The organism is Thermophagus xiamenensis (assembly GCF_900112795.1).
GTDB lineage: Bacteria > Bacteroidota > Bacteroidia > Bacteroidales > Marinilabiliaceae > Thermophagus > Thermophagus xiamenensis.
The window spans coordinates 173,015-221,133 of record NZ_FONA01000004.1 but is presented as its reverse complement, the minus strand read 5'-3'; the positions used below and the strand labels follow the sequence as shown (position 1 = coordinate 221,133).

The 48,119-nt window shown below is 38.3% G+C and carries 42 protein-coding genes, 1 tRNA gene and 1 riboswitch (1 of these 44 cut by a window edge); of the genes, 19 read left to right on the top strand and 24 right to left on the bottom strand.

Translation table 11 applies throughout. From position 1 onward, the window contains the following. Positions 1–154: 154 nt before the first annotated feature. The 3 genes from aroC to BM130_RS03800 all read left to right on the top strand — a co-directional run bounded on the left by aroC (position 155) and on the right by BM130_RS03800 (position 3,038). Positions 155–1,231 (top strand): chorismate synthase, encoded by a 1,077-nt coding sequence (aroC, locus tag BM130_RS03810; RefSeq protein ID WP_074964265.1) that lies wholly within the window; start codon positions 155–157, stop codon positions 1,229–1,231. A gap of 110 nt (positions 1,232–1,341) precedes the next feature. Then, complete coding sequence (locus BM130_RS03805; protein ID WP_010528289.1) at positions 1,342–2,772, top strand: dicarboxylate/amino acid:cation symporter; 1,431 nt, start codon at positions 1,342–1,344, stop codon at positions 2,770–2,772. Between the two features lie 192 nt (positions 2,773–2,964). Continuing rightward, a tRNA-Pro gene (locus BM130_RS03800) sits at positions 2,965–3,038 on the top strand. Between the two features lie 29 nt (positions 3,039–3,067). On the opposite strand, the gene BM130_RS03795 is transcribed toward BM130_RS03800, so the two are convergent. Next, positions 3,068–3,835 (bottom strand): DUF4469 domain-containing protein, encoded by a 768-nt coding sequence (locus BM130_RS03795; protein ID WP_010528288.1) that lies wholly within the window; start codon positions 3,833–3,835, stop codon positions 3,068–3,070. Between the two features lie 482 nt (positions 3,836–4,317). Here BM130_RS03795 and BM130_RS03790 point away from each other — a divergent pair, with 482 nt between their 5' ends. The 3 genes from BM130_RS03790 to BM130_RS03780 all read left to right on the top strand — a co-directional run bounded on the left by BM130_RS03790 (position 4,318) and on the right by BM130_RS03780 (position 7,593). After that, positions 4,318–5,250, top strand: a complete 933-nt coding sequence (locus tag BM130_RS03790) for a PhoH family protein (protein ID WP_010528287.1) — start codon at positions 4,318–4,320, stop codon at positions 5,248–5,250. 13 nt (positions 5,251–5,263) lie between these two features. Then, positions 5,264–6,214 carry a phosphoribosylaminoimidazolesuccinocarboxamide synthase gene (locus BM130_RS03785; protein ID WP_010528286.1) on the top strand — a complete coding sequence of 317 codons (951 nt, stop codon included), beginning with the start codon at positions 5,264–5,266 and terminating at the stop codon, positions 6,212–6,214. Positions 6,215–6,501: 287 nt separating this feature from the next. Beyond that, positions 6,502–7,593 carry an NUDIX domain-containing protein gene (locus tag BM130_RS03780; RefSeq protein WP_010528285.1) on the top strand — a complete coding sequence of 364 codons (1,092 nt, stop codon included), beginning with the start codon at positions 6,502–6,504 and terminating at the stop codon, positions 7,591–7,593. Between the two features lie 79 nt (positions 7,594–7,672). Here BM130_RS03780 and BM130_RS03775 read toward each other — a convergent pair whose 3' ends face one another. Then, complete coding sequence (locus tag BM130_RS03775) at positions 7,673–8,377, bottom strand: SAM-dependent methyltransferase (protein ID WP_010528284.1); 705 nt, start codon at positions 8,375–8,377, stop codon at positions 7,673–7,675. A gap of 644 nt (positions 8,378–9,021) precedes the next feature. On the opposite strand from BM130_RS03775, the gene pyrB reads away from it, so the two are divergent. Next, positions 9,022–9,930, top strand: coding sequence for an aspartate carbamoyltransferase (gene pyrB / locus BM130_RS03765; protein ID WP_010528282.1), 909 nt, complete (start codon positions 9,022–9,024; stop codon positions 9,928–9,930). Between the two features lie 49 nt (positions 9,931–9,979). Beyond that, the gene (gene pyrI / locus BM130_RS03760) at positions 9,980–10,444 is read left to right on the top strand and encodes an aspartate carbamoyltransferase regulatory subunit (protein WP_010528281.1); all 465 of its coding nucleotides are present in this window, start codon (positions 9,980–9,982) and stop codon (positions 10,442–10,444) included. A gap of 45 nt (positions 10,445–10,489) precedes the next feature. Here the strand turns inward: pyrI and BM130_RS03755 are convergent, their stop codons facing one another. The 7 genes from BM130_RS03755 to BM130_RS03725 form a co-directional block, all read right to left on the bottom strand. Beyond that, the gene (locus BM130_RS03755; protein ID WP_010528280.1) at positions 10,490–11,176 is read right to left on the bottom strand and encodes a TenA family protein; all 687 of its coding nucleotides are present in this window, start codon (positions 11,174–11,176) and stop codon (positions 10,490–10,492) included. 87 nt (positions 11,177–11,263) lie between these two features. After that, positions 11,264–12,073 carry a bifunctional hydroxymethylpyrimidine kinase/phosphomethylpyrimidine kinase gene (gene thiD, locus BM130_RS03750; RefSeq protein WP_074964263.1) on the bottom strand — a complete coding sequence of 270 codons (810 nt, stop codon included), beginning with the start codon at positions 12,071–12,073 and terminating at the stop codon, positions 11,264–11,266. A 418-nt stretch (positions 12,074–12,491) separates the two neighbouring features. Then, positions 12,492–13,133 carry a thiamine phosphate synthase gene (gene thiE, locus BM130_RS03745; protein WP_010528278.1) on the bottom strand — a complete coding sequence of 214 codons (642 nt, stop codon included), beginning with the start codon at positions 13,131–13,133 and terminating at the stop codon, positions 12,492–12,494. Continuing rightward, the gene (gene thiM, locus BM130_RS03740) at positions 13,130–13,924 is read right to left on the bottom strand and encodes a hydroxyethylthiazole kinase (RefSeq protein ID WP_010528277.1); all 795 of its coding nucleotides are present in this window, start codon (positions 13,922–13,924) and stop codon (positions 13,130–13,132) included. Before thiM ends, thiE begins: the two co-directional genes overlap by 4 nt. Positions 13,925–14,011: 87 nt before the next feature. Beyond that, a riboswitch (TPP riboswitch) is annotated at positions 14,012–14,109 on the bottom strand. Positions 14,110–14,131: 22 nt separating this feature from the next. Next, a complete protein-coding gene (locus tag BM130_RS03735; protein WP_010528276.1) occupies positions 14,132–16,084 on the bottom strand; it encodes a dipeptidyl-peptidase 3 family protein in 1,953 nt (650 codons plus the stop codon). 70 nt (positions 16,085–16,154) lie between these two features. Then, complete coding sequence (locus BM130_RS03730) at positions 16,155–16,574, bottom strand: acyl-CoA thioesterase (RefSeq protein ID WP_010528275.1); 420 nt, start codon at positions 16,572–16,574, stop codon at positions 16,155–16,157. A gap of 324 nt (positions 16,575–16,898) precedes the next feature. Beyond that, positions 16,899–17,708: an SDR family oxidoreductase gene (locus BM130_RS03725; protein WP_010528274.1), complete on the bottom strand. Its 810-nt coding sequence runs from the start codon at positions 17,706–17,708 to the stop codon at positions 16,899–16,901. Positions 17,709–17,900: 192 nt separating this feature from the next. Between BM130_RS03725 and BM130_RS15385 the strand changes: the two genes are divergently transcribed. Next, positions 17,901–18,059 carry a hypothetical protein gene (locus tag BM130_RS15385; RefSeq protein ID WP_010528273.1) on the top strand — a complete coding sequence of 53 codons (159 nt, stop codon included), beginning with the start codon at positions 17,901–17,903 and terminating at the stop codon, positions 18,057–18,059. 193 nt (positions 18,060–18,252) lie between these two features. Here the strand turns inward: BM130_RS15385 and BM130_RS15380 are convergent, their stop codons facing one another. Beyond that, positions 18,253–18,402, bottom strand: a complete 150-nt coding sequence (locus BM130_RS15380) for a hypothetical protein (protein WP_175560416.1) — start codon at positions 18,400–18,402, stop codon at positions 18,253–18,255. 650 nt (positions 18,403–19,052) lie between these two features. Between BM130_RS15380 and mce the strand changes: the two genes are divergently transcribed. The 5 genes from mce to BM130_RS03700 all read left to right on the top strand — a co-directional run bounded on the left by mce (position 19,053) and on the right by BM130_RS03700 (position 23,495). Next, positions 19,053–19,460, top strand: coding sequence for a methylmalonyl-CoA epimerase (gene mce, locus BM130_RS03720; protein WP_010528272.1), 408 nt, complete (start codon positions 19,053–19,055; stop codon positions 19,458–19,460). Between the two features lie 143 nt (positions 19,461–19,603). Further along, positions 19,604–21,163, top strand: coding sequence for an acyl-CoA carboxylase subunit beta (locus tag BM130_RS03715; RefSeq protein WP_010528271.1), 1,560 nt, complete (start codon positions 19,604–19,606; stop codon positions 21,161–21,163). 12 nt (positions 21,164–21,175) lie between these two features. Continuing rightward, complete coding sequence (locus BM130_RS03710) at positions 21,176–21,541, top strand: OadG family protein (RefSeq protein WP_010528270.1); 366 nt, start codon at positions 21,176–21,178, stop codon at positions 21,539–21,541. 206 nt (positions 21,542–21,747) lie between these two features. Continuing rightward, positions 21,748–22,173 carry a biotin carboxyl carrier domain-containing protein gene (locus tag BM130_RS03705; protein WP_010528269.1) on the top strand — a complete coding sequence of 142 codons (426 nt, stop codon included), beginning with the start codon at positions 21,748–21,750 and terminating at the stop codon, positions 22,171–22,173. 68 nt (positions 22,174–22,241) lie between these two features. Next, positions 22,242–23,495 carry a sodium ion-translocating decarboxylase subunit beta gene (locus BM130_RS03700; RefSeq protein WP_010528268.1) on the top strand — a complete coding sequence of 418 codons (1,254 nt, stop codon included), beginning with the start codon at positions 22,242–22,244 and terminating at the stop codon, positions 23,493–23,495. A gap of 64 nt (positions 23,496–23,559) precedes the next feature. Here the strand turns inward: BM130_RS03700 and BM130_RS15805 are convergent, their stop codons facing one another. From BM130_RS15805 to BM130_RS03660, 8 genes are all read right to left on the bottom strand, one after another. Beyond that, positions 23,560–23,790: a (2Fe-2S)-binding protein gene (locus BM130_RS15805; RefSeq protein ID WP_010528267.1), complete on the bottom strand. Its 231-nt coding sequence runs from the start codon at positions 23,788–23,790 to the stop codon at positions 23,560–23,562. A gap of 178 nt (positions 23,791–23,968) precedes the next feature. Continuing rightward, positions 23,969–24,958, bottom strand: coding sequence for a DUF4340 domain-containing protein (locus tag BM130_RS03690; RefSeq protein WP_010528266.1), 990 nt, complete (start codon positions 24,956–24,958; stop codon positions 23,969–23,971). Continuing rightward, positions 24,951–26,459 (bottom strand): GldG family protein, encoded by a 1,509-nt coding sequence (locus BM130_RS03685; RefSeq protein WP_010528265.1) that lies wholly within the window; start codon positions 26,457–26,459, stop codon positions 24,951–24,953. The genes BM130_RS03690 and BM130_RS03685 overlap by 8 nt, the downstream gene beginning before the upstream one ends. Before the next feature lie 13 nt (positions 26,460–26,472). Further along, entirely contained in the window at positions 26,473–27,195 is a 723-nt protein-coding gene (locus tag BM130_RS03680; RefSeq protein ID WP_010528264.1) for an ABC transporter permease subunit, read from the bottom strand. A gap of 15 nt (positions 27,196–27,210) precedes the next feature. After that, entirely contained in the window at positions 27,211–28,146 is a 936-nt protein-coding gene (locus BM130_RS03675) for an ATP-binding cassette domain-containing protein (protein ID WP_029626680.1), read from the bottom strand. A 364-nt stretch (positions 28,147–28,510) separates the two neighbouring features. Next, positions 28,511–29,164, bottom strand: coding sequence for an outer membrane lipoprotein periplasmic chaperone LolA1 (gene lolA1, locus BM130_RS03670; RefSeq protein ID WP_010528262.1), 654 nt, complete (start codon positions 29,162–29,164; stop codon positions 28,511–28,513). A gap of 50 nt (positions 29,165–29,214) precedes the next feature. Then, positions 29,215–31,674, bottom strand: a complete 2,460-nt coding sequence (locus BM130_RS03665; RefSeq protein WP_010528261.1) for an FtsK/SpoIIIE family DNA translocase — start codon at positions 31,672–31,674, stop codon at positions 29,215–29,217. 242 nt (positions 31,675–31,916) lie between these two features. Beyond that, positions 31,917–32,642, bottom strand: coding sequence for a membrane protein (locus BM130_RS03660; protein WP_010528260.1), 726 nt, complete (start codon positions 32,640–32,642; stop codon positions 31,917–31,919). A 512-nt stretch (positions 32,643–33,154) separates the two neighbouring features. On the opposite strand from BM130_RS03660, the gene BM130_RS03655 reads away from it, so the two are divergent. Both BM130_RS03655 and BM130_RS03650 read left to right on the top strand, forming a co-directional pair. Beyond that, on the top strand, positions 33,155–34,135 hold the full coding sequence (locus BM130_RS03655; protein WP_010528259.1) for a carbamate kinase: 981 nt from the start codon (positions 33,155–33,157) through the stop codon (positions 34,133–34,135). Positions 34,136–34,251: 116 nt separating this feature from the next. After that, positions 34,252–35,253, top strand: a complete 1,002-nt coding sequence (locus BM130_RS03650) for an ornithine carbamoyltransferase (protein ID WP_010528258.1) — start codon at positions 34,252–34,254, stop codon at positions 35,251–35,253. Positions 35,254–35,298: 45 nt separating this feature from the next. On the opposite strand, the gene uxuA is transcribed toward BM130_RS03650, so the two are convergent. Both uxuA and BM130_RS03640 read right to left on the bottom strand, forming a co-directional pair. Next, a complete protein-coding gene (uxuA, locus tag BM130_RS03645) occupies positions 35,299–36,525 on the bottom strand; it encodes a mannonate dehydratase (RefSeq protein WP_010528257.1) in 1,227 nt (408 codons plus the stop codon). A gap of 491 nt (positions 36,526–37,016) precedes the next feature. Beyond that, a complete protein-coding gene (locus BM130_RS03640; RefSeq protein WP_010528256.1) occupies positions 37,017–39,290 on the bottom strand; it encodes an amino acid permease in 2,274 nt (757 codons plus the stop codon). Between the two features lie 233 nt (positions 39,291–39,523). Between BM130_RS03640 and BM130_RS03635 the strand changes: the two genes are divergently transcribed. Further along, positions 39,524–40,111: a DNA-3-methyladenine glycosylase I gene (locus tag BM130_RS03635; RefSeq protein WP_044138799.1), complete on the top strand. Its 588-nt coding sequence runs from the start codon at positions 39,524–39,526 to the stop codon at positions 40,109–40,111. A 7-nt stretch (positions 40,112–40,118) separates the two neighbouring features. On the opposite strand, the gene mazG is transcribed toward BM130_RS03635, so the two are convergent. Beyond that, complete coding sequence (mazG, locus tag BM130_RS03630; RefSeq protein ID WP_010528254.1) at positions 40,119–40,904, bottom strand: nucleoside triphosphate pyrophosphohydrolase; 786 nt, start codon at positions 40,902–40,904, stop codon at positions 40,119–40,121. A 232-nt stretch (positions 40,905–41,136) separates the two neighbouring features. Between mazG and BM130_RS03625 the strand changes: the two genes are divergently transcribed. Next, positions 41,137–42,924, top strand: a complete 1,788-nt coding sequence (locus tag BM130_RS03625) for an SLC13 family permease (protein WP_010528253.1) — start codon at positions 41,137–41,139, stop codon at positions 42,922–42,924. 4 nt (positions 42,925–42,928) lie between these two features. Here BM130_RS03625 and BM130_RS03620 read toward each other — a convergent pair whose 3' ends face one another. Both BM130_RS03620 and BM130_RS03615 read right to left on the bottom strand, forming a co-directional pair. Further along, on the bottom strand, positions 42,929–44,380 hold the full coding sequence (locus tag BM130_RS03620; RefSeq protein WP_010528252.1) for a family 16 glycosylhydrolase: 1,452 nt from the start codon (positions 44,378–44,380) through the stop codon (positions 42,929–42,931). A 555-nt stretch (positions 44,381–44,935) separates the two neighbouring features. Next, complete coding sequence (locus tag BM130_RS03615) at positions 44,936–45,556, bottom strand: hypothetical protein (RefSeq protein ID WP_138956924.1); 621 nt, start codon at positions 45,554–45,556, stop codon at positions 44,936–44,938. Positions 45,557–46,621: 1,065 nt separating this feature from the next. Here BM130_RS03615 and BM130_RS03610 point away from each other — a divergent pair. Continuing rightward, positions 46,622–47,281 carry a PQLLE family protein gene (locus tag BM130_RS03610; RefSeq protein WP_010528250.1) on the top strand — a complete coding sequence of 220 codons (660 nt, stop codon included), beginning with the start codon at positions 46,622–46,624 and terminating at the stop codon, positions 47,279–47,281. A gap of 302 nt (positions 47,282–47,583) precedes the next feature. Here BM130_RS03610 and BM130_RS03600 read toward each other — a convergent pair whose 3' ends face one another. Continuing rightward, positions 47,584–48,119: the 3' portion of a DEAD/DEAH box helicase family protein gene (locus tag BM130_RS03600; RefSeq protein WP_010528249.1), read on the bottom strand. It continues 2,014 nt past the right edge of the window; the window shows 536 of its 2,550 coding nt (coding positions 2,015–2,550); its start codon lies beyond the right edge, outside the window; its stop codon occupies positions 47,584–47,586.

Below are 48,119 nucleotides of genomic sequence, written 5' to 3'. Positions count from 1 at the left end.
ATATTTATCAAACCGGGAAAAAGAAAAAATTAACTTTGCAATACGAACTAAACTGAGATAGATCTTTATCCGGACACACTAATTTAAACACTACCTTTTTTTTTGCTCATGTTAGGGTGATGCTTTATTTTTACCTGCAACAAAATAAAAGTTTATGGCTGGTAATACATTTGGAACATTATTTAAGCTAACCTCTTTTGGTGAATCCCATGGAAAAGGGATTGGTGGAATAATTGAAGGGGTAACCCCCGGCTTGGAATTGGATGTTGACTTTATTCAAAATGAACTCAACCGAAGACGTCCGGGACAATCTAAAATTACTACACCACGCGATGAAAAAGACCAAGTGGAGTTTTTGTCCGGTGTGTTTGATGGTAAAGCAACTGGAACTCCTCTTGCCTTTATTGTATGGAATAAAGATCAGAAATCAGGGGATTACGATAATCTCAAAGAAATTTATCGACCTTCTCATGCTGATTATACTTATGATGTCAAATATGGCATACGCGATCACAGAGGAGGTGGTCGTGCCTCTGCCAGAGAAACTATTGCCAGAGTTGTAGCAGGAGCTATAGCAAAATTAATGCTTCGCCAAACGGGGCTCGATATTAAGGCCTTTGTTTCACAAGTCGGAGAAATTGGTTTGTCAAAAGAGCCTGATGACCTTACGATGATTGAAGCTACACCGGTTAGATGTCCTGATCCTGAAACCGCTCAAAAGATGATTGAATATATAGACAAAATAAGGCAGGAAAAAGATTCAGTAGGGGGCGTAGTGAGTTGTGTGATAAAAAATGTTCCTATTGGATTGGGGGATCCTGTATTTGATAAACTTCATGCTAAATTAGGGCAGGCAATGCTGTCAATTAATGCGGTTAAGGGTTTTGAATATGGCATGGGTTTTAAAGCTTCTTCAATGAAAGGCTCTCAACACAATGATGAGTTTTTCGTAAAAGATGGTCAGATTAAAGCCAAAACCAATCGTTCCGGAGGAATTCAGGGTGGAATTTCAAACGGTGAAGATATTTACTTTAACGTTGCTTTTAAACCGGTTGCAACCATTCTTAAAGAGCAACGAACCGTAGATAAACAAGGCAATGAAACCATTATGAAAGCTCGTGGTCGTCATGACCCATGCGTAGTGCCAAGAGCTGTCCCTATCGTTGAGGCCATGGCCGCAATGGTTATTGCGGATGCTTGGTTGTTAAATAAAACCTACCGGAACTCATAACAGATTTTTTTGCGCATTAATGGGTGTTGAATTGAGGCTAAATCCTTTTTTTTTAAAGGAGAAGGAAAACTATTTTTTGCAGTTAAATGTCAAAATACAAAAAGTAAAAAATGTTTAAACGCTTACCGTTGCATTGGAAAATTATTATTGGTCTTGTTTTGGGTATTGTGTGGGCTGTTTTAAGCAGTTTCTGGGGATGGACGCAGTTTACCGAACATTGGATTGCCCCGTGGGGACGAATTTTTATTAACCTTTTGAAACTTATTGCAGTTCCCTTGGTGTTGTTTTCTATAATGGGAGGAATTGTGAGCCTGGGTAATCCCAAGGACTTGGGAAGACTTGGTGGAAAGACCTTGTTGTTGTATCTGATTACAACCTCTATCGCCGTTACGGTAGGTTTATTGTTGGTTAATTTTGTTGCGCCAGGCAAAACACTCGACTCTAATGTGAGGTTGGAAAATCGACTGGGATATGAATTATGGCTTTTGAATCAGGGCCAAACGCCCAATGATGGTCGGTGGTTGTCTTCTGATTCAACTTATTCCGACCTTTTAAAGACTATTGCTTCCCGTCAAGGCCTTGAGGAATCAGAGGAAGTACGTACTCGTCTCGCCACCGCTCAAAAAGCTGAAACGGAAGGACCTTTAGTTTTTTTAGAAAATATGGTTCCGGGAAACCTGTTTGTAAGTCTGAGTGATAACCGGAATATGCTTCAGGTAATATTTTTTGGAATTTTCTTTGGAATCGCTATACTTTTTATCGATAATAAAAAAAGAGGGGTCTTAACAGGGGCTATTGATGCTATATCTGAAGTATTTCTGAAGATGGTTGACCTAATTATGAAGGCTGCTCCCTATTTTGTATTTGCTCTTATGGCGGGTATGGTGAATCAGATGGCAGGTGATAATCCTTCCCATGTGTTCGAATTGTTTAAGGGTCTCACATGGTATGTTTTGGTTGTTATCGCAGGGTTATTGATTATGGCTTTCGTTATTTATCCGGCTTTTATGGGGCTGTTTGTTAAAGGCCTTTCTTTTAAGGATTTTTTGAAAGGTATTAGTCCTGCTCAGATGTTGGCATTCACAACCAGCAGTAGTGCTGCCACCTTGCCTGTTACCATAGAATGTTTAGAAGAAAATTTGAAGGTCGATAAACGTATTTCAAGTTTTGTGTTGCCTATTGGGGCTACTGTTAATATGGATGGAACCAGTCTTTACCAGGCTGTTGCCGTGGTATTCCTGGCACAAATGCATATGGTGGACCTGAGTTTTGGACAACAATTAACTGTGGTTATAACTGCAGTTTTGGCCAGTATTGGTGCTGCTGCCATTCCGGGTGCAGGAGTTATTATGCTTATGGTAGTATTAAGTTCTGTTGGTCTAAATCCTGCCTGGATTGGAATAATTTTGCCGGTCGACCGTATTTTGGATATGCTTAGAACTGTAGTTAATGTTACCGGTGATGCCACGGTTTGTTCTCTGGTGGATAAAACAACAAATTTTGACCAACATTTTATAAAGCCGGATTCCATTTGTTCATAAGCTGATTCTATAATTTTGTTGGGTTGTGATTGTTCTGTTCTATTGCTTCTTTAAAAGGTGTTTTTGAATTATAAATATCTGATTGTTATATCCTTTGTAAATTGGCAGTTTGATTGTTGAAAAAATAAACAATAATATCCATGCTTTTTTACGAAAAAAGCATATTTTTGTGCCCGTATTCAAAAATAATTACGGGGTGTAGCGCAGGCCGGTAGCGCGCGTCGTTCGGGACGACGAGGTCGTGGGTTCGAATCCCGCCACCCCGACACTATTTTAATCTTGTATCTCTCAGCTTTTATACAATTTTAAAAGTGTAACTTTCTCCTAATCGTTCAATTGTGTCATCTGCATACCATCCAGACCTGATGTGTATTTTGTATGAATCAGTAGGTAAGTCTTTTGGGACAGAAAGGAGTAGTACATTGGTTGTATTAACTTCAAGAAAATCGGTTAGATCCAATTCTTTTCCATTGCTGTTTACCAAGAAAAATCCCTGATTTTTATTGGATAGTGGTCGAATTTTAAGATGTTTCCCTAATATTTTAACTTTCATACCCCTTTTAATTTCTTTAAGGGTGGGCATTTCATCTTCAACTTTTTTATAGTGATCCAGATTTTCTTGTGATAGTTCTGTGAATTTCGGCAAAGCATTAAAATCTACCATTTTTTTTATCCATGCCGGTTCCGGTTTATGTTTCCCTTCAACTTTAATGTGAGGTTTATCTTTTAGAAAAGTTTCCGGGTCATCAGGTACCACCTCTATTTCTATAGGTGTGTTACTTCGTTCAATTCTTATCAGTTCCGGATCTTGGTATTGAGATTCCTTTAAATGGGGAATTAAAGTAAATCCTGAGTTGGTTTTTACTGCGATGTTTTTCAAAAAAGTTTCATACAACGGGACTTGTATTAGCTCTACAATCTCTTTATATTTATCGAAGTTTTCGATGCCCCCCGGTGAGGCGCAGATAATATCTTCTATATCTACTATTTCATCTGCAAAATACTCTCTAATTATTTTATTTGGGTTTTTGGGGTCTTGTTTTTCGAAATAATAAAATGCCATAACTTTATGTATTTTAGTATTTCTAAAAACAACATAAAATTAATAAATTTTTGAAATGTAAATTCAAGAAGAAAACAATTTTTTTATAGCAAAGCAGTAATAAAAAACTTTTGAAATGACCTTGGCAGCCTTGCCTAAGAAAGGACAGGTATAAAAGTATATGGGCAGAAAAGCACAAAAATAGGGGGAGTTTCTATTGCTTAGCAATAGGCATTAGTTTAATTACGCAAAAATCTATGGACTAATAACTGACTACTAGCCACTTCTGACTAACTTCTAACTTTAAGTGCCATTTAGCCAATAACGTAAGTAAATTTAATACGAATGATAAATAGCAATAGTTAATTTTTACCCCAAGGTTTTCAAGCCTTTTTAAAGAATTCTAATTTAAAGTGATTAGCAATTCGGCATTGTTTCTCTGTTTTAATTCCTCAAAATGTTGTTAATTTGTAGGCAGTTTAGAGAAGTAGAGGTTGCATTATATGATCGAAAAACTTATTTATCTTGAATCAGTAGATTTAGTCGAATTTATGGGCGTTAAGAACGCCAAGCTTAACCTTATTAAAGCAGGCTTTCCTAAATTAAGGATTGTTGCCAGAGGTAATTGGCTAAAAGCAATGGGCGGAGCTGAGGAGGTGGCAGATTTCGAAACAAAAATTAATCAGTTAATTGAACACTACGAACGCTACAATGTGTTAACTGAAGATTCAATTCTTAATATCTTGTCCGGGAAAGAGGTGACGCAACCGGAAAACTCTGATGATATTATTCTTTTTGGTGTCAACGGGAAGCCTATTAAAGCCCGGACCGAAAATCAGCGGAAACTTGTTAAAGCTTTTGAGAATAACGATTTGATGTTTGCCGTAGGACCGGCCGGCTCCGGGAAAACATATACAGCTATTGCTTTGGCTGTACGTGCTTTAAAGAACAGGATGGTTCGCCGAATTATCCTGAGTCGACCGGCTGTAGAAGCAGGCGAAAAACTGGGGTTCCTGCCGGGTGATATGAAAGAAAAGATTGACCCTTATCTTCAGCCTTTGTATGATGCCCTTCAGGATATGATTCCTGCCGTTAAATTGAAAGAATATTTGGAAAATGGCACCATACAAATAGCACCTCTGGCTTATATGAGGGGGCGAACACTGAACGATGCTTTCGTAATTTTAGATGAAGCGCAAAATACGACAACCAATCAGCTTAAGATGTTCCTTACCCGTATGGGAACAAGTGCAAAATTTGTGGTGACAGGTGACGTAACTCAAATTGACCTGCCCAACCCGTTAACTTCCGGTTTGGTGCAAGCGATGCGTATTTTAAAAGGCATTAAGGGTATCGAACGCATCAATTTTACCGTTAAAGATATTGTTCGTCACCGGTTAGTACAGGATATTGTGGAAGCTTACGAAAAAGAATAAATAATTTATCTCTATGCAAAACGCTATTGTAGAAACCAACTTTACTTTTCCTCGTCAAAAAAGTGTTTATAAAGGGAAAGTACGCGACGTTTATAACATTGATGACAAATATTTGGTCATGGTCGTTTCCGACCGCATTTCAGCCTTCGATGTGGTTCTTCCCAAGGGTATTCCGTATAAAGGGCAAGTATTAAACCAAATTGCTTCCAAATTTCTGGATGCAACAGCAGATATTGTTCCCAACTGGAAAATTGCTACCCCCGACCCGATGGTAACTGTTGGTCATTACTGTGAGCCCTTCAAAGTTGAAATGGTAATTCGGGGTTATCTCACCGGACATGCCTGGCGCGAATATAAAGCCGGTAAACGGGAGCTTTGTGGTAATCCTCTGCCCGAAGGGATGGTGGAAAACCAAAAATTTGAAGAGCCCATCATTACGCCTACCACGAAAGCCGATATCGGCCATGATGAAGATATTTCAAGAGATGAAATACTTAAATCAGGATTGGTCAGTGAAGAAGATTATATCCTTCTCGAAAAATATACCAAAGAGCTTTTTAAGAGAGGGTCTGAGATGGCGGCCGAAAAAGGATTAATTTTGGTCGATACAAAATATGAATTCGGGAAAAAAGATGGGAAAATCTATCTTATTGATGAAATTCATACCCCCGATTCATCACGCTATTTTTATGCTGACGGTTATGAAGAGCGTTTGAGAAAAGGTGAGGCCCAGCGTCAGCTTTCTAAAGAGTTTGTCCGGCAATGGCTCATTGAAAATGGTTTTCAAGGAAAGGAAGGTCAGCAAGTTCCGGATATGACTGATGATTATATTGCACAGGTTTCCGACAGATATATCGAACTATACGAAACCATTACTGGTGAAACCTTCCGGAAAACACAAGCCGGTGATGTTGCTGCTCGTATCGAAGCCAATGTTTCTTCTTATTTAAATAATATTTTATAATGACAATAGCAATTGTAATGGCTTCCTGATAAGATAAATGCAATTTTTTAATATGAAACGAGCATGACAATGAGATATTTTCACAAAAGAGAATGTATATAACTCTTTGTCATGCGAGTTCCATCCGACCAATGATTTAAGTAAATTTTATACGGATGAAACGGGCATGCAGGAACACTTACCACAAAATGGATTATTTGTTCCGGGTCATGCAAGTTTCATTTTACCAATCTTTATAATAATCTGTAAAAGTTATTTCTTATCATTTTTTTTATTAAATCTTGGTTTTGAATAGTTCTTCAAAAAATAAATGGGCACTTGCCGGAAAGTTAATACCCGGAATGTTGCCCTTGTTACTTTTTGTGGTGGTGGAATTGGTTTGGGGCACCACCGCAGGACTTGTTGCTGCATTAATTCTTGGGGTAGTGCAGCTATGCTGGTATTGGTTCCGGGAACGAAGAGTGGATAAATTTATCCTGGCCGATATTGGTTTTATGATAATCCTTGGCGGATTGGCTATTCTTTTCAGTAATGCCTTTCTGTTTAAGTTAAAACCGGTATTTATTGGCGCTGCATTATTGCTGCTTATCGGATATTCGGCCTTTTCCGACCATAATCTTGTGATGATGATGAGTCGAAGGTATTTGAAAGGCTTTGTGGCCGGTCCGCTCGAGTCATGGATGATGCAGCAAATGTTGAAGCTCTTTTTCTGGTTGTTGGCATTGCATACCTTGCTCACGTTAGCCGCCGCTTTGTGGATGTCACATGGCTGGTGGGCTGCCATAAGTGGTCCGGGATTCTATGTTGTATTCGCCTTGGTGATTGCAGTTTCCTGGATTGTGAATCGGCAACGGCGAAAAAACTGGAGTAGGGAAGAATGGGTCCCCATTGTTGATGAAGAAGGGAAAGTGGAAGGAGTAGCCCCTCGTAGCATGGTGCATAATGGTAAAACATTTTGGCTTCATCCGGTAGTCCATCTTCAAGTTATTACCCCAAAAGGATTGTGGTTGCAAAAAAGGGCTTCAAATAAATTGATTCAACCGGGTAAATGGGATTCTGCTGTCGGAGGCCATGTCCTCAAAGGCGAGGATATCCGTCAGGCACTCAAAAGAGAAGCTTATGAAGAGATAGGCCTCGATATTCAACAAGTATCCTTCATCGGGCGATATATCTGGCGTAGTGAGGTGGAAAAAGAATTAGTCTTTGTTTTTGCAATCCAACATAATGGAGCTCTTCATCCTAATCCTGATGAATTGGAAGGCGGAAAAGTCTGGTCTTTTCAGGATTTGGAGACCAATTTGGGCACAGGGATTTTTACCCCCAACTTTGAGGAGGAATATCACAGATTTGGTAAAGTTTTAAAGGAAATAAGTGCTTAGTTTTTTACAAAAGTATGTTAACGGTGAAGGATGTGTCGGATAATTTGAAAGTTTTATTAGTATTCAATTGCCTCAAGATTTATCCCTGAATAAGAAAAATTGTTGGCTTTTTATGTAAATCCGGGACTTGATTTTTCCAGGAAGAGACAGGACGGGTAACAATAAATTCATCCGGCAGGGTAAGATTACAAGCAATACATAATAAGGTCCGGGGATGACAACTGTCTAATATATTCTTTACCAGGGTATTGTTCCGATATGGTGCTTCTATAAAAATCTGGGTTTGCTTTTCTTTTATGCTTCTGGATTCTAAATGTTTAATGCTTTTTATGCGCTCATGTTTTTCAATGGGCAGATAACCATTAAAAGCAAAATTTTGACCATTCATCCCCGATGCCATTAGTGCAAGCAGGATAGAGGAGGGGCCGGTCATTGGTACTACCTTAATTCCTTTGTGATGAGCAATTTTAACAATGTCTGCACCGGGGTCTGCAATGCCCGGACAGCCGGCTTCGGAAATAATACCTATATCATGACCTTCTTCAATTGGCTTTAAAAAGGTTGAATATTCCCGGGGATTGGTATGTTTATCAAGAATAAAAAAGGTAGAACTATCAATATCCATTTTAGGGTCAAGTAATCTGAGATAGCGACGGGCTGTCCGGATATTTTCTACAATGAAATAACGCAGTCTGGCTGCCAGGGTTGCTACTTCATGTGGAATGGTAAGCCCGTAATTTGAATTTCCTAAATGGGTGGGTATTAAATAAAGCCGGCCTTTCATGTTTCTTAAATTTGGACAAAAATAGCGATTTTGACTTGCCCGGAAAACTTTATAATACCCATATTTTATTCAATAATGAAACGAGCATGGCGACTTTTGCCACAAATTAAGGCTGAAGTGCACAGGCAGAAGCAGAAGAAGACATTAGTCATTAGTCCTTTAGTGCTTAGTGGTTAGTGTTAATGGACTAACTACTAATCACTAATCACTAACAACTAACCACTAATGACTAACCACTAATGACCGCATTTAAGAATCAATATATCAATGATGTAGGTAAAATTTATACCGATTAAAATTAAACTTTGAGTGGAAATGAATGATTCAAAGCCAAATACGATTCAAATTTGTTAAATGATAGGGTAATTTTCCTTAATCAATTGCAATAAAAACTTTACGTTATAGAAAAAAAGATGTAATTTTGGTTTTTGATATGTTTAGGCATCAAACAACAGAGGTAATAGAAAATAAACGATTCATCAGAGAAAAACGAAGGGGTAATTTTTCTTATTTCCCAACTTTTTCTCTTTTCAATGATATTTCTATTTATAAACCTGGCTTTTTAAAAGCCGGGTTTTTTTGTGCCCTTATAAAACTTTTATACCGTATTTCTTGGTCAATTATAAAATAATCCCATGCATAAAATGAAAAACAGGAGTTTAGTTTCAATCAATGATTTCAGTCGCGAGGAAATGCTTCATGTGTTGGATGTGGCTGAAGAGTTTGAGCACAATCCCAACCAAAGGCTGCTCGAGGGGAAAGTGGTAGGCAGTCTTTTTTTCGAACCCTCAACCCGAACACGCTTAAGTTTTGAAACCGCCATAAATCGTTTAGGCGGAAGGGTGGTCGGTTTCTCGGATTCAGCGTCCTCTTCTACCACCAAAGGTGAAAGTTTAAAAGACACTATTCAGATGGTTAGCCGGTATGCCGACTTGATAGTCATGCGACATCCGTTGGAAGGAAGTGCCAGGTATGCTTCGGAACAATCTCTGGTCCCTGTTATTAATGCCGGTGACGGTGCCAATCAACATCCAACGCAAACTATGCTCGACCTTTATTCTATACGAAAAACACAAGGAACTCTCGACAATTTAAATATTTTCCTGGTGGGCGACCTTAAATATGGTCGTACCGTACACTCTCTTTTAATGGCCATGTCACACTTTAATCCCACCTTTCATTTTGTTTCGCCCGAAGAATTGCGAATGCCCAGGGAATATAAGCTTTTCCTTGAAGAACATGGGATTCCGTATTATGAACACGGAGAATTAACAGATATTATTGATGATGCCGATATTATTTACATGACCCGCGTACAAAAAGAGCGTTTTTCCGACCCTATGGAGTACGAAAGAGTAAAAAATGCATATGTTCTTAAAAAAGATATGCTTGAAAATACCAAAGAAAATATGCGTGTCTTACACCCGTTGCCTCGCGTTAACGAAATACATCCCGATGTGGATTCCAGTCCGAAAGCTTACTATTTTGACCAGGCCAGAAACGGAGTTTTTGCCCGTATGGCCCTTATAGCTGTGGTTATGGGTTACCGTTAATTTTATTGATTGTACAACTAAAAATAGTTATCAGAATAAAGCAGTAATTATGGTACATGGTAAAGAACTAAAAGTGAGTGCCATTGAAAACGGCACCGTTATCGATCATATTCCGACCGACAGTTTGTTTAAAGTCATTAAGATTTTGTCTCTCGATAAAACCACCAAACAAGTAACTTTTGGTGCTAACCTCGACAGCAAAAAGCTGGGACGTAAAGCTATAATCAAAATTTCTGAAGTGTTCTTCGAAGACAATGAAATAAACAAAATCTCACTTGTGGCACCTCATGCCCGGCTTAATGTTATTAAAAATTATCAAGTGGTAGAGAAGCGGGATGTAACAATCCCTGATACCATTGTGGGCATTGTAAAATGCTTCAACCCCAAATGTATTACAAACAACGAAATGGTTACAACCCGATTTAATGTCATTAACAAGAAAGAAGTGGCCTTGAGGTGTCATTACTGTGAGAAAATTACTACTCAGGATGAGTTGATGTTTGTAAATTCATAAAAACAGGTTATGCTTTTCCATGAACATTAGTCAATAGATTGCTTTTTATCTATTGGCTAATGCTTCAGAGAAGAATTCTATTTCGTACTGAACGCTTCTTCTGAATGCATTTTGCATCATTTCTTTTATCTTTTCATTGGATTCTTGCATAATGTTTTCTACTATACCAACGAATTGCACTACGTAATTACGGTACTTCTCATCAGCATAAGTGTCAATCCATAATTGATAGGGATTGTTTTTTACCGCCCTTGACCTGATACGAATTCCGGCCTCATGATAAACCCAAAAGCAGGGGAGTAAAGCTGCGACGGCCGATTCATACAAGCCAGATTGACACTCTTCGACAAGGAAAGTGGTGTACTGATGGCAGGCTTTCGACATTTTTTGAGGACGTTCAACCCCAAAATGAGGGAATAATATACTATGGAGCAGACGCTCTATTTCCAATCCATCTTTGGCCATTTGCGTAAAAAAGAAACGGTCTTCAGATTTCTTGGCTCTTTGGGCTACCATCGAAAAAGCCAAAGCATCCTTTTCTATATAAAGCATGTCTTGCCCCACGTAGTGACGGAAACTGTTTATGGGAAGTGACCCTTCGGAGAGCCCATTCCCAAAAGGATGGTCGAAGATTCGTTCTATGATGTCGATACAATGCGTCCATAATTTGGCTGTATGTTGCCCGGCAGGGTTAACACTCAAAAATTGGACGTTTTGATTGTTCGCAGGCATAAAATTGTATAATTCTGCAATTGTTTTTACACTATAATGTTAATTATTCCCCCAATTGGCGGCGATTTGTGGCCGCATCGAAGGTCTTTACTTCCACCACCTGAAAAAGTGATGAACCGGACCGTGTCCCTTACCTGTCTGGTAATCTTTTCCTGCTTTAATGGCCTGGTCGATATAATCTTTGCCATTAGCAACCGCTGTTTGCAGTGTTTCGCCTCGGGCCAGAAAGGCAGCAATGGACGAAGAAAGGGTGCATCCGGTTCCATGTGTGTTCAGTGTCTTGATGCGTTGTGAGGGTAATTTAACAATTTCATCTTTTTCTGCATCATATAAAACATCAATTAGATTTTCATCGCTCAAATGTCCTGCTTTTAGCAATACCGAAACCGATTGGTTAAATGAAAGCTCGCGGGCTGCTTCAGGCATTTCTGATTGTGAGGTTATTTTCTTTCCCAATAAAATGGATGCTTCCGGAATATTAGGTGTTATTATTGTGGCCAAAGGTAAAAGCTCGCTTTTTAAAGCTTCAATTGCTTCGTCCTGCAAAAGTTTATCGCCCGATGTAGCAACCATGACAGGGTCAACAACCAGGTTTTTGATTTCATATTGCTTAACCTTTCGTGCCACCAGACTGATTACCCCGGCGGAATGAAGCATGCCCACTTTTACGGCGTCTGCACCGATGTCTGTAATCACTGCGTCGATTTGTTTCTCTATGTTCGACGACTCTACCGGAAAGATGTCCGATACCCCTTGTGTGTTTTGAGCAGTTATTGCTGTAATGACACTCATGCCATAACATCCGCAAGCCGAAAATGTCTTTAAATCAGCTTGTATACCGGCACCGCCGCCACTGTCGCTGCCGGCTATCGTCAATGCAGTATTATGTTTTTTCATTCGTATAAATTTTACTTACTTCGTTGATACATTGCTTCTTATAAGTAGTCGTTAGTGGTTAGTCGTTAGTCATTAGTTATTTTATACTAACAACTTGTTAACTAATGACTAATCACTTCTTCTGCCTTCTGCCTGTGCACTTCTGCCTTTGTCTTTTATACATGTCCTTTTGCGGCAAAAGTTGCCATGCTCGTTTCATTCGTATAAATTTTACTTACTTCATTGATATATTGTTTCTTAAAAGTAGTCATTAGTGGTTAGTCGTTAGTCACTAGTCCATTAACACTAATGACTGTTGATTAATGACTAATCACTAACGACTAATGACTTCTTCTGCCTTCTTTCTGTCCACTTCAGCCTTCTGTGGTCAATGTAGTCATTAACTCAATATTATTATTCCGAAACACACGGCCATAATTTATCTTTTTTTAATCATATCAATACGTTCCAATAAATCTCTGGCTGATGCTTCGGGATCACTGGCCGAACATATGGCTGATACCACAGAAATACCATCTACCCCTGTTGCCATAACATCTTTAACATTCTCTATGTTGATTCCACCGATTGCCACGGCCGGATGTCGCGATTGAGAGGCTATTTCTCTGGTGCCCGGGATGCCCAAGCCTTTTTCCAATTCTTTCTTGGTGGGGGTAGTAAATACCGGACTAATGCCTATATAATCGATGTCGGCACTGTTGGCTTCTTCCAGTTGTTCGATTGATTCTATGGAAAGCCCGATTATTTTCTCCGGGCCCAGAATCTTTCTGGCCATCTGCCAGGGCATATCGCTTTGTCCCAGATGAACACCATCGGCATCTGTGGCCAGGGCTATGTCCACCCGGTCGTTTACTATTAAGGGTGTATTGTATGGTTGCAATATTTTTTTTACATCCATTACTTCCTGCAGGAAGCGGCGGGTAGTTGCTTTTTTTTCCCGTAGCTGAACCATTGTAACGCCACCCTTCAAAGCCTTTTCAACGACATCGGTTAATGGGCGCCCCAGTGCCAGATCTCTGTCGGTTACCAGATAGAGACGCAGGTCAAATTTTGCTCTCATAGTTTTAAATTTTGATTTATGTCATCCTGATTCAGGGTATAGAGGGCATCTAAAAAGTGCATTTGAAATGAACCGGGACCCTTTGCTGCCGATGCTGCTTTTTCGCCTGCTACGGCCATAATTGCCATTGCGGCTGCAGCCCCTGTCAGGGCATCATTGCTCACTGCGGCAAAAGCCCCTGTTAAAGCCGATGCCGTACAACCCATCCCTGTTACTTTGGGCATAAGCGGTATATGGTTACGAATGCAGATGACCTGAGTACCATCGGTGATGTAATCCGTTTTCCCACTGATGCTAATTACGGCTTGGGTTTCACGGGCAAGTGTTTTTGCCATTTGAAGAGCTTCATCGGATGATTCGGTACTGTCGACTCCTTTGGTTCGTATATCACTACTGATGAGCGCCATTATTTCCGAAGCATTTCCGCGAATAACCGTGGGATGGCATTCCCGAATCAATTGGTGACACGTTTCCGTGCGAAAAGTTGTGGCACCAGCACCTACCGGATCCAGGACTATCGGAATTTTACGTTTCCGGGCTGTTTTGCCTGCTATAAGCATGCCTTCAACCCACTGACGGCTAAGGGTTCCAATGTTTAATACTAAGGCAGAAGCAATACCGGCCATGGCCTCCATCTCTTCAGGTGCATGTGCCATTACCGGACTTGCACCTGCCGAAAGTAATGCATTGGCGGTATTGTTCATGACAACAAAGTTGGTGATGTTGTGAACCAATGGTGATTGGGCTCTTACCTGCTGTAACAATTCTCCTACAAGCTGCGGTGTAATCATTTTATTCGATTTTTGGTTAAACAAAAAAAGCTGTCTTGCACAGGGCAAAACAGCTTTAAATGATATACTATGTTTTAGTAAAGTATGTCACTCAAACTACTGTTTCCCTACGCTGTTATTATACATGTCAGGTTCAAGGGTATGTTCTCAGCCCCGTTTATTTCGGAGCACCCCTAACAGTGTTTCGTTACAAATGTAATAATTTTTTTATAGCCAAGAATGTTCCTTCGAATATCTCATCATCTGTTCGGCATATCCTTCGGTATAATCGGGAACGATATCGATAATTTTACCGTCGTCATCGGTTACTGGGCGAAGAACAGGGTTTACAAATCCACTGTATGGAGCCAGGTTTAATTTTTGATAGCGTTCCAACACTTCCTGATGTAGTTCTTTATTGACCTTTACGCCGTAAGTTTCTACCAAATGATTGGCGGTGTGGTAATCGCCTTCCGACTTTACGCGCTGAATCTCTGCCAATAACTTGGCAAACAGATTGCGCAGGGCGATATAATCATTGATGACAAAAAAGGTTTTACCGTCTTTGTTTTTTCTCTCTATCACTTTATCTTTTTGTCCTTTTTCGAAGCACCAGGCAGCAATCAGTTGTCGGTTGCGCATATGTGGCTCTTCGATATCTTCTCCGAGCCTGATGCGCGTCAGCTGTGTCATCAATCCGTTCCGGATATATGTATCATATTCAGCTTTATAGGCCTCTTCATCAGGAAGCAGGTTAAGTTCCACCAGCTTCTTATCTGCTATGTAGTAAAGCGCAAACAGGTCGGCACGTGCTTCTTCTATAACGGCGCCATAAGCCTTTAATTCATTGCCGGTGATGCCTTCCAGCAACTGGCCCGAGCCATGACCAAGACACTCATGAAGATCGGTATGAAGATTGCCTGTCAGAAAGCCGTAACCATAATACCTGTCAATCTCTTCCTGAGAAAAACAAAACTCTTCCAAAAATCCTGTTCCCTTGGATGCCTGATCGTAAGCATAGGTGATATTTTCGATGGTGACCGATTTGGATCCATATTCTTTTCGAATCCAATCGGCATTGGGGAGATTAATACCAATGGGAGTATGAGGATAACAGTCGCCGCCCAGCATGGCCACATTTATCACTTTTGCGCTTACCCCTCGCACTTTTTCCTTCTTGAACCGGGGATCGACGGGCGAATGATCTTCGAACCATTGCGCATTAGCACTTATAATTTCAGTTCGGCGGGTAGCTTCCTTATTTTTGAAGTTTACCACACTTTCCCAACTACCTTTCAGCCCCAGAGGATCACCATAAGTCTCTATAAACCCGTTGATGAAATCAACCGCTGAATCCTGATCGGCCAACCAGGCAATATTGTATTCGTTAAAAACCTTCAGGTCGCCCGTCTTGTAAAAATCTATGAGTAACCTGATAACCTTTTTATGCCGGTCATTTTCGGCTACTGTCATAGCTTTGTCAAGCCATTCCACGATTTTTTCTATGGCAGTGGAATACATTTCGCCTATCTTCCATACCTTTTCTTTTATTTGACCATCTTCTTTTATCAATTGGGTATTCAATCCATGCGATAAAAGATTATCCTTATTTTTTCGGTCAGCATAAAAGGCTTCCGCTTCCTGTTGTGTAACGCCACTGTAATAGTTGTTAGCCGACGAAGTAATTAAATCGGCATCTTTATCCTGGTTAACTCTTTTGTTATCCACATTAGGGTCAAACAAAACAGGACGTAGGGTAGCCAATAAATCTTCAACCGTTTCACCTTCTTTCAATGGAAGCTTGTCAGAAGGGATGCTTTTGACAACATGTTCAAAAAAATTTTCACCAAATCCCGGCTCTATTTTTATGGTAGAATAGTGGTGATGTATACCGTTTGAAAACCATACTCTTTTAAGGAATACTTCCAGTGCTTTAAAATCATCTGTGTTGCGATCCCCCTGATAATGTTCGTAGATGGCTTCCAGCGTTCGCCGAATGGTGAGGTTGTGTTTATAGTTCTGATCAAACAGAATATCTCTGCCTTCAATGGCGGCCTGTGATAAATAATAGATTAGCTTTTTCTGTTGCAGGGATAACTCTTCAAATCCTGTTACCGGATACCGAAGAATCCGAAGGTCGGCAAACTGTTCTACTACATATTGAAAATTATCTGTTTTCATGGTATAATTCTAATTGTGATGCGGTTATTAAAATTGGTTTGCATCAGTCAAAATAGTGAGCAGTCGTAAATTATTTTCCTAATGCATCAAAGAAAGGGGCAATTTTATCGGCCAGAAATGCGGGGATGCGTGTAGGACGTCGGGTGTGAGCATCCAAAAAGGCCAGTACCGTTTCGCCCTTTACCAATAATTGACCCGACTGATTATAAATGTTGTACTTAAAGCGAATTCGTGCTGTAGGAAAATCCTCTACATAGGTTTCAATAGTTAATTCATCATCGTATCGTGCCGAGCGTAAATATTTTACATGTAGTTCCGAAAGGGGAAGCATTATCCCCTGTTTCTCAATTTCGCTGTAGGGGAGGCCCAGATGACGGAACATTTCGGTACGTCCCACTTCAAAGTAGGCTGAATAAACCGCATTGTTGACAATTCCCATCTGGTCGGTTTCTCCGTATCTAACTCTTAGCTTGGTTGTATGTTTGAGCATTATATTGTCTCTGTTACAAATTATTGATATTACGATATAATTTTTAGTATTCAATCACAGTTGGCTTTCCTTACTTCAGGATTGGCAAAACAAATTGCCTCCAATAACTATGGCTTAGGGGATTAATTTTCTTTTATTTAGAAAAAATAATTACCTCCTTGATTGAACTGAATTTATTGTTGATTTTTACTTATTTACACATGCCATTGTAACACTGATAACTAAATGACTAATGACTATTCACTAATTTCCCTTCTGCCTGTGTACTTCTGCCTCTGTATTATTATACATGGTTTTGTCGTGACCTTCTGGTTCATGCTCCTTTCATTTAAACGGCGAGTTTGGTTCTTTGGCCATATGATAATACGAAAGTTTCTCAATCAACGAAGGCCACCACTTGCTGAGGAATACCGTCAGTTTTCCTTCCACGAAGGTCAGAATAAGCGTTCTTTTTCGTTTCAATATGGCTTTGGCCAGATGACGGGCTACCTCTTCGGCACTCATCATTTTGTCTTCGGCACGCGGCGTTTCCCCCTGTTTTGCCCCGTGAGCTGTAAGAGCCGACTTACGAACATTGGTACTTGTGAATCCGGGCGCAGCAATGAGCACATGGAGCCCTTTCTTCAGATTCTCGGTTCTGAGGGTTTGCAAAAAGCCGTGCATAGCAAATTTGGATGCCGAGTAACCGGTACGGCCGGGCAGACCAATAAAGCCTGCAATAGAAGAAATACCTACCACCGAACCTTTGGCAGATAGCAGATAGGGTAGCGCATATTTGGTGCAATATACTGTTCCCCAAAAGTTAACATCCATCAACTGTTTCAAAACGCTTAAATCAACTTCTTCAAAAAGCGCTCGCATCGATATCCCTGCATTGTTGATAAGAATATCGATTTTTCCATACCTTTCAACGGTTTGTTGAATCAGGTTTTTGCAGTCTTCTTCGCGACTCACATCGGTGGGTATCACCAATACTTCATTCCCCTGAGCCGTTAATGTTTCTTCTATGGCTTTTAGTTTATCGGCGCTGCGAGCCGCTAAGGATAATTTGGCACCTCTTTTTGCAAATTCATAGGCACATGCCTTTCCAATCCCTGAAGAGGCCCCGGTAATGATTATTACTTTGTCTTTCATCGGTTTTGAAAATTGATATGCAAAAATGATGTTTTTTGCCGAAACAAGGAAACTACTTTGCTGTTTTGTGTCACTTAATTCCTCTATTGTCTTCTATATTTCAAGAATGTTGTTTTGTAAAATAGTGAATTATAGAAGGATAAAGATTGGTAATGTAAAGTCTTAAGAAGCGTTAACTTCCTGCAGTTATTTATGAAAGATATTGTTCATATCGAGGCTGTAATAGATATTGTTTCTTTCGGCAATTACCGTCTTAAGATAAAGGTGAGAACAGACCGGGAAAACCGTGACATTGTGGTTAGTCGCGACCGGATAAAATCTTTTAAAGAATGGCTGGAGAAAGTGGGTTAGGACAAGAATATTTTGATATTTCAACGCATTTTTCTAAAATCACGACCTTCTTAACTTTTTACCGGAATAAAGTTTGTCTAAGTTATTGGCCGGATGGAATCTAAAATTAGTTTTTAGTGGCTGGTTCATAAGTCAATTGGTGCAGTCATTACTAATAACTTTTCAATATTCACAATAAGCTTCTTCTTCCTTATTAATACCCACGATAAAGGGAAACACTTTCCCACGGTAAAGGGAAACGCTTTCCCACGGTAAAGGGAAACGCTTTCCCACGATAAAGGGAAACACTTTCCCACGATAAAGGGAAACGCTTTCCAACGGGTGAGAGAATCTTTATTTTCACGGTAAAAAAGGTGATATATAAGTTTTTGATGTAAAAAATATTTTTTGTCTGCTAATGGGGCATTTGTAAGAAGGAAAACTAAAGGATAATCTTTTGCATAATGAGGAGTTTGTAAAATAACAACCGATTCATCCGTATAAATATTATTTAGGTTATTGGTTGGATGGAACTCGCATGGCTTAATAAAATTTATACATGGTCTTTTGTGACAAAAGCCGCCATGCTCGTTTCATTTGTCTCGCAAAACGTGGAAAGAGTCCCTCTACAATGCATTAATGATATTAATTGCGAACAAAGAACCAGCAGACTCATTGTTTGGATACTATTTACCCGTAACTCATATTTTTACTTCAATCGGGTTTACAACCTATGAAAAAGGATGGAATTGGTTGTGAAAAATTCCAACACCTGCTGTAAAACACCCTATTTTTCTTGTTTAAATTGTAGCAATAAAGTTTTAATTCTGCTACTTTTGCGGAAAAATTTCTTTAAAATCATTTTTGGAGGGAGAAAAGGGGTTCTATATACTCCAAAATTAGGAGGGAGATGAATTTACCTTTTTATAAAACAGGTATGCAGCCATTAATCGTGAGATATGATTTTCGGTAATGAAGCTTGTAAAATAATTTTCAAATAAAATTACAGTTGATATGAAACCAACACATATTGAACACATTGGAATCGCTGTTAAAAGTCTAGACGAAGCCATTCCGTTTTATGAAAAAGTTTTCGGATTAAAATGTTATGCTATTGAAGAGGTTGCTGACCAAAAAGTAAAGACAGCCTTTTTTAAAGTTGGAGACACCAAAATAGAATTACTTGAGTCTACCGACAGTGAAGGTCCTATTGGCAAGTTTATTGAAAAGAAAGGTGAAGGAATTCATCATATGGCCTTTGCCGTTGAAGGGTTGGAGGACTGTTTAAAAGATGCAGAAGCACAGGGAGTTCGTCTTATAGACAAGCAACCAAGAAAAGGTGCTGAAGGGTTGAATATCGGTTTTTTGCATCCAAAATCAACCTTCGGCGTTTTAACTGAATTATGTGAGGCGCCTAAATAAATTTTATTAAAAGGAAACGGGCATGGCAGGAAGATTTCCATTAATTTAAAACATCTATAAACTTAAGCCATGCGAATTCCTTTGGGCCTTTTACTAATATATTTTTTACGAATGAGATTGTTGTATTAACAAAATTTTCAAATATGGCGAATCAGGATAAAATTAAACGTCTTATTGAATTGCGAAACCAGGCGCGCCTCGGTGGGGGTGAAAAACGTATTGAAGCACAGCATAGCAAAGGCAAATTTACCGCCAGGGAAAGAATTGAAATGCTCCTTGATGATGGAAGTTTTGAGGAGTTCGACATGTTTGTTACTCATCGATGCACCAATTTCGGGATGGATAAGAAAAAAATCCTTGGTGATGGTGTAGTAACAGGTCATGGAACCATCGATGGCAGGGTGGTTTATGTCTTTGCTCAGGATTTTACCGTTTTTGGCGGTTCTTTGTCTGAAACCTTTGCACAAAAGATTTGTAAAGTGATGGACATGGCCATGAAGGTGGGTGCCCCTGTGATTGGTATTAACGATAGTGGTGGTGCCCGTATTCAGGAAGGTGTGACTTCCTTGGCCGGATATGCCGAAATATTTGAGCGTAACATATTAGCATCGGGAGTTATTCCTCAAATATCAGCCATATTTGGACCATGTGCCGGTGGCGCAGTTTATTCACCTGCGTTGACCGATTTTATTATGATGACGCAGCAAACCAGTTACATGTTTGTTACCGGACCTAAAGTAGTAAAAACGGTTACCGGCGAAGATATCTCAGTAGAAGACTTGGGTGGAGCTCATGTTCATTCTTCAAAATCGGGCGTGTCTCACTTCGAGCTGGAAAACGAAGAAGAAGGTATTATGCTGATTCGCAAACTTCTGTCATATCTTCCACAAAATAACCTTGAAGAGCCCCCATTGGTTGAATGCCATGACCCCATCGACCGTGTAGAAGATAGTCTAAATTCTATTATCCCCGACAACCCCAACCAACCGTACGATATGAAAGAGGTTATTTATTCTATCGTCGATGATGGGGAATTTCTGGAAGTTCACCGTAATTATGCCAAGAATATCATTGTAGGTTTTTGTCGAATGGGAGGAGCCTCTGTTGGTGTAGTAGCCAATCAGCCCAACTTTTTGGCCGGAGTATTAGACTGCGATGCTTCTCGTAAAGCTGCCCGTTTTGTACGTTTCTGCGATGCCTTTAATATTCCCATTTTAACGTTGGTTGATGTTCCCGGATTTTTGCCTGGTAGTGGGCAAGAATATGCCGGTATTATTACCCATGGTGCTAAATTGATGTTTGCCTATGGTGAAGCTACGGTTCCCAAGGTGACCATTACACTTCGTAAATCTTATGGTGGGGCTCACGATGTTATGAGTTGTAAACAGTTACGAGGTGACCTTAACTATGCCTGGCCGACGGCTGAAATTGCCGTTATGGGTGCCTCCGGAGCCATCGAAGTTCTGGAAGGACGGAAACTGAGAGAAATTGAAGACCCGGAAGAAAGGAAAAAGTTTATTGCTCAAAAAGAACAAGAATATAATGAAGCTTTTGCCAATCCTTATCAAGCGGCTTCATATGGTTATATTGACGATGTTATTGAGCCAAGAAATACCCGTTTCAGAATTATTCGTGGATTCCAAAGTCTGCAAACCAAAAAACTGACTAATCCACCTAAAAAACACAGTAATATTCCACTATAAACCGATATGTTTATGATTCATTTTTTAGATGTAGTTAATTGGTCCCGAATATGGGTGATTACCATTGTTGGCTATTCAGTGGTTTTTACTGCCCTGGTGCTCTTAATTTTTGTTTTCCGGTTGATGCCTAAATTGCTAAATCTGCATTTGAAGCGTAGGTTGAAAAAAGAAGGGAAAATTGTTGAGGCTGATGCGGGAGAAGAGCAATATATAGCCGGTGAAGTTAATGCTGCTATTGCTTTGGCTTTGTCGCTTTATTTTAATGAAATGCATGATGAAGAAAGCAATATCATTACTATAAAACGGGTAGAAAGACGCTATTCGCCCTGGAGTTCAAAAATTTATAATCTTAACAATATTCTACCACCAAGAAGATAACGAAAATGAAGTGAACATGGTCAATGAGTTAGTTGCATAATTGGTCATTTAAATTTTGGAAATGAAGATAACATGGCCAAAAATGTTTGTCACTGCAAGAGCTTAATAAACTTTAGGTCATACCATTTCCATTAGATTAATGGATGCTAAATTAATTCATTGATTCATGTTTATTGGGGATAAACTTAGACTTATTTATTAGACCTATGAAAAAATTTGATTTTTCGATAAACGGGAACAAATATCACGTTAACGTCAAGGAAATAGAGGATAATGTTGCGACCGTTGAAGTAAATGGTACTTCCTATACCGTTGAAATAGAACAGGAAGTTAAAAAGGTTAAAACACCTAAGCTGGTTCGTCAGGAAGTAAAACCCAAACCAGGAGAAGGACACATTGTTAAAAAGCCATCAACAGGTGGGTCTCAGGTTCTCGCACCTTTGCCGGGAAGTATCTTCAAAGTCCTGGTTAAAGAGGGGGATGTTGTCAAAAAAGGTGATACTCTCCTCATTATGGAAGCCATGAAGATGGAAAATAATGTGATGGCCGACAAAGACGGAAAAGTGAAGGAGATTAAAGTAAAAGTAGGCGACGCCGTTCTCCAAAGTGATGTACTGATGGTACTTGAATAACATCAATTATTTTTCAGATTGTCGAATTACGAAGCATTTTTAGCTTCTTCCAAATAAAAATATGTAAAGTGAGAAAATTTGTAACAGTATTTACCGTACTCGGGCTGTTGTTTATGGTTTCGGTATTATCCGGTGGTAATGTTTCTGCACAGGATGTAACGCCCGACCATGTGGATAGCAGCAGTGCTCTGGTTAAAGGCCTGCATACTTTTTGGCAATATACAGGTTTTTCCAATGTTACTTCCGGAAACCTGATAATGATAGTCGTGGGATTGTTCTTTATCTTTTTGGCTATTCGATTTAATTATGAACCTCTTCTTTTAGTGCCTATCGGAACTGGTATTTTGTTGGGAAATATTCCTTTTGTGGAAGGCTTTCAAATAGGTATTTATGAAGAAGGCTCTGTGCTTAACTATCTCTATTTTGGTGTGCTGAAAGGGATATATCCGCCATTGATATTTCTGGGGATAGGGGCGATGACGGATTTTTCATCGCTGATATCAAATCCCCGGTTGATGCTTTTGGGAGCAGCTGCTCAGCTGGGAGTTTTCGGTACCTTTGTGGGTGCAATGGCAATGGGTTTTGAAATTCATGAAGCAGGTGCTATTTCAATTATTGGTGGTGCCGATGGACCTACAGCTATCTTTTCATCTTCCAAATTAGCACCTCATTTGATTGGTAGTATTGCCATTGCAGCTTATTCATACATGGCACTGGTACCGGTTATTCAACCGCCTATTATTCGGTTGATGACCACCAAAAAAGAACGGCTTATTAAGATGAAACCACCCAGGGCTGTTTCTAAAACTGAAAAAATTCTGTTCCCTCTTATTGGTTTATTATTGACCTTATTTATTTCACCAACTGCACTGCCGTTATTAGGTATGTTGTTTTTTGGTAACCTGATGAAAGAGTGTGGCGTAACAGAACGATTGGCCGAAACAGCACGAACTAAATTAATTGATATTATTACAATTCTGTTAGGGCTCACCGTTGGAGCTTCTACTCAGGCCAGTGTATTTCTTACAAGCCAATCTATCAAAATATTTGTTCTTGGTGCAGCATCATTCATTATTGCTACCGCCGGCGGATTGTTATTTGCCAAAATAATGAACTTGTTCCTGCGTAAAGAAAACAAAATTAATCCAATGATTGGCGCTGCAGGAGTTTCGGCAGTTCCCGATAGTGCACGGGTGGTTCAACACGAGGGTCTCAAAAACGATCCTTCAAATCACCTTTTAATGCATGCCATGGCACCTAATGTTTCCGGTGTTATTGGTTCGGCCGTAGCTGCCGGTATGATGCTGAGCTTCCTTATGTAAGGTTGTTTTACAATTTTAGTAATTGGTTGATTGTGGCAAGAGGCTTCCCGAACGGGCAGCCTCTTTATTTATAATATTGGAATGGTATCGTTAATTGTTGCGGCTTCTTCCTGTCAAATAGTAATTTTTTTATTTCTTCAACTTTAGCTGTTAATTCTCTTCGACAGCGTCCACACGTTGTACCTGCCGAAGAAAGATGCATTATTTCTTCAATTTCGGCATGGGGGTATTGTTGCAGGATTTTTTCTATGTCACCATACGTGACTCTATTGCAAATGCATATAAGTTGCTTCATGAACTTAGGCTGTTATTCTCTATAGAAGTGTCATTAAAATCGATCCGGATATAAGAAAACAAAGATAAGAAATGAACCATCGGGAATATTAAAACAAAAAATAAAAAACTCTGTGGAAAGTATAAATAAACTAATTAAACTTTCCACAGAGTATTCTGCTGTTTGCCGGATTTATAAATTATTCTTCCTTTAAAAATTTGCTTTTTGAAACAAAGATTTTATTGAACAAGTAATGACTTTTGTCGAGAGCCAAATTATCGGGATACTGACTTGACATAATTAAAGTCGAATCTTCATCAAATTGCGCTTCAATCGTTGTGGCAACACCATTCTCGCCTTTTATGGTGACTTTATGAGAAACCTTTTCCGGTTTTTCTCCGGCAAAGCTGCTAACTCTCAGGTTCCTGATGCCATTTATGTAATTGGCCACCGAAGCCGAATCAGCTGCCTGAGAACCAATATTCCATTGTTCCCCTTGTTTGCGTAGTATAAATGAACTATCTCCTGGAAAAGAGAAGGAAAATTCTACAGGCTCAATCAGTGCTTTGCTCATAGAGAAAAAGGTTCGGTCACGATAGCGTTCTGTTTCAGTCCCTACCGATGAAGCTAAAAATCCCTCTACAGCATATACCTCGGTTTCATCGGCATTCCTGACGTATGTACTCATGGTGCCGGGATTTTGCCGCATATAAGGGTTTTGTTGCATCATCTGAGCGGCCATGGGTGATTGCGTATAAGTAAAACGACCTATAATTAGGTCAGCTAATACGTCATCATCCTCAAAAAAAGAAACTCTTACACCCAACGAGTCGGTCACATCAAATTGTTGCCAACGCTCTTTGTTTTGAGTGGCAATCCTGAGGGGTGACAATTGACTCATTTCCCGCAATAGATTTCTTACTGTATTTGAATCGGCTGCAAATTCTTTATTTGAATTTTGCTCTGTTACTACCCAATTTTTATTGTTCTTTTTAAAGAGTATAATATCGGGTTTATCTTTTCCTTTGGGCGATATTACTATTTTATTACATTGTTCGGTTTCAAAAGAAGTAATGAAATCCGGCATGTTGCCCGTTCCTTTTGGGGCAGTAATAATTTGTATTGCATAAATTACGACCAATACCCCGAAGATTGTTGAAAGGGTTTTAATGTTCATTTTTCTAAGCATAACTCTCCTCCCTTCTTTTATTTCTGAGATTAATACTATGCTGATATCTGACAAATCCGATAATGATGATCAGCAGAAGAGGTAATCCGAAATTAAGTGTTTTTAACCAAGCTTGTTTGCTCTCTTTAATTTGGTCAAGCGGTCGATGTTTAATGGTCTTGGTGCGTAATTGCATCAAACCGGTATCATCGCTTAAATAATCAACTGCATTGACAAAAAATGAAATATTATCCGGTTGTAGTTGTCTGGCCTCTTGTCCGGACCCATTTATTACAAAATCACCATCCGAGAAGACAATGATCTTCCCGTAGGATGTATCATTTATTTTTTCTGTCAACGCAGCTACAGGTATGGCATTACGAGTAAAGTCGGACTCGCTCCATTCTTTTTGGAAATTAAAGAATGTTGGCGCTTGTTGGGCATCTGATTTACTACTTGTAAAGGCTAACGGAACAAAATTAAAGGTAGAATCCGATGTTGATTCCAGAGAGCTGGCAAACTGCAACATAACTGCGCTTAATCCTTTACCTACGGGATGATCAGCAAATTCGGAAATGACCGGCAAATAGGGAAATGATACCGGCGTATTGATTATAAATGGCCCTTGTTGCTGGCGTATGGTAACACTACCGCAATTAGCATCAATGAGAAAATCCGGGTTGATTTTAACACCATGTTTTTCGAGCCAGTCAGCTATCCCTGTATAAAGGTTACGTCCCATACCGGTGTTAAAATCAGCTTCTACCTTGTTGATGGCTAATACCAAATTACCACCATTACGAATATATGACTCCACTTTTTCAAGGTGGGCGTCAGGAATACTATCGGTGGGGCGCACCCATAATAGGGCTTGATATTTATCCAGATCTATCGAGTCTTCGAGGGTTGTACTTTCTGGTGCGTATAGAACCTGCAATTCGGAGACTATCTCATTTATTTCATCCATATCGGGCTCCCCATGTCCCGTGATAATCCCAACAGGGGGTTTTTCGGGTATGGTCATTTTTTTGATGGCCATGGTGAGGGCATATTCCATTTGTGCGCCGGGTTCAAGAAACGGTAATACTTCAACGGCTTCACCATAATTAATTACGGCCCCCATATAAGCTCTTTTTTGTACGGCCTGGTTTTTTTCGCGAGACGAAATTACCAAGGGTTGAATCCCGTTCTGTTGCGCTTCTCTTTCCAATTCATCACTCTCGTTCGGATTTATAAACGAGTATACTACTTTATTGTCGGAACGGGTGGCATACTCCTCCAAAAGATTTTTAAAATCCTGTCGCATCCTGTCAAATTGTGGTTGTAAATCTTCTGAGAAATAAGCCGTTACCGTTACCGGATCTTGTAAGTCATTTAAAATATCCAGGGTACTTTGACTGAGGGTATAACGTTGATCCTCTGTAAAATCAAGTCTTATATATAAGTTGTCACTGATCAGGTTTATTAAAATCACAATACCCGTTACCAGTAATAATATGTATTTGAGTTTTGCTTTTGTCATAATTCCATAAACTTTATTTCAGGTTCTTTTTTAGTAATGATGCTTCAGCTCCGGCAAGTGAAATAAAAATGACAGAAAGAAAATAGATAAAGTCACGACTGTCGATAATACCTCTCGTTATATTATCGTAATGACCTCTAAGGTCTAAATACTCAAAAATATTACCTAATGTCCCGTCAAATACGGAAGCCAGCATGCTGAATAATATCTGGAAGAATATTCCTCCTATGAGTGCCAGCAAGAAGGCTACTATTTGATTTTGCGTTAAACTACTCGTAAAAATGCCGATACTGATATAGGCACCACTCATGAGTAGCAAGCCCAAATATCCGGTGATTACGGTGCCATGATCAATAGGTCCCAGATTGGCAATGGTGATGTACCATGGTATGGTAAGGGCAAGACTAACAACAATAAGCAGCCAGGTGGCTAAAAATTTGCCAATTATTACCTGCCAATAGGATATGGGTTTGGTTAGTAAAAGTTCAATTGTTCCCGTTTTCAATTCTTCAGCAATATGCTTCATCGTTAGGGCAGGAATAAAGAGGAACAATGTCCAGTAAGCGGTTTGAAAGAATGGTGACAAACTGGCTGTATTGGTATAAAATACATCGGTTCCGTATAGCCAGGTAAAAAATCCTGTTAATCCCAAAAATATAAATAGCATGATATAGGCCATCAGGGAATCAAAATAGCCGCGGAACTCCTTCGAAGTTATTATTAATACTTTATTCATTGCTGTTTTGATTTTTTATTGCTCTTTGGTTACTTCTCGGAAAATATCTTCAAGGTTTTTCTCAAACGGCGTAAGTTCGGTCAGATACCAACCATTATTTACACACATATCGAAAATACTTTTTGCCGAACTTTCGCCCGTCTTGCTTTGAACTTCAAAGCCGCTCTTTTTGTCGTTGCGAAAATCTACTACTGCAACCTGTGGAATATCTTGTAAGGCTTTAAATATTTTATTTTTATCTTCTTCACCACCAATACTAACATGAAGTATCTCGTGGCCACTGGCTTGTTTTCTCAATTCTTCGGGTGTTCCATCCGCTACGAGTTTTCCCTTGTTGATAATTAATACCCGGTCGCATGTGGCTTCTACTTCAGCAAGAATGTGAGAGCTAAGCAATACGGTTTTTTCTTTTCCAATTTGTCGGATTAATTCCCGGATTTCAATGATTTGGTTGGGGTCGAGACCGGTGGTAGGCTCGTCCAATATTAGAACCTGAGGGTCATGAATCAGAGCTTGAGCAAGCCCTACACGTTGTTTATAACCTTTTGATAGTTCGCCAATTTTTTTGTGTTTCTCGGTGTTGAGACCACAAACTCTTACCATTTCGCGAACTCTATCCTTGAGTTTTTGTCCCTCTAAGCCTTGAAGTTGCCCTGCAAAGATTAAGTAATCAATTACCGGCATGTCGCCGTACAGAGGGTTGTTTTCCGGCAAATAGCCAATAGTCTTTTTGGTTTGTTCCGGATTTTGGGTTACACTTATCCCATCTATAAAAACATCACCTTCGGACGGCGTCAAATAACCGGTAATGGCCTTCATAGTGGTGGTTTTTCCGGCCCCGTTGGGCCCCAAGAAACCCAAAATCTCCCCCGTTCTTACTTTAAACGAGAGCTGATCCAGGGCTTTTTGCGGCCCGTAAAAATGATTCAACTCTTTAACTACGATTTCCATATCACATATATTTTGTTTGGTTATATGATCCAAAAAAACCATAAAAAACCGGGAAATAGATTTTATCTAATGCCCGGTTTCTTGAGTAATATTATGTGGAAAGAAATGTGACGAAATGTTTAATGGATGTTACGTCTTTGGCAAAAATATTTTTTACTACCCAATGCTGCATTGTTATATGCATTAATTGTTCCATTCGGTAAAAAAAACGTGGTTGTTATTAGTTGGTAGTGATGGGCATCACTTTTTTAATAGTAAAACAAAAGTGTTCTTTTACATATATATGGCCGGAAAAGGCCTCTAAATATGATTTAGATTAGTATTCTTTTCCCGGGAAAATATTTTTATGGAAAAACTGTCGAAACTACCGCATATCTATTACTTCGACATCAGGATGGTTTGCAGGATCGAAGATAAACATATCTGCCTCATAGGGAATATTAGTTTCCATATGATTAATATCTATCATATAATTATTCCCGTCCTTCCCAATTTGGACGATTTTTTTGATGTAATGAGTTTTTTCATCAACATACACCTTAATTCTGGAATAGGGTTTATTTCTATCCTCCGGAAATAAATCCACAATATTCACTTTTTGTCCATCAATAACATCCTCCCCGGCAAATATATATCGAAATCCGTTTTTATGAATGCTGAAAATGTTTGAAGGGCTTAACGTTGTTTCGTCAGTTGGGTCCGGATAGGAAATATTTACTTCATCCACTTCTTTTAAATAGGTCCAAAGCGTTTTACCATCAAAATAACTTTCAACGTTCATCACCGATGCTTTGTATTTGTCACCGGCAATTAATATTGTTCCCTCATGCGAATCGGTTATATCTGCCTGAGTATTTTCCATGGTAAAAGTAAAATCAGCTTTAATTGATTGACACGATTGAATAATTTCGCTGACTTTGTCTAAAATATTGCCGGCTTTCACCACTTCGGGACTTTGAGCCCCAATTATTAAGGTTGCAAAAAAGGAAATAAAAACAGAAATAAAAAATCTTTTCATTTTTGGTCAAATTTTTATGCAAAAGTCCTTAATCAATTACCGTTCCAAAGTTAGCGGATAGAATTAAAAATTTTTTCCAATTCCTGTTCATCTTGTACTAATACTTGTCGGGCCTTGCTACCTTCAAAAGGTCCCACGACCCCTGCGGCCTCTAACTGATCAATGATTCGTCCGGCACGATTATAGCCAATTGAAAAACGACGCTGAATAAGGGATGTAGAACCCGATTGGTGGGCAACAACCACTCGGGCCGCCTCCTCAAATATAGGATCTCGTTTTGATAAGTCAATACTGCCCGGTTCACTGTTGTCATTATCATCACCGGAATATTCGGGCAATAATAGGGCAGAGGGATATCCTTGTTGTGAGCCAATATAATCATTGATTCTTTCTACTTCAGGCGTATCAACAAATGCACATTGAACCCGAACCAAATCACTTCCTTGTGTAATAAGCATATCTCCGCGTCCTATTAACTGGTTGGCACCGGGTGAGTCAAGTATGGTGCGGCTATCGATCATGGAGGCAACTTTAAATGCTACCCGGGTAGGGAAATTGGCTTTAATAACACCAGTAATAATATTGGTGGATGGACGCTGCGTAGCAATAATCATATGAATACCCACAGCACGAGCAAGCTGGGCTATCCTTGCTATTGGCATTTCCACCTCTTTTCCGGCAGTCATAATTAGGTCGGCAAACTCATCGATTATCACTACAATATAAGGCATGAAACGATGTCCTTTTTCAGGATTCAGCTGCCGTTTCACAAACTTGTGGTTGTATTCTTTTATGTTTCTCGCATGAGCTTTTTTCAACAACTCGTAACGCTGGTCCATCTCAATGGTAAGGGATTGAAGTGTGTTAACAACACGCTGTACATCGGTAATTATCGGCTCTTCTTCGTCGGGGAGTTTTGCTAAGAAGTGATTTTCTATCTTACTGTATATGTTGAGTTCGACTTTCTTGGGATCAACTAAAACAAACTTTAATTGAGAGGGATGTTTTTTGTATAGTAAAGAGGTTATTATGGCATTAAGTCCTACCGACTTACCCTGCCCGGTAGCGCCGGCAACCAATAGGTGAGGAGCTTTTGTCAGATCGAGCATGAAAGTCTCGTTGCTGATGGTTTTCCCAAACGCTATGGGCAATTCATATTTACTGTTCTGGAATTTTTTGGATGTTATTATTGATCGCATCGAAACAATTTCAGGTTCCGAATTGGGGACTTCGATACCTATAGTTCCTCGTCCGGGGATGGGGGCAATGATCCGAATGCCCAAAGCCGCTAACGATAATGCTATATCGTCTTCCAGATTTTTTATTTTTGAGATTCGAACACCGGGGGCAGGAACTATCTCATATAATGTTACCGTTGGGCCTACAGTAGCTTTTATGCTTTTTATCTCTATTTTATAATCTTCCAGAGTCTTAACTATCTTGTTTTTATTGGTAATCAGTTCCTGTTCGTCAACTTGCCCCGAATGTGAACTATGTTCGTCCAGTAAATCAAAAGTGGGAAGCTTATAATTAGATAGATCCAGCGTTGGATCATAATCGCCCAATGGCTTATTTTCTGTATGGTGCAATATTTCTTCCTTTGCAGCCTTTTCAATGGTAAGTTCCAGACTATTGTCGCTATCGTTATTCTCAAGTGATGGATTGGTGTTGGTTGGCTCCAATTCCTTTTCAACGAAATTGCCTTTTCTATCTTCATTGGGTGAATATTCTTCATTATCAGCAGAAGGTGCTGGTACTTCTATTATTGGTTGATGCATCTGCTGATGTTGTTCTTCATCTTCATCCGCTTGTTTTTCCCTTTCAGATGATATGTTGGGATCTGTCTTTCGAATTTCTGTCCCCTCACCAACAGAATCACCAATACTCCTCTTTTTAAAGGGTTTGGATATAAATGGAATAAACCAATCAAAACTGAAGGATAAATAAGCAACTAAAGTTAGAATAATCAGAATATACATTCCGGCACGTCCTATGGCCGATTGCAACCAAACGCTCATAAAAAAACCATGTGCACCACCTAATAACAGATATTGGTCGTTGACGGAATCAATAAATAAAAAACCTAAAGTTACGGACAACCAAATGGTAATAATCATGCAGTGAACAATTATTCGGGAAAGTTTTACAACTTTGGCACCAAGTAACTTAATCCCTGTCATGAATAATATTACAAGTATGGATAAAGCGGCAATTCCAAACCAATCATTAATGAAAGTATTTGCCAGCCATGCGCCTATCTTTCCGGTCCAGTTTTCTACTGTAATATCGGCACTGCGAAAGAATTCCCAAAAATCAATATCAAATTTGCTCCGATCCGCAAATCCGGTGAAAAAAAAGGACATGAAGGCTAAGGCCAAGTAAAAGGATATGGCTACCAACGCCATTCCTGTTATAAATCGCATTTTATAGGAATTGATACCTTTTTCCCATCTTAATATTCCGGATTTCCCACTTTTTTTCCCCTTCTTGTTTTTATTTCTGCTGCTCATGATTTATGTCCTTGGTGGTTGCAAATTTTATTTATTCTCGTGTTGCTTGTCAATAAAACGTCCTTTTTTATTAAAGATTGTTACGATAGGAACACTATATCCCCATTGAATTTTGCAGGTGATATGGCCAATTTTTTATTTCCCTTGCTTTAAAATAGACCAGAAATCTATTTTCTAGATGCAAAATTAATAAATTGAATCACCTTTTGGCTTTATGAATAGAGATAAATAAAATTCTATAATCAGTGAAATATCCCGGTAATGGTTTGCTCAATTTCTTGTAAAGTTGTTGGTTGGTAATCCGAAGGTACCGTAAACAGAGAGTCAGAGAGCACCGCTTTTTCAATCTTGGTGGCATTTAAGTTGAAGCGCATATCATTGTAATATATGGAAAATTCCAACATAACACCCGGTATTTGGGCAAATGGGGTATTCTTGTTGGTTGTGGCATTGCTTATTTGGGCACTGTACCATACTTCTATATCGGAATTAATCCGGCTGTTTAAATGAATAACTGCTTTTTGGGCTTTATAGCCTAATATCTGTCGGGTTGTATCTTTGGCAAAGGTTAAATTCCCGTTTCTTAAACTTTGAAAAATGAATAGTTTTTGACTTTCCGAGGCAGGTACATACATTTTTTTATTAATGATTTTGAGCAAAGTTGAACTACTGTCATTTGAATGGTTGGAGATAAAGTCTAGTTTATATAGCCCCAGATTTCCTTTAAAGGTAATGCGCTCTTGACCGCGTCGGAAATAATATGTCATTTCATCCGGAAGAAGAAAGGAAAATGATCTTTCTTTTATTTCAGGCATATATGATATGGTATAATAAACTATTCCCTCTTCAATTAGGGAGGAGCTACTTTTTTCTTTCTGCGATTTGCATCCTTGAATCGTAATTGTTATTCCGAAAATAATCAAAATGAAGAGGATGAATAGTCCCTTGTATTTTCCTAATGGTTGCATTCGTATGTATTTTAATCTAAATCGTGACTCATTCTTTGGAAAACCGATCAATGCCTTTAAAATTTTTCACTAAGCTATCTCTGGTAACCCTGAATTTTTCTAAATATTGTTTTTTGATACGCATTATTTGGTTTATGCTATATCCCTTGTGATTTATAAAGATATCTCAAAACTAAAATAAAAAAACGACATTGGGATAATTCCTGTGGATGCATTGATATTACTCGTCAAAAAAACGTCTGTTTTTTTTAATTGAAACGTTTGGGGGTGTCCTTAATATTTTGATTAAATGTTGTAAGTTTCATTAGTTGAGTTGGTTATGAGATATGTGCCGTTATTGTTATTGGTTTCTATAATTAATGACAACAGTCATAGGAAAAATTTTTTAGAATTACGAAAATAGTAAAGTGAAAAAGGAGAACTTCTATGAAGATTTATTAAGGAAGACTTTCTTCGCGCACTACAATTAAATCATTGACAGTAATTAAATGATTCATTTAAATTAAAATGATATGGGCAAACTGGCAGTTGTAGCACTTGGCGGAAATGCCTTACTGAGAAATCATCAGTCGGGTACCATCGAGGAACAAGAAGCAAATACTACCGAAACATTAGAAAACCTGATTTTTTTGGTAAAAGAGGGTTATAATTTGGTTTTTACTCACGGGAATGGCCCCCAAGTCGGCAATATATTGATGCGCAACGATGCCGGTGAAAAGCTATATAAAATTCCTCAAATGCCACTGGATATTTGTGTGGCCGATAGTCAAGGGGGAATTGGTTATATGATTGAACGGTGTTTGATTAATGTATTGCATAAACACCGTCTTATGCGAAATGTGTTAACTTTAATGACCCTTACCGAAGTAGATCCCAACGATCCTGCGTTCAGTAATCCAACAAAGAGAATAGGGAAAATCATGTCCAAAGAGGAGGCTGACGTGTTAGCCAAAAGCCATCGTTGGCTCTTTAAAGAAGATAAAAAAAATAAAGGAGGGTATCGGCGTGTTGTGCCTTCCCCTCACCCCAAGTCTATAATGAACAGCCATGTTATTGAAAGTAATGCCCGGGCTGGGACAATAGTGATTGCTGTCGGAGGAGGTGGAATTCCTGTTTATCTCGATAATAAGGGTTGCCTGAGGCCTTCTGAAGCTGTTGTAGATAAAGATTTGGCTTCCTCATTATTGGCATCACAAATTAAAGCCGATGAACTCTACATTTTAACCGATGTTCCATTTGTTTACGCTAATTTTGGTGAACCGAATCAACGAAAATTGGAATTTCTGAATTACCACGATACAGTTAAATACCTTAATTCCGGAACATTTGGTGAAGGAAGCATGGCACCCAAAATAAAAGCTGCGCTCGATTTTATTAAAAAAGGGGGACAAAAATGTGTAATTACAGAATCTAAAAAACTGGAAGATAAGTCGTTCGGCACCAAAATCACCATGGAGTATGACGAAAAAGATTTACATAAGTACGACCTCTAAGATTTTATTTTTTCACCTCCAAATATATTGGATCAATATTAGGTATATCTATACAGAATTATTTTTTCTTTGGTTATCTATTTATCTAATATCTAAAAATCTAAATTTCTATCAGTATGGCTTTTAATCTAAGAAATAGACATTTTCTGAAACTTCTTGATTTTTCCCCTGAAGAAATTAACTTTTTACTTGATTTGGCTCAAAATCTTAAAGCTGCCAAATATGCCGGGGTTGAGCAACCCAGACTACGAGGGAAAAATATAGCCTTGATTTTCGAAAAAACCTCCACTCGCACTCGCTGTGCTTTCGAAGTGGCTGCTTATGACCAGGGGGCTCATGTAACTTATCTTGGGCCTTCCGGCTCTCAAATAGGATATAAAGAATCGATGAAAGACACAGCGCGTGTTTTGGGCAGAATGTATGATGCCATAGAATACCGTGGCTTTTCCCAGAAAATAGTTGAAGAATTGGCCAAATACGCCGGAGTACCGGTATGGAACGGACTTACCGATGAATTTCATCCAACCCAAATCTTAGCTGATTTTTTAACCATGAAGGAACATTCTACCGTTCCTCTCAATCAGATTTCTTTTGCTTATCTGGGGGATGGGCGTAACAATATGGCTAATTCTCTCTTGGTGGGAGGCGCAAAAATGGGTATGGATGTCCGAATTATCGGTCCTAAATCCTTGCAACCTTCACCTCAATTAGTTGAGCAATGTCGTAAAATTGCCGGTGAAACAGCGGCTGTGATTACCATTACAGATGACTTAAAAAAAGGAGTTGAAGGTTGCGATTTTCTTTATACAGATGTTTGGGTTTCGATGGGAGAACCCGAAGAGGTTTGGAATGATCGCATCAAGTTGTTAAAACCTTATCAGGTCAATGCTAAAACCATGGAGATGACGGAAAATCCTGCCTGCAAATTTATGCATTGCCTGCCTGCCTTCCATAATCGAGAAACCATTCTGGGTGAAGAGATCTTTAACAAATTTGGCCTCGATGGACAAGAAGTTACCGAAGAGGTTTTTGAATCACCGGCATCAATAGTTTTTGACCAGGCAGAAAATCGATTGCATACCATTAAGGCTGTCATGGTCGCAACTTTAGGTATGTAATATAATTCAATGGAGTAGGAGAAACGGGATTATTTCCCGTTTCTCCTACTCCATTTGGTATATAACACCACTTTTTTCAATTCCCATTTCCAATCCTCGTAATTCTGCCATGCCGCTGAGTAAGCCAATTGCCGAATATCCCGGATTGGTTTTCTTCTTTAAATCATCAAGAATTGTATGACCATGATCTGCTCGCATAGGAATACGAGCGTCTACACGATGTGCTGCTTCGCGCCTTTTCTGCTCTTTTAATACTTCTACCATAACCTTATACATATCTACATCCCCTCGTAAATGACTGGCTTCATGAAAACTGCCATCCAGATAACGTTGCGTACTCCTTAGATGTAAGAAATTGATTCGATGCCCTAATCGTGTTATAATTCCGGGTAAATCGTTATCCGCACGAACACCCAAAGAGCCCGTACATATACAAAGACCATTGTGGATCGAATCTACTACATTTACAATGAATTGCAAATCCGATTCGGTGCTTACTATTCTGGGTAATCCAAATAATGATAGGGGAGGATCATCAGGATGGATGGCTAACCGTACTCCTGATTCAATGGCTACCGGTACAACTGCTTCCAGAAAATATTTCAAATTTTCCCGGTATTGGGAACTATCAATACCTTCATAATCGGCTAACCTTTGTCTAAATTCTTCCAAAGAATAACTTTCATTGCCACCTGGTAATCCGGCGATGATGTTGTTTTGCAATACATAACGTTGCTCATCGCTCATCGCCTCATATTTCCTTTTGGCGGCTTCTATTTGTTCTTCGGTATAGTCATGCTCTGCATTCTTCCGCTTTAAAATAAACAAGTCAAATGCGATATACTCACTCATATTAAATTCCAGAGCTTTCGCACCATCATCCAATTCCAACTCCAGGTTCGTTCTGGTCCAGTCTACAACCGGCATCCAATTGTAGGTTACTACAGGTATTCCTACTTTTCCTATGTTCCGAAGACTTTCCTGATATTTTTCTATCCATTGGTCACGGGTAGGTCGCCCTAATTTTATATCCTCATGGACAGACAGGCTCTCAATAACTGACCAGGTTAATCCCCGAGGTTTGGCTGCACGGCCACTTTCATCCAATTCAATTAATCTTTTTCTCTTGGCAATTGCTTCTTCTGTCCATACTTCGCCAATGGGTATTTCGTGCAAGGCAGTAACAATGCCGGTTGCCCCGGCTTGACGAATATCTGTTAAACTTACCGGATCCGTTGGTCCATACCAACGCCACGTTTGTTCCATTCCCATAATCTCTTCAATTGTTTTAATATTTTACAATAGATATAGCTTTATTATACTTTGATTCAAAGTATAATAAATGTCGTTAACGTTAACGGAGCAAAGATATAATTTATATTGCTTCCGTGTGCGTTAACGATACCTTTTTTTATATTTTTTTGCTCTTGATACATAAATAGGAGGGAAGGGAAAATTCTTGCTTTAAAAAATCATAGGCCATTGAAAATCAAAACCTATAAACTTAAATTTAATTCTATCCGTCTATGAATCAAATCGAAATTATACATATGAATCGTGCCTGACGAATTAAGATTCAAATAATAAAAGTGTACATGTGGAAGTGAGATAGCCCAAGGTGTTCATTAATTTCTAGATAAGCGAGAAGTTTAGTTTTCACCTTTGACAAAGCTCATATCGAAACCTTAAGGCCTGACATGAGCCTTGTCAAAGGCGAGGCAGAGACCTCAAACTTTGGACATAACAAGTTTTGAACAAATAAATTAAGAAGTAATACTACTAAGTTCGAGTTTTTTCTTTTCAATAATATCAGTGGCTCGTGACGCATTTACAAATAATATGTCATTAAGTGAGCGATAATCGTTAAAGAATTCTTTCCCTCGTTGTTTTATGTGCTCTTCTCTAAAACCCATTATTATTAATCCGGCTTTTCGGGATTTTTCTGACACAATTTCGTGTACAGGAAGATTGCCCGTAGCTGGCACAATTTCAATGTTTGATAGGGTTATGGGGAGCCGGCCTTCTTTGACCAGTAAATCCAATTCTTCCCGAGTTTTTTCTATATGTTCCGGAGCACAAATACTAAATATTTTTATCTTACCTTTTTTCCAGTCCGGATGCCCCAATATAATGTAACCTAAAAGTATCATTAAATTAGCATTCAAATAATCTACCGGCCGAATCCATACGTGAATTCCATTTCTGTAATGAGGAGTCGATTTACTAGAGCCAAAAACACATACATCATAATCACCCGCTTTGGTTAAGGATATATTATCAATAATGCGATCCAACTCTTCCGGTTGATTTTTATCATATTCAAAAATAACCATGTTGTTCTCCATACCCGATATACTGGGAGCTTGTATGATTTGGGCTATCGCCGAGGTATAAGATGGAGATATCATGGTGTCAATATAAAGTGAGCTGTTCTCTTCTTTTTGAAAGTCTATTAATTCATTCATTATTTCGCGAGATGCCTGATAAGTCTGGCGACTGAAATAATCTTCTATAAAATGAAAGTAGGTCCCAAAACCATGTCGGTAGGATATCCAATTCATCAAATCAAAAATTTTGGGGCGTTCAAATGAATGCGAAGATATGCATACTGCAGCCGGTCGCCATTCTTCTTTTTCTGCAGGCCCCTGATTCTTTTGCATATATACCTGTAACCGTCGGTTCAGTTGAAATAAGGCCCCTTTAAATAAATTAACCAAACCACTTCGATCTTTGTGATAATGTTCTATTACCAAATAAATTACGACTATTAAGCTATAGGCAAGAATAGTGTATACAGGATTTATCATAAACATTACCCATACTGATAATACAAAACCCAGGAGTGAGAAATACCATTTTGAACGAAATCGTGGACGATAGGAGGGAGAAGAACCAAAATGATTTAAAAAACTTATTAAACATAGTGAACCGTAGGTTATCAAAAAGAACATGGAAATTACCTCCGCAACGGCATCGACATTACCCAAGGCAACAAAAACAAAGGCTATAACAAAAGCCACCAACGATGCGTTACGGGGTTCATTGGTCGAACCCTTTCCCTTGGCTAATACACTATTTATGCGAGAAATGGGTAGGCTGCGATCACTCGCCAAAGCCTGTAGCGTTCGTGGTGCTACTAATACCGAACCCAATGCTGACGACAATGTGCTGGCCGCTAATCCCAATAATACAAATATGCTACCACCAATAGCTATCTCCGACATTATCAATTGATTTGAAAGTAATGCTTCTTTGGGTACCGATGATGCCATCTTCCATACTACCAATATGTATATTAACATGCCCAAAAAAGTAGCCAGCATTGTTCCCACGGGTAATGATTTGCCTGGATTTTTGAGATCCCCGCTCAATCCTACACCTGCCGTCATTCCCGTAAAAGCCGGAAAACAAATGGCAAATACCGAAAAAAAAGAATCTCTGTTGGTAAACGTTACATTGCTTCTAAAAAATTCCCCCGGTACCGTCTCATTTGCACCGTGACCTAAGAAAAATAATAGAAGAGATAAAAACAGTATTCCCGCTACACCATACAACAGGCCTACACCCAGATTAGCACCCTGGCGAAGTATCATTACCGCTAATATCAGTAATACCGGCAAGCTTATTACTTGCCGTGGCAAATCCCAGCCAAAACGAATATTCCACCAATTAAAAAACATTTCAAAGGTTTCCGTGAAGGCTATTATGTAAAAAGCAATACTTATTGCTTGTGAAAGAAACAAGGCCAGGCCTATGGTGGCCCCTATATTTAATCCAAAAGATCGAGAAATAATATAATATTCACCACCACCTTCAACCCTCGTATTGGTTGATATTTCCGATATCGCCAAAGCTGTCGGTATGGTGATCAAATGTCCTAAAAAAATAAGCAATAAACTCCCTATAAATCCTATTGTCCCCACCGCATATCCAAAACGAAGAAATAAAATAGCACCTAATATGGTAGATATTGCGGTAATAAAAACAGGCGCTGTTCCAAATCGTCGGGCCGATGGGATTAACTCTGGTGAATTCATATTCTATATATAATTTGGTGGTTTGGTGAAATAAAAATAATATTTTATGTCTTTATTCCGTTCCCTTTTTTTCTAATTTTAAGTCTTGCCAGATACTATTGAGAATGGAACCTAAATGACCAAATTTTTATACCTTTATTGGCTTTGACAACCTATATCGGTTATGTTCATTTCGTTTATCAATTTAAGAAAAAATTTTGAACTTATACCAGATGTGTATCGAAAAAGATAATATGATAAACATTAAACAACCCCGTTGCAATTGGTGTGGCAATGATCCCCTCTACATCAAATATCATGATGAAGAATGGGGGAGACCCATTTATGATGACCATAAACTCTTTGAATTTTTGATCCTCGAAGGGTTTCAGGCCGGCTTAAGTTGGATCACTATTCTTCGGAAACGGGACAACTTTAGAATGGCTTTTGATAATTTTGATTATTTAAAAATTGCGGAATATGATGAAAAGAAGATTCAGCGTTTAATGTTAAATGAAGGTATTGTTCGCAATCAATTAAAAATCAGGGCAGCTGTAACCAATGCCAGGGCTTTTATTAAAGTTCAGAAAGAGTTTGGAACTTTTTCCAGTTACATTTGGGGCTTTGTTGACGGAAAACCTATAACTAACCATTTCAAAAACACTGAGGAAATTCCGTCAACAACGCCATTGTCTGATAAAATAAGTAAAGACCTAAAAAAACGTGGCTTTAAATTTGTTGGGTCAACTATCGTGTATGCCCATATGCAAGCCACCGGTATGGTAAATGATCATATAACCAATTGTTTTGTTCATAATCAGCTATGTTCAAAAAATCACTGATAAGCTTTTAAACAATATTAATGTTTTTTGCCTCTTCCCAAATTTTATTCATTTCTTCAAGGCTTAGATTCTTTAAATCTATTCCCTGCTTTATGGTTTTTTGTTCCAAATAACTAAACCGCTTTATAAACTTTTGGTTCGTTCGTTCCAGGGCATTCTCTGGATTAACACCATAGAGCCTTGCCGCATTGATAAGTGAAAAAAACAAATCCCCAAATTCTTCTTCAATAGTTTTCTGATTGCCATGGGCAATCTCTTCCTTTAATTCTTCCAATTCTTCCTGAACTTTGTCCCATACTTGTTCCCTATGTTCCCAGTCAAACCCAACTCCGCGTGTCTTTTCCTGTATACGGTTGGCCTTTACCATCGCCGGAAGTGACTTAGGGACGCCCGATAGTACCGAATGGTTTCCCTCCTTTTCTTTTAGCTTTAATCGTTCCCAGTTTTGTTCAACCTCACCCGCATCCTTTACTTTTGTCTCACCAAATATATGGGGATGGCGGTAAATTAGCTTCTCAATTAGCCCCTCTATTACTTCTTTGATTGTGAAACTTTCTTTTTCCTCCCCAATTTTGGAATAAAAAACTATATGTAACAATAGGTCACCCAATTCTTTGCGAATCCCGTTTTCTGACCCCGCCAGTATCGCATCCGCAAGTTCATAGGTCTCTTCTATGGTTAAAGTCCTTAACGACTCGTTTGTCTGCTTCCGATCCCATGGACATTTTTCTCTTAGCTCATCCATTATTTCCAACAACTTGCCAAATGCTTCTTTTTTTTCCTGAATATTCATGCCTTTTTGTACGTTTTTGTTTTTATCATTTCAAAGGTAGTAATTACAATGCATGATTTAAAACGGTAATGAACCACTTTGCCCCTTTTAACGCAACTAACACATTTTTGCTTTTTTTTAATGGTGTGAGCCAACACAAACAATTTCATAAAAGGATTTGTTAAATTTGTCCAAATATGTTTTTAACTTGCGCTTTTGAATATTTCTTATAAAGAAGAAATCAAGACCCAATATGAATGTTGCAACATTTGATGTTATCCTTGTTTTTATTGTTATTGCTTTTATCCTTCTTTCCCTTTATAGGGAACTTATGGGAGCGGCTTTTACCTTTTTTATTGCCGTTATGGTTTTGGGGATATTTAATGTACTTACTCCATCTGAAATTCTTGCCGGGTTCGCCAATGAACAAATTGCGGTCATCATAATGCTCTTATTACTGGGAGATACTATCAGACAAACTTCCGTCATTGAGGCTATCTTCGAAAAGGCTTTCCCAAAATCCATGAATTATAAAGGTTTCCTTGCCAGAATGATGATTTGGGTAGGCGGTTTTTCCGCTTTTTTAAATAATACCCCTTTGGTTGCTGTAATGATGCCTTATGTCCACCAGTGGAGCCACAGACACAATATTGCTCCTTCAAAATTGTTAATTCCTTTGTCTTATGCAGCTATTTTAGGAGGTTGTGTAACCCTCATTGGAACCTCTACCAACCTTATTGTTAACGGAATGGTTGTGGACCAGCATATCTTTCCGGATATGCCGCCCTTGGATATGTTCGACTTTTTTTATGCGGGGTTTCCGGCATTGATAGTTGGGATGCTTTATCTCTACTTTTTTTCTTATCGTTTGCTGCCTAACAGGAAAAGTGTCATGGAAGAATATTCATCTTCAGACCGAAAATATCTCGTCGAAGCTGAAGTTAGACCCAATAGCCATCTGGTGGGAAAAACGCTCCAAGAGGCAGAAATACGTGACATGGATGGACTCGTACTTATTGAAATAATTCGAGGAAACAAAGTATTTCAGCTTTTTTCTGACCACTTCAGATTACAAGAGGGCGACTTACTCCGATTTGCAGGTGAAAACAAAAATGTTGTTCGACTTATGTCTGAAAATAGCGGACTTACTCTCCCTACAGTAGGAATAATGTCTAAATTAAAAAAAACCCAGGTGGTTGAAGTCGTCGTCTCTCATAATTCTACTCTGATTACCAAAACCATTCGCGAAATTAATTTCAGAGGACGTTATGATGCCGCCTTGTTGGCTTTGCACCGAAACGGCGAAAGAGTGCTTGGGAAAATGGATGAAGTTAAACTCAAAGCCGGAGATGTTTTGATGCTACTCGTTGGCGAAGCCTTTAGCAGTAGAGTGGAAAGTGAACAAGATTTTTATCTCATCTCCAAAATTCGGGAATTTAATCGTACCGAAAAATATAAAATCTATGCCCTCCTCGCTGGTACTCTCCTGGCCATTTTGCTGTCGGCAGTGAAATTGGTGCCTTTGTTTATCGGCTTGTTTGTGGTGCTCATCCTGGTTTCAGCTCTGAAAATTGTTTCCCCCAAAGACTTGCCCCGAAATATCGACTACAACCTGGCTGCAATAATAGCTCTTTCCCTTGCTTTGGGAACCGCTATGATTAAAACCGGTGTGGCTGATATGGTGGCCAATCTTATCATTAGTGTATTTTTGCCTTTTGGGCGAGTTACACTCCTTTTTGGAATTTATCTGATAACTTCAATGTTGGCTGCATATATTACCAACAAAGCCGCTGTGGCTATTGTATTTCCGATATCTCTTACAGCGGCTAAAACTTTGGGACTTAATCCTGAACCTTTTGCATTAGTAGTCTCTTTTGCTGCGGCCGCTAATTTTATAACTCCCATTGGTTACCAAACAAACCTTATGGTTTACGGCCCAGGAAATTATAACTTCCGCGATTTTTTTAAAATCGGTTTTCCTCTTACTATTATTTATATGGTCGTAACAATTACTGTACTTAGTTTAATGTATTTTTCCTAAACTTTCAAACTTTTTTATAACACCTTATCCAATTAATTTCCATTATGGCCGGTAGTTCCGATTCCGATGGTTCTTCTACTAATGTGGTGCAAAAAGTCAGATACATAGGCTCTTGCGGTATATTATGGGTCTGACGGTATACCGGAACCCCATTAATCTTCCAAACCATCTCATTTTCACTCCAATCCAGTGAATAAATAAAAAAGTCTTTGGTGAATTGAGCCCCATTAATTCGCTTTGTCGATTCTTTCACCGTTTTTCTTTCGATATCTGATATTATCCCAGCCTCAAGTAAACGACCGCCTGAATACATGGTTTTGAAAATATCTATATGGGGCACCATTTTTTCGCCCACCATCCAAAACGCATGAATAAAGGGATAAGCCTTATTAAAGCGAACTTTGGCCTCAAACCGACCATATTTTTGACGGAAACTTTGACCCGTACTTATCAGACCCGATGTGTATTTAAACTTTTGTTTCCGAAAGCCCCATTGTGGATTCCATACTTTCCCTTCTATCTCTTCCTTTCGTGTTATTATGCGCAACACTGAATCTCTCACTTCTATATTGGCTGGTGAGTAATATTGTTTTTCTCCTTCTAACGAATAACTGTCATTCATTAACGCTTTTCCCCAATAATAGGCTGTAATCCATTTTTTTTGATCCAAACTTGTCCCGCTAAATTGATCCTCAAAGGTTAATTTCCATTTTTTTAGTTCTTCAAATGGTTTTTCTTCTTTTTTACGCAGGTACCATACAATATCTTTGTCCTTTTTTAATTCGGCATATTCTTTCAATAACGATGCCTCTTCCGACTTTTGAAATTTTCGTCGGTCTTCCATAAAGGCCTTGTATTCTTTAAAATCGGGTGACTCAACGAATGCTTTAAGTTCGTAATATTCGGATAATATTTCGCTACCATCCAGTTTCTTATATATCTTATAAGCCTGTGATTTTTCTGTCTTTAATAACCATTTTATGGAATTATCTTTTTGAAGCTTTTTATATTCCTTTAATTGTTTGTAAGCTTCTTTTTTCTTAAAGTCAGGACTCGATTTTTCTTTATAAAATTCAGGCGTATTTACAATGCCTTTAAGTTCTTCGAATCTTTTATATGGTTCGGAATTTTGTATTTTTTCCATTTTTTGCGCTTTACCCGAACGGTAAAACTTCATATAAACCTTAATTTCCTTATTGTTTGTGAGGGATTTAAAACGTTTAAGCTTTTGATATTCGGGTGTATCCTTAAATTTTTTGTGTTTCAGGTCGTATACCCTTTGTTTAAATTCGCCGGAATGAACCTGAGTGTCTAACTCCAAAAATCTTTGATACAGTGAAGAGTTTCCCAATTCTAAAAATCGAGCGTATTCATTTCTCAATTGATCTTGTTGGGTCTCGTATTTCCGTGTGTCAGGAAATTTCTTTCCAAAAAAAATCTTTAATATTCCAGCCATGGCCACTGTTTACTACTTATTATGAATTAAACTTAGTTTTCCCGGCTTTTTTTGGGGCAGGGAACAAATTTTTTTATTGGTTAGGCTTTATACGTATTGGATGCCAAATAGGTTTTACATCATTCAAACCCTCTTTTTTTGTTTGGGTAGATTACATTGTGCTGATGGTGTTTTTTATTTGATATATACATAATTAAGTTATAGCCTCAAATTTATTCCAACAATCCATTTAGTTGGTATGTTAGTCTTTTTTAACAATATCTTATATTTATTTAATTAGCACGCCAATAAAGGTTTTCAGGGGTAAGTTTTAAAGTGATAAAACTTTTTTATATGTTACTTTAAGTAAAATTGAGAATTAATGGCAAGCATTCAATTAACAATGGCTGCTTATTGAATTAAGGTTCGTAATATGGTAATTTCTTTTCGACGATATGGGGTAGAATATATAATTGGTGAGGTTCCAAAGTCGTTATTATGTTGATAAAAAACAGCGGGTATTAAATAGAAATACTTTAATTCAATACCCGCATTAATTTATAAGATTCTAATTGTTTATTTTTTCTTTATTAATTGGTATGGTTTTAATTCCGATTTTGAACGTGAAAATTCCTGCCATGTCCATTCAACTTCAATATATTCAAGGCTCCCTTTATAATATCCTTTGATAGTTTCATCATTATTCGTTACACATTCTATTGAAATTATATAATCACTACCGTCTTTTGAAATCGTAACTGTCCCGTCGGTAATTTCAGAAAAAGATTCCGGCTCATCATCTTCTGAATCGTAATTATATACATATTCGCCATAATCAAAAGTTCCTTTGGAGTAGGGTATTTCCTCCGAAAAAGTATAGGTTGTTTCATCCAGTGAACTTCCTGACTCTGAAAACATTTCAAAATATAACAAGTGACCGTTGCCTTCGAAATAATGTTCGCCATCAAGCTCCTCTACGGTTAGGCCTTCTGTATATAGAGTTAAGTCAGTATTATATCCTTCATGCCATAATTCGCTATCGTCAATACCCCAATTTACCAGGAGCCCTCCTGATATAATAAACTCATTTTCCCCAACGTTAAAATAATTTTTCTCACTCTCTTCATCATCCTCACAACCCGAGAAAAAAATAACTGTTAAAGCTAATCCTGTTAATAATTTTGTAAATTTTTTCATGTGATTAGTAATTGAATTGTTAATAAAATAAGTTGGAAAATTAATTTGGTTAATAATTTTGAATTTGTTACAGTGTGAATAATTTTCTATATCCTTTTGCGAAATTTGGTAATTTATTGTTTTTGCATTAATTAACAAGGTAGTAAATTCAGTGTCAAGTTCTGCAATAAGTCACAGTTAAGTCATATTTCAATTTAACCTCATTTTAAAACTGAGTGTAAATGTAATTTTACAATATTATTTTTCAAAATTTTTTATATTTAATGATGTATACTTCAATTTTGGCTTTATTGATTGTTAAATTGTATTTCCGAAATTCTTAGGCTAAGATTTTCAAAATAAATCTCCCAAAAGTTATTTTATTTTTTACTTCGGTTCTATTGTTTTATTGGCCAATCGTCCGACATATACAATCAAAAAAAAACATTTATATATAATGAAATATTGACTAATTAATTCCGGTCCTAATACAAATATATTATCAAAATTTTATATCCTGTTTAGAGCCTTAATTTTCCTGTTTGGAAAAGGATAGCTAATAAAGTTGAAAATTATTTTATATTTGACTGAAGGCTTCTTAGTTGTTAAATACTTAATTTTTTGAAGTTAAAAAATGTTAATCCAATTATCGTTTTATAACTTTAATAAGCAGGATTCGTATAAACGTTTGCACATTTCTAAAAATTATTCTTCAAATAATTGTAACTACCTTAATGAAATACCAAGTAAGAAATGGTATAATTGAAGCAAAGCATCGGTAACACGAAGCAATTAAAAGTAAAATTGAAGCAACACTCGGGTTACTTGAAGCAAAGTTCGAGAAATATAAAGCAATAGTTGGGAAATATAAAGCAATGCTTGAGAAACTGCAAGCATCGTTCGGGGAACGTGAAGCAATGAAGGGGAAACTTGAAGCATTGAAGGGGTAACTTGAAGCATTGCTTTGGAAATATAAAATAATAGGTAGGGCACTTAAAGAAGTATCTCAAAAATTTAATCATTTTGATTCTTTAAATCTTCATGTCTCAAAAAGGTATTATATGTTAAACTTAAAATTGAACAAATATGCCGACAAGACCTAGATTTTCAGAATCAGAGATTTTAGAGCAATACAGAATTTCGTTGGACAATGCCCAAAACCAGTCTGAAATTGCATCGGCTTTGGCTGAATTGGGTTATGATGCCGAAACCATTGCTCAAGGTAAAGCCCTGTATAACAAAGCACGCGATGCTTTCGATGCCAACAAAACAGAAGATGATGAAACGGCCGAAACCTACAAACGTTGGTTCGACTTGAAAGAAAATCTTGCCAACAGGTATAGCCTCGACCGAAAAAAAGCTAAAGTTATTTTCCGAAAAGATGAAGTTACCAAAGAAAAATTAGGGGTTACCGGTATTTTGCCTAAAGCTTATGTTAATTGGCTCGAAACAGTGAAGAAATTTTATTCGGTGGCCCTCAGCGATACCGATATTCAAGCTAAACTTGCCCGTCTTAAAATTACTCCTGAACATCTTGATGAAACCAACCAGTTAATAACTGAAGTGGAAGCCGCCAGATCTGACTATCTTAGAGAGGTAGGGGAGTCCCAAAATGCCACCAAGGTTAAAGATTCTGCTCTCGCAGAATTGGATGATTGGATGCGCGATTTCTATGCTGTAGCTAAAATTGCCCTTGATGACAAACCTCAGCTTTTGGAAGCTTTAGGAAAGTTTGTTAGAAGCTAATACCCTTTTTGATAGTAATTTTTGTCTAAGGACTTTATCAATGTTTTCCACCTACTAAGGTGCATATACACCAGAAGATTTGTAAGCATAAAAAGTGATACATGCAGAATTAAGATGGGAAAAGGACTGATGGTTCGGCTGTTTGATAGGATTTACAAGTTTAACATTTTTTTGTAAAAGATTTAGATAACCAAATCCTAAAAAACTATTTATTTTCTGCCTGTATCTCTTTTTTTTATTCTGTTTGTGGCAAACCTGTTTTGTATTGAGTATTCCCATTTAACGGCATAATAAATCGATAATTAGCATTTCAGTGTTTGTTCCAATGTTTTTTTAAATTCATTCTCGTTTTTATTATTGTAAAAGGGCATGCCTGTAATTAAATAATGCTCTTTGTCAATTGCAATCATTCTCTTTGCATTACGAATCTCGTTAAGAAAGTCTTCTTTCCATTTGTCGGTAGCCATTAAATGCGACCCTTTGGGTTCAATAAATATCTGATATGTCAGCCTTTCCCCTTCGATTGGTTTACAGAATAAAATGAAGTCAGGTTCAAATGCTCTGCCATGCTTGTCATATATTTTAAGCGTTCGTTCATTGCGTATTAGATATATGTCTTTAAACTTTTTCTTTAAAGAATCAATACACCTGGAAAACATTTTTACAAACTCTTTTTCTTCACTTGTCCCGTAATTGGCATTGTAAATGTACCAATCCGATTGGCTTACTAAATCAAACTGTCCTTCCGCCTTGATACTATTTTGAGGAACTTTTATGGTTTTACTTTTAAAAATTTTGTGGATAAAATCATAGAAATAATCGGAACCTTCATATTCAG

Excerpts from the sequence above, each read along its gene's own strand:
- BM130_RS03615 (WP_138956924.1), bottom strand. The coding sequence starts at position 45,556 with ATGAAAAAATTTACAAAATTATTAACAGGATTAGCTTTAACAGTTATT.
- BM130_RS03725 (WP_010528274.1), bottom strand. The coding sequence starts at position 17,708 with ATGAAAGACAAAGTAATAATCATTACCGGGGCCTCTTCAGGGATTGGA.
- BM130_RS15385 (WP_010528273.1), top strand. The coding sequence starts at position 17,901 with ATGAAAGATATTGTTCATATCGAGGCTGTAATAGATATTGTTTCTTTC.
- BM130_RS03655 (WP_010528259.1), top strand. The coding sequence starts at position 33,155 with ATGGGCAAACTGGCAGTTGTAGCACTTGGCGGAAATGCCTTACTGAGA.
- BM130_RS15805 (WP_010528267.1), bottom strand. The coding sequence starts at position 23,790 with ATGAAGCAACTTATATGCATTTGCAATAGAGTCACGTATGGTGACATA.
- BM130_RS03685 (WP_010528265.1), bottom strand. The coding sequence starts at position 26,459 with ATGACAAAAGCAAAACTCAAATACATATTATTACTGGTAACGGGTATT.
- BM130_RS03660 (WP_010528260.1), bottom strand. The coding sequence starts at position 32,642 with ATGCAACCATTAGGAAAATACAAGGGACTATTCATCCTCTTCATTTTG.
- lolA1 (WP_010528262.1), bottom strand. The coding sequence starts at position 29,164 with ATGAAAAGATTTTTTATTTCTGTTTTTATTTCCTTTTTTGCAACCTTA.
- BM130_RS03795 (WP_010528288.1), bottom strand. The coding sequence starts at position 3,835 with ATGGCATTTTATTATTTCGAAAAACAAGACCCCAAAAACCCAAATAAA.
- BM130_RS03665 (WP_010528261.1), bottom strand. The coding sequence starts at position 31,674 with ATGAGCAGCAGAAATAAAAACAAGAAGGGGAAAAAAAGTGGGAAATCC.
- thiD (WP_074964263.1), bottom strand. The coding sequence starts at position 12,073 with ATGAAAAAACATAATACTGCATTGACGATAGCCGGCAGCGACAGTGGC.
- BM130_RS03635 (WP_044138799.1), top strand. The coding sequence starts at position 39,524 with ATGATAAACATTAAACAACCCCGTTGCAATTGGTGTGGCAATGATCCC.
- thiM (WP_010528277.1), bottom strand. The coding sequence starts at position 13,924 with ATGATTACACCGCAGCTTGTAGGAGAATTGTTACAGCAGGTAAGAGCC.
- uxuA (WP_010528257.1), bottom strand. The coding sequence starts at position 36,525 with ATGGGAATGGAACAAACGTGGCGTTGGTATGGACCAACGGATCCGGTA.
- BM130_RS03650 (WP_010528258.1), top strand. The coding sequence starts at position 34,252 with ATGGCTTTTAATCTAAGAAATAGACATTTTCTGAAACTTCTTGATTTT.
- BM130_RS03775 (WP_010528284.1), bottom strand. The coding sequence starts at position 8,377 with ATGAAAGGCCGGCTTTATTTAATACCCACCCATTTAGGAAATTCAAAT.
- pyrB (WP_010528282.1), top strand. The coding sequence starts at position 9,022 with ATGAAAAACAGGAGTTTAGTTTCAATCAATGATTTCAGTCGCGAGGAA.
- BM130_RS03690 (WP_010528266.1), bottom strand. The coding sequence starts at position 24,958 with ATGCTTAGAAAAATGAACATTAAAACCCTTTCAACAATCTTCGGGGTA.
- BM130_RS03620 (WP_010528252.1), bottom strand. The coding sequence starts at position 44,380 with ATGGCTGGAATATTAAAGATTTTTTTTGGAAAGAAATTTCCTGACACA.
- mce (WP_010528272.1), top strand. The coding sequence starts at position 19,053 with ATGAAACCAACACATATTGAACACATTGGAATCGCTGTTAAAAGTCTA.
- BM130_RS03640 (WP_010528256.1), bottom strand. The coding sequence starts at position 39,290 with ATGAATTCACCAGAGTTAATCCCATCGGCCCGACGATTTGGAACAGCG.
- mazG (WP_010528254.1), bottom strand. The coding sequence starts at position 40,904 with ATGAATATTCAGGAAAAAAAAGAAGCATTTGGCAAGTTGTTGGAAATA.
- BM130_RS03710 (WP_010528270.1), top strand. The coding sequence starts at position 21,176 with ATGATTCATTTTTTAGATGTAGTTAATTGGTCCCGAATATGGGTGATT.
- aroC (WP_074964265.1), top strand. The coding sequence starts at position 155 with ATGGCTGGTAATACATTTGGAACATTATTTAAGCTAACCTCTTTTGGT.
- thiE (WP_010528278.1), bottom strand. The coding sequence starts at position 13,133 with ATGAGAGCAAAATTTGACCTGCGTCTCTATCTGGTAACCGACAGAGAT.
- BM130_RS03680 (WP_010528264.1), bottom strand. The coding sequence starts at position 27,195 with ATGAATAAAGTATTAATAATAACTTCGAAGGAGTTCCGCGGCTATTTT.
- BM130_RS03790 (WP_010528287.1), top strand. The coding sequence starts at position 4,318 with ATGATCGAAAAACTTATTTATCTTGAATCAGTAGATTTAGTCGAATTT.
- BM130_RS03805 (WP_010528289.1), top strand. The coding sequence starts at position 1,342 with ATGTTTAAACGCTTACCGTTGCATTGGAAAATTATTATTGGTCTTGTT.
- BM130_RS03610 (WP_010528250.1), top strand. The coding sequence starts at position 46,622 with ATGCCGACAAGACCTAGATTTTCAGAATCAGAGATTTTAGAGCAATAC.
- BM130_RS03675 (WP_029626680.1), bottom strand. The coding sequence starts at position 28,146 with ATGGAAATCGTAGTTAAAGAGTTGAATCATTTTTACGGGCCGCAAAAA.
- BM130_RS03705 (WP_010528269.1), top strand. The coding sequence starts at position 21,748 with ATGAAAAAATTTGATTTTTCGATAAACGGGAACAAATATCACGTTAAC.
- BM130_RS03625 (WP_010528253.1), top strand. The coding sequence starts at position 41,137 with ATGAATGTTGCAACATTTGATGTTATCCTTGTTTTTATTGTTATTGCT.
- pyrI (WP_010528281.1), top strand. The coding sequence starts at position 9,980 with ATGGTACATGGTAAAGAACTAAAAGTGAGTGCCATTGAAAACGGCACC.
- BM130_RS03785 (WP_010528286.1), top strand. The coding sequence starts at position 5,264 with ATGCAAAACGCTATTGTAGAAACCAACTTTACTTTTCCTCGTCAAAAA.
- BM130_RS03730 (WP_010528275.1), bottom strand. The coding sequence starts at position 16,574 with ATGCTCAAACATACAACCAAGCTAAGAGTTAGATACGGAGAAACCGAC.
- BM130_RS03755 (WP_010528280.1), bottom strand. The coding sequence starts at position 11,176 with ATGCCTGCGAACAATCAAAACGTCCAATTTTTGAGTGTTAACCCTGCC.
- BM130_RS03715 (WP_010528271.1), top strand. The coding sequence starts at position 19,604 with ATGGCGAATCAGGATAAAATTAAACGTCTTATTGAATTGCGAAACCAG.
- BM130_RS03735 (WP_010528276.1), bottom strand. The coding sequence starts at position 16,084 with ATGAAAACAGATAATTTTCAATATGTAGTAGAACAGTTTGCCGACCTT.